The sequence below is a fragment of the Tunturiibacter empetritectus genome (genome assembly GCF_013410875.1).
GTDB classification, from domain to species: Bacteria; Acidobacteriota; Terriglobia; order Terriglobales; family Acidobacteriaceae; genus Edaphobacter; species Edaphobacter empetritectus.
This window is the reverse complement of the sequence record NZ_JACCCU010000001.1, coordinates 861,436-919,106: the sequence shown is the minus strand read 5'-3', so window position 1 is coordinate 919,106 and position 57,671 is coordinate 861,436. Positions and strand designations below refer to the sequence as shown.

Below are 57,671 nucleotides of genomic sequence, written 5' to 3'. Positions count from 1 at the left end.
CATCGGCGGCCACATGCCCGGCAAGATCGACCCCGAGCTCTACACCCGATGGCTCCAGTTCGGCGCCCTCAGCCCCATCCTCCGCACCCACACCACCAAAAATCCCGACGCCGAACGCCGCATCTGGGCCTATCCCGAGCCGTACTCCGACGTCATGCGCCAGGCCTACACCCTCCGCTACGCCCTGCTGCCATACCTCTACACCGAAGCCCGCCGCACCTACGACACCGGCGTCGCCTTCCTCCGTCCCCTCTACTACAACTGGCCCGAGAGCCCCGAAGCCTACACCAGCAAAAACGAGTACCAGCTAGGCGAAAATCTCCTCGTCGCCCCCATCGCCACCCCCGCCGATCCTGAGACCAACCTCGCCCACCAAACCATCTGGCTGCCCCCCGGCGAGTGGATCGAATCCCCCACCGGCCGCCACTTCACCGGCCCCCTCAAACTCGACCGCTCCTTTTCTCTCCCGCAGACCCCCCTCTACCTTCGCGCCGGAGCTATCGTCCCCCTGGCCCCGCCCATGCTCTACACCAACCAGCATCCCCTCAGCCCGCTCATAGTAGAAATCAACCCACTCGCCAACAACGCAACCTCCCAGTACACCCTCTACGAAGACAGCGGCGACTCCCCCAACTACACCACCAACGAATCCGCCCGCACCACCCTCTCCGCCACCCAATCAGCCGACACCCTCACCGTCACCGTCGCCCCCGCGCAAGGCACGTACCCAGGCATGCCCACCAGCCGCAGCTACCAACTCAAGCTCCCAGACGACTGGCCACCCACTCAAGTCACCGTCAACGATATTTCCATTCCCTACCAGCCCGACGCCGCCAAACCCGGCTGGCACTTTGAAGGCAACACCCTCACCACCATCGTCACCACCGGCGATCTCCCCATCACCTCCGCCGTCACCTTCCGCATCCAACGCGACCCCACCCTCACCGCCCGCCGCGCCGAACTCGATGGCTTCTCCGGCACCATCCAGCGCCTCCGCGAGGCCTACGACGCCCTCCAGAACAACACCCCCGTCGACACCCCGCCCGACGAACTCACCGACGCCATGCAGACCGGCGACCGCCTCAGCTACCACCCTGAGCAGGCTTCCGCCATACTCACCCACTTCTACGAACTCCTGCCCAAGGTCGCCGCTGCCGTCGCCAAAACCGAGTCCGTCGACGATCAACGTCGCGAGACCATGGTCCACAACCTGATGACCGGCAACCACAGCTATACCCCCGAAGCCGCCACCGCCATGCTCACCCAGATCCGCCGCCGCGACAGCATCGCCACCGCCGCCATCGCCGACATACAAGCCGACGGCCAAAAGCAACGCCCCGCCGCCGCACCCACCGGCAACTCCCAATGAGCCGCAACCCACAAAAAACTCTCACCCGCCGAACCTTCTGCGCCAGCGTAGCCGCAGCAGCCCTCACCCGCACCTTGCCTGCCCGCGCCGACTCTCCCACTCCCTACAACCTCATAGCCCGCACCGACCGCAACCGCATCCTCCGCGCCGCAGCCCTCTACCTCAAGATCCAACCTCAGACCATCACCAGCTTCCCCGCGCCCGCCAGCTCCGAAGAATCCGGAGGCCCAGAAACCCCACTCAGCCCGCACGACTTCTACTCCCAGGCCGACTACTTCTGGCCCGACCCCGCCAACCCCACCGGCCCCTACCTCAGCCGCGACGGCCAGAGCAATCCCAACATCTTCCACGGCCACCGCCAGGCCATGATCGCCCTCTCGATCCAGATGCCCGCCCTCACCGCCGCATGGCTCCTCACCCGCAACCAACGCTACGCCCAACACGCCGCCGATCACCTCCGCGCCTGGTTCCTCTCGCTCGCCACCCGCATGAACCCCAACCTCCAGTACGCCCAGGCCGTCCACGGAGCCTTCCCCGGAAGGTCCTACGGCATCATCGACACCCTCCATCTCGTCGAAGTCGCCCGCGCCGCCAGCCTCCTCCCCGCCTTCCTCACACCCGCGGAACGAGCCACCCTCAATGCCTGGTTCCGCGACTACCTCGACTGGCTCCAGTCCAGCAAGCCCGGCGTCGAAGAGCGCAACGCCACCAATAACCACGCCGCCTGCTGGTCTCTGCAGGCAGCCGAGTACGCCCGCCTCATCGACGACGAACCGACCCGCGCCCACCTTCGCACCCAGCTCAAGACCATCCTCCTCCCCAACCAGATGGCGCCCAACGGCAGCTTCCCCAAAGAGCTCGCCCGCACCAAGCCCTACAGCTACTCCATCTTCAACTTCGACGTCATGGCTACCCTCTGCCAATCCCTCAGCACCCCCACCGAAGACCTCTTCGCCTTCCAACTATCCGACGGCCGCGGCATCTGCCAGGCCGCCGCCTTCCTCTTCCCCTACCTCGAAGACAAAACCTCCTGGCCCTACAAAAAAGACGTAGAACACTTCGACATCCTCCCCGTACGCTCCCCCGGCCTCCTCTTCTGCGGCCTCGCCTGTCACCACCAGCCATACATCAAACTCTGGCAGCACCTAAACCCCGACCCCACCGACCCCGAGATCATCCGCAACTGCCCCATCCGCCAACCCATCCTCTGGTTCGCCCCGCCAACTTAGCTCCAAATCTGCCAGTTTTCATTGCATAGGTTGCGTCGTACTTGCCGTTGCTGTTGTCCTTCCTTTTCCCTTGCCGTTGCTGTTGCCGCTGTCCTTGCTGTTGTCGTTGCTCTTTTCTCTTTTCTCACGAAGATCCAAAAAAGAGCGTCATCCCGACCGAAGCTGTTCGCGGTCTCATCGCGAGCAGCGCAGTGGAGGGACCCCCGTATTTGCCGTTGCCGTTGTATTTGCCGTTGCTGTTGTATTTGCCATTGCTTTTGTATTTATCGTTGCCGTTGTATTTGTCGTCGCTGTGGCAATCGCCATTGCAACCACCAAAACCACTCATAGAAAAATATTCGCCCCACGCAAACCCAACACAAACCCCTCACCACCGCCCTCCTATAATCAGTGAGACCCAACCGTGACCCTACCCCCACCATCCACGCAGCCGAATCCGCAAGCCCTCACCAGCAAGCATCTCTCCGGCAAGCGCATCCTCCTCACCGGAGCCGGCGGCTCCATCGGCTCCGCCCTCGCCCAAGCCATCGCCGCCTCCTCACCCGCCAGCCTCCTCCTCCTCGACGCCTCCGAACACGCCCTCTACCAGATCGACCGCGACCTCCCAACACCCCATGTCTCTCTCCTCGGAAGCGTCTGCGACCCAGCACTCCTCGCCGAGATCTTTGAACTCCACCAACCCGAGATCGTCTTCCACGCCGCCGCCTTCAAGCACGTCCCCTTGCTCGAGCGCCAGCCCTTCGCCGCCATCGCCAACAACGTCCTCGGCACCTACGCCCTCCTCGAGGCCGCCACCCAGCATCACGCCGAGCACCTCGTCCTCGTCTCCACCGACAAGGCCGTCGACCCATCCAGCCTCATGGGCGCCTCCAAGCGCATCGCCGAACTCCTCCTCCTCGCCAGCACCTCCACCACGCGCCTTACCGCCGTCCGCCTCGGCAACGTGCTCGGCTCGCGCGGCAGCGTCCTCCCGCTCTTCCTCGACCAGATCGCCCGCAGCGGCCCCGTCACAGTCACCCACCCCGAAGCCAGCCGCTACTTCCTCTCCCTCGACCAGTGCATCGAAGCCCTCCTCGCCGCATTAGAGCCCGCCGTACTAGAACCCGCCGCACTAGAGCCGCAACCCCCGTCGCCTCTCAAGAAGGAAATCATCTTCCTCCCGCATTTGAATACCCCCATCCGCATCGCCGATCTAGCCCGCGACCTCATCGCCTCTCACGCCAGCTCGGCCTCCCTCGTCTTCACCCAGCTCCGCCCCGGCGACAAGCTGGAAGAGTCCCTGCTCTCCCCCCGCGAATCCCTGCTCCCTGAAACCGGCAATCAAAAACAAACCCTCACCGCCATCTCCAGCCCAGCGCCCTCTGCCGCCACCCTCCACGCCGCCATGCGCACTCTCCAGCAAGCCATCACTAACCGCGATCTCCCCGCCCTCCTCCACACCATCCTCCAGCTCGTCCCCGAGTACACCCCCAGCGCACTCCTCCTCGAAGCCGCCAGACAATCGCCGCGCACCCTCCAGGAAGCCCGCGCATGAAAAGAACCATCGCCGTCGTCACCAGCTCCCGCGCCGACTACAGCCATCTCTACTGGCCACTCAAAGACCTCGCCGCCCACGCAGGCGTCGACCTCAAACTCATCGTCCTCGCCGCCCACCTCTCACCCCAGTTCGGCTCCACTGTCGAGGAGATCGAACGCGACGGCCTCCCCATCGCCGCCCGCATCGAGTGCCTCCTCAGCTCCGACACCGGCGTTGGCATGGCCAAGACCCTCGGCCTCGCCGTCCTCGGTTTAGCCGACGCACTGGCGCAGATCAAACCCGACCTCCTCCTCCTCATCGCCGACCGCTACGAGATGCTCGCCCCCGCCAGCGTCGCCCTCACCCTGCGCATCCCCATCGCCCACATCGAAGGCGGCGAGATCAGCGAAGGAGCCATCGACGACGCCGTCCGCAACGCCCTCACCAAGCTCGCCCACCTCCACTTCACCTCCACCCACGCCGCCCGCGCCCGCGTCATCGCGATGGGCGAAGAGCCCTGGCGCGTCCATCGCGCCGGTGCCCCCTCGCTCGACCACCTCCGCCGCAGCACCCTGCTCACCCGCGCTCAGCTCGAAGCCGCCCTGGACCTACCCCTCACCGGCCCGATCACCGTCGTCGCCTACCACCCCGTCACTCTCCTCCCCAACCACACCGCCGAAGCCGAAGCCCTCTTCAACGCCCTCGAACACCTCGCGCTAGAAAAACAGACTAAACACACTCAACAGACCCAACAAGGCCAGGAGACTCAGCGCACCCAACAGGATCAGCAGACCCGGCAGTCCCAGCCCACCCAAAGCCAAATCCTCTTCTGCTACCCCAACGCCGACGCCGGCAGCTACGCCATCATGGATTGCATCCACGCCTTCTGCCTCCGCCACCCCAACGCCCGCCTCTTCGTCAACCTCCCCGCCATCACCTACTGGAGCCTCCTCCGCGAGGCCACCCTCCTCCTCGGCAACTCCAGCAGCGGCATCATGGAAGCAGCCTCCTTCCACCTCCCCGTCGTCAACCTCGGCCTCCGCCAGCACGGACGCGAACGCGGCCCCAACATCCTCGACGCCACAATCCCCCCGGAAGACCCGGACCCTACCCCCATCCTCCACCAGATCGCCAAAGCCACCAACCCCACCTTCCGCCAAAGCCTCCTCGCCCACGAAAACCTCTACGGCGACGGCCACGCCTCCAGCCGCATCGTAGAAGTCCTCACCTCCACCCCCCTCGAAGGCCTCCTCCACAAACGCGCCCAACCCGTCTCTGCCATCGTCGAAACCGTAGAAGCCGTCCCCAAATGAAGATCCCCCTCTCCGCCCCCGACATCACCGAGCCCGAGATCGCCGCCGTAGCCGCCGTCCTCCGCAGCCCACACCTAAGCCTCGGCCCCAAACTAGCCGAGTTCGAAACAGCCATCTCCCTCTACACCGGCGTCCCTCACGCCATCGCCGTAAGCTCCGGCACCGCTGGCCTCCACCTCGCTCTCCTCGCCCTCGGCATTACTCAGGGAGACGAAGTCCTCGTCCCCTCCTTCACCTTCATCGCCGCCGCCAACGCCATCCGCTACGTCGGCGCCACACCCGTCTTCGTCGACATCGACCCCGAATCCCTCAACCTCTCCCCCGCAGCCGTCGAACAAGCCATCACCCCCCGCACCCGCGCTATCCTCGCCGTCCACACCTTCGGCCGCCCCGCCGACATGCACGCCCTCCTCGCCCTCGCCCGCCGCCACCACCTCTTCCTCGTCGAAGACGCCTGCGAGGCCATCGGCGCCCAGTACCACAACCAGCCAGCCGGCAGCTTCGGCGACCTCGCCGTCTTCGCCTTCTACCCCAACAAGCAGATCACCACCGGTGAAGGCGGCATCGTCCTCACCCCTCGTCCCGACCTCGCCGCCCGCATCCGCAGCCTCCGCAATCAAGGCCGCCCCGAAGCCTCCAGCAACTCCACCAACTGGTTCCAGCACGAGAAGCTCGGCTACAACTACCGCCTCGCCGACATCGCCTGCACCCTCGGCATCACCCAGCTCGCCCGCCTCCCCGAGATCCTCGCCCGCCGCGAACACATCGCCCGCCTCTACCACCAGCATCTCGCCCCCAACCCCAACCTCGTCCTCCCCACCCTCGACGTCCCCAACCTCAGCATCAGCTGGTTCGTCTACGTCATCCGCCTCGCCCCGCACCTCACCTCCACAGACCGCGACCGCATCGTCCACCACCTCCAGCAATCCGGAATCAGTTGCGGCCGCTACTTCGCCCCCATCCACCTCCAACCCGCCTACGCCGGCCACCCGCACAGCCCGCTCCCCATCACCGAATCCGAAGCCGCCCGCACCCTCGCCCTGCCCTTCTTCAACCGCATCACCGAAGCCCAGATCGCCGAAGTCTGCGACACCCTCCAGACTGCCCTCGCCTCCTTACCCGCAGACCCAGTACACTCCGGTATCCACGCATGAAACTCCGCACTCTCCTCCTCGCCGCTGCCCTCCTCCCCCTGATCCCATCGCAAGCCCAGCCCCAAAATCAAGCCCAGCCCCAAACCAAATCCGCCCGCGAAGCCGCCCGCCTCAACAACCTCGGCACCGCCCTCATGAACCAACAGTTCGCCCAGCGCGCCGTCGACACCTTCGCCCAGGCCTACACCACCGACCCCACCCTCGCCCTCGCCAAACTCAACCAGGGCATCGCCCTCCTCTACCTCCAGCAGCTCCCCCAGGCCGAGCAGGCCCTCACCCTCGCCGCCGCCAAAGCCCCCAGCGACCCGCACGCCTGGTACGCCCTAGGCCTTCTCTATCGCAACCAGAACCAGCCCCAGCAGTCCCTCGAAGCCTTCAATAAAGTCCTCGCCCTCGACCCCGCCGACGCCGACACCCACTACCTCGCCGCCTCTATGCACCTCGAACTCGGCGACCTCGACGCCGCTCTGCCCGAGTACCGCAAAGCCCTCGCCCTCAACCCCATCCACGCCTCCGCCCTCTTCGGTCTCGCCCACAGCCTCCAGCGCCAGGGCCACGCCGCCGAAGCCCACCAGTACCTCGTCCAATTCCAGCGCATCACCACCGAAAAGCTCTCCACCCCCCTCACCCACACCTACGGCGAAGAGGGCGGCTACGGCCGCGTCGAAGTCGCCTCGCTCCCCGTCACCACCATCGCCGCCATGATCCCCATCACCTTCCGCGAATCCTGGCGCACTCCCGCACTCCCCGCTTCCACCTCCGGCGGCGCCTGCCTCCTGCCCTCCGCCGCCGACGCCACCACCCTAGTCCTAATGGGCGCCGGCGATCAGGCCATACGCCTCTTCCGCCAATCCAACTCCAACGCCACCTTCGAAGCCATTCCCCCCGCCGAAACCAATATCCACCTCCCCGGCACCGGCCTAGCCTGCGCCATAGGCGACTACGACAACGACGGCCTCCCCGACCTCGCCCTCGCCCTCACCACCCCCTCCGGCGAAGACCAGATCCACCTCCTCCGCAACCTCGGCGACAATAAATTCGAGGACGTCACCGCCGCCTCCGGCATCACCCCCAAAAACCACCCCACCAGCCTTACCTTCGTCGACTTCGACCACGACGGCGACCTCGACCTCTTCATCACCGGCTCCCCCACCACCTCCACCCCCAACCTCCTCTGGCGCAACAACGGCAACCAGACCTTCACCGACTGGACCCAAGAATCCGGTCTAGGCGGCACCAGCGGTAACGCCGGCACTGGCGGTAACAGCAGCCCAGGCGGAAGCACCACCTCCGCCATCCTCTCCGACCTCAACAACGACCGCGCCGTCGACCTCCTCGTCACCGGCTCCTCCCCCGCCCCCACCTTCTTCGCCAATCGCCGCGACGGCCCCTTCGCCGCCACGCCCCTCTTCGCCGCCAGCCTCCCTCCCACCACCTCCGTCGCCACCCTCGACTTCGACAAAGACGGCTGGATGGACGTCCTCCTCACCCACGCCGGAGCACCCGGCGTCACCCTCTGGCACAATCTGGACGGCCACTCCTTCGAGCGCGTCTCCCTCCCCCTCTCCGGCGCCCTCTCCGCCACCGCCGCCATCCCCATCGACTTCGACAACGACGGCTGGATCGACCTCGCCCTCCTCCTCCAAACCTCCACCGGCCCCCAGCTCCGCATCCTCCGCAACCTCGGCCCCGCCGGCTTCTCCGACGTCACCGCCCAGCTTCAGCTCGACCACCTTCCCCTCACCTCGCCCAAGTCCCTCCTCGCCGCCGACCTCCGCCACACCGGAGCCGCCGACCTCCTCCTCACCCAGTCCGACGGCTCCGCCCTCCTGCTCGCCAACATAGGCGGCAGCCGCAATCACTCCCTCCACATCGCCCTCACCGGCCTCGCCGACAACAAGTCCGCCCTCGGCACCAAGGTTGAGGTCTTCGCCAACGGCCTCTGGCAGAAGTGGGAGATCACCACCCCCTCCGGAATCCTCGCCGGCCTCGGCACCGCCGACCGCGCCGACCTGGTCCGCCTCCTCTGGCCCACCGGCGTCCCCCAGGACGAGATCGACCTCGCCGCCTACAAACCCCAAACCAAAAGCCCCGCCGTTTCCCACACTGTAGCCGAAACCAAACCCCAAACCATCACCGAACTCGACCGCCGCGGCAGCTCCTGCCCCACCCTCTTCGCCTGGAACGGCACCCAATACACCTTCATCTCCGACGTCATCGGAGCCGCCGTCGTCGGCCACTGGGTCTCCCCCACCCAGCACAACATCCCCGACCCCGACGAGTGGATCAAGGTTCCCGGCTCCCAGCTCCACCCTCACCACGGCACCTTCAGCCTCCGCTTCGGCGAGCCGATGGAAGAGGTCAACTTCGTCGATCAGGTCCGCCTCGTCGCCATCGACCACCCCGCCGCCGCCTCCGCCTACCCCAACGAGGGCTTCCTCAGCTCCCCGCCCTTCGCCCAAACCAAAACCATCGTCACCTCCTCCGCCCACCCCCTCGCCGGAGCCTGGGACGACCACGGCAACAACGTCCTCCCCCTCCTAAGCCACCAACCCCTGTCAGTCTCAAACTCCCAAACGCTGCCTCTCTCCGCCACCCAAAACACCCGTCATCCCGACTCGGAACAACCGCCACCGAACCAAAGACCATCCCTCCAACAAGATTCGTCATCTCGACCGAAGCAGCAGACAGTCTCACCGTCTGTTGCGCAGTGGAGAGACCCCCGCATTTCGCCTTTGCCGTTGTATGTTCTTGCTTCACCAACCCGTGAAGACTCCCCAGCTCTCTCAATTTTCCCGCCACCCCTCTCAAGTCGTCATCCTGAGCGGAGCGAAGGATCCCCGCATCCCTCCCGAACCCGCACATCTCCACCCCACGCCACTGCCCCCACCTACCTTCGCGACTTCACCAACCTCCCCTACGCCGGCTTCGCCAACCCCCACACCCTCACCCTCGACCTCGGCCCCTGGTCCCCCAACCAACCCCTGCGCCTCCTCCTCCACGGGTTCATCGAATACTTCTCCGCCAGCTCCATGTACTCTGCCTGGCAGGCCGGCCTCGCCCCCATCCCCCCTTACATCGAAGCTCAGCTTCCCAACGAATCGGGAGATAAACCAGGCGCCTGGCAGCGCATCGTCGACGATATGGGCTTCCCCGCGGGCCTCCCCCGCACCGTCGTCGTCGACCTCACCGGCAAGCTCCCCCCCGGAGCCACCCGCATCCGCATTACCACCAACCTCCAGATCTACTGGGACCAGGCACTCGTCGATAACGAAGCCCAACCCAGCAACGAAGCCCACGCGGACAACCTCCACCAGACCGAGCTCCCCCTCGCCCACGCCGACCTCGCCCTCCGCGGCTACCCCCAGCAGATCGACGGCCACACCCCCGGCGACCTCACCTACAACTACCAGAGCATCAGCTCCACCGGACCCTTCGTCCCCCATCGCGGCTCCTACACCCGCTACGGCGACGTCACCCCGCTCCTCCACGCCATCGACGACCAGTTCGTCATCTTCGGCACCGGCGAAGACATGGACCTCGAGTTCAGCGCCGCCCCGCTCCCTCCACTCCCCACCGGCTGGACCCGCGACTTCTTCTTCTACGCCAACGGCTTCGTCAAGGACATGGATTTCTATGAAGCCACACCCTTCGCCGTCGGATCACTCCCCTTCCACGGCATGAGCGCCTACCCCTACCCCGCCACCGAACACTACCCCGACGACCCCGCCCACACCGCCTACCAGCTCAACTACAACACCCGCTACGAATCAGGCTCCCCCACCCGCCCCTACCAGTTCCACTACCAACCCCAAGCCTCCACCCCACCCGAAACCAACCCACAATAACCCAAGCTTCACAGGCCTCCCAGGCCCTCGCTTTTGCCCCTATCTCATAGGCCAATGCCCAAACCCACGTCATCTCGACCGAAGCAACAGACAGCCTCATCGTCTGTTGCGCAGTGGAGAGACCCCCGCATTTCGCAATTGCCGGTTGCCGTTGCTGTTGCCGTTGCTTCTCCCAAATCCAGCCACAAATCATCGGGTGCCCCATTCATCGCAGTCTTATCGCGATGAGTGGGAATGTATCCCTCTCCCTAGCAGGCTTTTGCTTTTGCCGTTGCCATTCTGTCTTGTCCTTCCCGAAGAACCTGCCCTGAGCGAAGTCTGGGAACCTGCGTTCGTCACTTCCGAAACGAATCCTTTTCGCTTGTCATTCCCGAAGGGAATCTGCGTTTGCCGTTGCTTTTGCTTTTGCTGTTGCCATTGCCGTTGCCGTTGCTAGTTTTACGCTGTCATTCTGAGCGCAGCGAAGAATCCCCGCATTTGCATTTGCATTTGCATTTGCATTTGCATTTGCATTTGCATTTGCATTTGCATTTGCACTTGCATTTGCACTTGCACTTGCACTTGCACTTGCCTGTTGCGGCTGCACTCGCCATTGCCGTCTTTGCTGCGCTTGCCGCTGCCCAACTGCCGTCATCACGAGATTCCTCGTGAGCAGCGCAGAACCCGCTCTCGCCTTCACGCCACCCGCCGCGGGTCCTCCGGTTACGAAAATCTGCACCTAGCAGCCACACGAAGAACCATCACGAGACCATCTAACACCACGCAAAACACCACACTCTGCAACGAAACCGATCAACCACAAAACCCGGCAAAAACCCAACCAATCAATGCAAAAACCCTAAAACCCCCTAAAATCCACCACAAATCACCACAAACCCAAAGCCTCAAATTTCCACAACGAATTGGTCATACCAAAGCTACCACTTACCCTTGACTTCCTCTCCCGCCAGAAACATCCGGTATAACCCAAAGAGATGTCCGATCTCCTAACCCAGCCCGCAGTCGATCTCCTCGCCCTCCTCGCCACGCGCAGGATCTCCGCCCTGGAGCTGGCCGAAGAGCATATCGCTCGCATCGAGCTGCTCAACCCCCAGCTCAACGCCCTCATCGACTTCGATCCTGACCGCATCCGCCAACAAGCCCGCTCCCTCGACAACGCCACAGGAGACCGAGGCCCCCTCCACGGCCTCCCCCTCACCATCAAAGCCTCCATCTCGGTCGCCGGCCACCGCTGCGAGACCGGCAGCCTCCTCCACCAGGGCCACGTCCCGGCCCATGACGCCGAGGCCGTCAAACGCCTCCGCGCCGCCGGGGCCATCATCCTCGGCACCACCAACTGCCCCGAGTTCCTCATGGCCTATGAGACCGACAACCGCCTCTACGGCCGCACCAACAACCCCTGGGACCTCACCCGCACCGCCGGAGGCTCCAGTGGCGGCGAAGCAGCCGCCATCGCCGCCGGCCTCTCCGCCGGTGGCCTCGGCAGCGACGGCGGAGGCTCCGTCCGCACCCCCGCCCACTTCACCGGCATCTGCGCCCTCAAGCCAACCCCCGGCCGCATCCCCGCCGCGGGACACCTCCCGCCCTGCGCCGGCCCCTTCTCGCTACTAGGAACCATCGGCCCCATGGCCCGCACCATCGCCGACGTCTCCCTGCTCTTCCGCGTCGTCTCCGGAGCGCTCGATACCGACCCCATCGCCGCCCCCGTCCCCTACCGCCCCGTCTCCCTCGACGACATAAAGCAAATCCCGATCGGCTACTTTGAGGACGACGGCATCGCCCCCGTCACCCCCGAGACCCGCCAGGCCGTTCTCACCGCAGCCGAATCCCTGCGTCGCCAGGGCTTCCGCGTCGAACCCTTCCGGCCCAAGGCGCTCGAAGCCGCCTGTCAGCTCTGGTACACCCTCTTTGTCCGCTGCGGCGCCATGCTCCTCGAACCCCATAAGCCAGACCAACACTCTCTCCTCAGCCCGACCTTCCTTGACTTCCTCGACATAGCCCACACCCTCCCACCGCCCACCGCGAACGAACTCCTCCAAACCTGGGCCGCGATCGACCCTATCCGCTCCTTGCTCCTCGAAGAGATGCGCGCCTTCCCCATCCTTCTCAGCCCCGTCTGCTCCATCCCCGCCTTCCGCCACGGCGAACGCCAGTGGACCCTAGAGCACGCAGGCGCTTCCGCCCACGCAGGCGCACCGGCCCAGCTCGCCTACCTCGACGCCATGCGCTACACCCAGTGGTCCAACCTCTTAGGCTCCCCATCCGCTGTAGTCCCCATCGCCCGCTCCCCAGAAAATCTCCCCATAGCCATCCAACTCACCGCACGCGCCTACGCCGATGAGGCCGTTCTAGCTGCAGCCGCAACTCTTGATCGAGTTCGGCTACACCGCATCACGCCAAGCAGTCAGCGATAGTGTTTAAAGTAATCGATAAAAATCGAGTTAGTACGTTGATTTAAGTTCTGGCCGAAACATAAGACCCGTGATGAGGACACATGGCGATTTGAGGATGATGCGGATAAGCCGGACTGATAAGCCCGCGCAGTTGTGCCCCCAGCATCCTCCCTAAATCTCGTGCGTCCGCCCGGGCTTTATAACCGTATGGTCGTCGTCCCACTCACGCTGACGACTCTGCCAGCTTCATCTGGTATCACGGCAAAGCGAACACCTCGCATGCTCGGGCTACGACCTGACAAATTCCAACTCGCCGTGCCTGTTCGCACGAAAGCCAGAGATGACTCACGAGTTCATTCGCTCAAGCTCACCTGCCGCTGCACGTGTTGGACGCCAGAAGAAGTTGGAGTGTAATCTTTGTGTAAGCAAAAGGAGAGTTATGCTGCGTCGTGAATTCGTTCGCGCTGTCATCTCGGTAGGATTTCTTCCGAAGGCACTGCTAGCTCAGCAGAAAGCGAACCCCGAGCCGCCGCCACCGGCTCCTGTAGCGTGGACACTGGGACTGAATCCCAAGACGCCGCTGCCGGTCACTGAAGCCCCCGATGGGATCGCGGAGATGGAGGCGAAGTTTTTTACTCCTGTTCAACTTGCTACTTTCACGCGGCTATGTGACTTACTTCTGCCACCTCTCGGCAGTAAGCCAGGCGCGATCCAGGCGGGAACCCCCATGTTCCTCGACTTCCTGATCGGGAAATCACCCGAGGCGCGCCGAAAGGTATACAGCGGTGGATTGGATTGGCTCAACGCACAAGCAAAGAGCGAGTACAAGCAGCCGTTCGCGCAGTTGAACACAACCCAGGCGGATGCGCTCATCAAGCCGTGGCTGCGCACCTGGATGACGGACCATCCACCCACCGAACTGCACGCGGACTTCATCAACATCGCTCATGAAGACATCCGGACTGCGACGATGAACTCAAAGGTCTGGGACGATGCCGGGGCGGCTGCCGGCCAGGACTGGGTAACGGGCGGACTCTACTGGTCTCCGATCGAGCCAGATATGGCCGGCCTCGGCGCAACCTCCACGCACCTGCCTCCGCATGTGATGGCTGTACCCAAGGCCGCGCACTCCATGCCTTCCTACCCGCGTTAGAAGTAAGCGACTCCCCAGATAAAAACAATGACAGACACAACCTTCGATGTATTAATTATTGGGTCGGGTCACGCCGGCGGCATGGCTGCCAAGATCCTGACCGAGAAGGGCATTCGATGCCTGATGCTGAACGCGGGTCCGGTAGCCGACGTAGCCAGAGATGCACAGCGCAAGCCCGCGTACGATCTGCCGTATCGCGGCTTCAAACCACCCGGGCGGTTGGAGCATGTCTTCCAGGCGAACGAATTCAACGCGAACGTCTGGGTAGACGAAGAAGAGGTTCCATACACCTTCGATCCCGCGAATCCGTACAACTGGGTACGCGTACGCCTGTTCGGCGGTCGCTCGCTCTTCTGGTCGCGTCAGTCCTTCCGATTGAGTGACTACGAGTTCAAGGGCAAGTCGCATGATGGTTTCGGCGAAGACTGGCCTATCAATCTTGCCGACCTGGCGCCGTACTATTCACGCGTAGAAGATATCTTCCAGGTGGCGGGCGCACAGGACGGTCCACCGCAGATGCCAAATGGCAACTTCGTTCCTGTCGATGATGGGTGGTCCGAGTCGATGCAGCGGTTTATCAAAGCTTCGCAGGCGTACAACATGCCAGTCTGCAAGCAGCGCCGCGCGCAAGGCCGCGATGGCTTGGCGAGTTCGGTGAATCTTCTGCTGCCGGATGCGGAACAAACTGGCAAACTGACCTCAATTGCTAATGCCGTAGTTCGGCAGATTACAGTCGACAAGAACACTGGCCTAGCGAATGGGTGCAACTTCATTGATAGGCTCTCGCGCCGGGAGATGCATGTGAAAGCCCGCGTAGTTGTGTTGGCCGCGGGAACGCTTGAGAGTACTCGCCTGCTGTTAAACTCAAATCTCGCCAACTCGAGCGGCGTTATGGGGCACTACCTGATGGACCAGATCTACGGACCGGGCGTCACCTGTTCGGTGCCTGAGGCGCGCAATGGCAAGGCAACAGCACAGTTGATGGGTGGCTCAGCAATCGTGCCGCGCTTCCGCAACATTACAACGAAGTATGACAAGTTCTTGCGTGGCTACGCGCTGAATATAACCAGCCGTATGGGTGGGGTAGACCCACGCAACTTCGCGGCGTATGGCGCGGAGTTGCAGCAGAAGCTGCACGATTACAACGGAAGCGCCTTTTACATCACCGTGATGGGAGAGGTACTCGGGCGTTACGAGAACCACGTCCGCATCGATAAGGAGAAGGTGGACGCGTGGGGTATTCCTGTGCTTCGTATCGAGACCAGGTACACCGACAACGAGTTCGACATGGCGAAGGATGCGGTCGAAGTTGGCTGCTCAGTGGCGGATGCGGCTGGATTCGAAGTGCTTTCGAAAAATACCGTTCCCAATCCACCGGGGTACAGTATCCATGAAGTCGGAACCTGTCGCATGGGCGATGATCCGAAGAAGAGCGTGCTGAATAAGTGGTGCCAGAGCCACGATCATAAGAATCTATTCGTCGTTGATGGAGCGAGCTTCGTAAGTGCCGGTTGGCAAAACCCAACGATGACCATCCTGGCACTCTCGATGCGCGCCTCAGAGTATCTTGCCGGCGAGATGAACGCGCGAAATCTTTAGAGATTACAACCTCGCAAAAGGCCTCGCACCACACGTTCCACAGGCGGCTTGATCACTTCACTGCACAGTCCTTTGCACTGACATCACATCGTCCCGGCGGCATGTGCCTATCACGACAACTTAGCATCTCGGAGATTCCCTCTGCTTCACAGCCTCATGTAGCAGTCAATTCGATCCACTGTCCTCTCCTTCTCACCAGAAACTCAGCTGGACGGTACCGTAAACTCTAGGAGAGCACTTCAGCAAAACCGATCACCATCGGTTCGCACCATCGAAAACGAAGGGCTAGTTCGCCCTGGCTTTTCATAGACCAGCAAGGAACTAGGGCACCCTGCTTGGCGCCAATGCATATCGCGAAGACACGCGACTAGGGCATCCCGTTCTCGAACACGTCAAGCGTCTCGTCGACGACAATATCATCTGGGCACCTGCAATAGAGGGAGCCTTTGTGCTAACCACGCGCGTGGCGGCGACTTCGAGCTCAACATCGGGCAGGATGTTTCTATCGGCTATCTCAGTCACACCGATGCTGTCGTTCGGCTCTACCTCCAGGAGACCTTTACGTTTCGTCTCCTGACAAGTGAAGCATCGGTAGTCCTCGCGCCTTCTGTGAAGTCTTAGGCAAGCGCCTGTGGCACTGCCTCGTCCCATCGTCCCTGCGCCTTCAAGATAAGCTCCACCACTTCACGCGCGGTGCCCCGTCCAGCAAGTCGGCGAGTCGTAAAGTGACAGATTGCCCTCAACTCAGGCGCCCCATCGGCCACGCACACAGCCAACCCAGCTCGCTGCGCCAGCGGAATGTCCGGCAGATCATCACCCATATAGGCAACTTCCTCTTCTGTCACACCCGCCTTCCGCATGCACTCCTCGAACGCCTCGGTCTTCTTCGCCTGCCCCAGATAGACAAAAGTGACCTTCAGTTCTTTGGCGCGCCGGGCAACTGCGGGCGAAGATCGACCGGTGATGAATCCAGTCTGAATCCCCATCGTGTGGGCAAGCGATAGTCCTTGTCCGTCTTGCGCATTGAAGACCTTCATCTCGGAGACGACAGCATTCGCAGACCCGTCAGCAGACGTCGTCGAGATCAGACAGACGCCGCCATCGGTCAGAGTGCCATCCACGTCCATCAGAAACAATTTGATCTTACGGGCACGGGCCAACACGTCGGGGGAAGCGAGATAAGCAAGAGCAGTGTCAGACATGAAAACGATTCTAATGCAGTCCCCAAAGTACAGACTGGGCACCTGACAAAGGCTCAACATAGCCTTTCGTGCCGAAGCCGCCTTTAATACTTGATCAACAGAGAACTTGCTAATCTGTCACAATGACAACCCGACAGCATGCTGCTCAATTACTGGCAGTGGCACTCATCTTGACAGCCGGTTCAATGGCAGCACAATCTGGCGCGACAAGTGTCGACCTTCCCACGAGCAAGGAACTCCTGCCGCCGGTCCCAGGCAATCCGCAGAGGCTCAATGGGCTGCCCCTCTCGATGGCCATCTCTCCAGATCGACGTTATGTCATCACCGTCAACGCAGGCTACGGAACCTTCGAGTCCGGTTACAAACAGTCCCTCGCGGTAATGGACACTCAGACCGGTGTGGTAGAAGACTTCCCGGACGACAGAACCCCGGTAAAGGCCAGACAGACGCTCTATTCGGGACTGGCCTTCAGCCGAGACGGTAAACATATATACGCAAGCATGGGGTCCGAAACCGATCCCCTCGGCACCGAGAAAGATGACACCGGTAGCGGTATCGCCGTCTATGGCTTCAACTCGGGCAAAATCTCGCAGGAGCGCATGATCAAGATCCCTCTGCAGCAACTCGCTGCAGGCCGGAGGACGCTGCTGACCGGAGGCACCACCGCGGATAAAGGCATACCGTTTCCGGCTGCAATTGCAGTGGTAGGTTCCTCAAGCTCAGAAAAACTCCTGGTAGCCGATAATCTGTCGGACGACGTACTTCTGATGGACCCGACTACAGGCGCAATTCTTACGCGGTTCGATCTGGCCGAAAACGACGCAGTCCCCTCGACATACCCTGTCGCACTCAGCGTCTCCAAAGATGAGACCCGTGCATTTGTGGCGCTGTGGAATGCAAGCGAAATCGTTGAACTGGACCTGAAGCACGGTGTCGTGGGCCGAAAGCTTCGTTTGTTGAAACCAGTTACTCCAACAGCCCCGGGTACTCATCCATGTGCGCTCGAGATGTCAGCCGACGGCCAGACCATGTACGTCGCATTAGCGAACCGCGATGCAGTTGCAGCAGTCAATATAGATGGCCGCCAATTCTCAACGAAAGGTTACTTCGACACTCGGCTACCACACCAGACATACTTTGGAGCTGAACCCGAAGCACTTGCTTTGTCTCCGGACGGTTCAAAGCTCTACGTAGCAAACGCAATCACCGACTCAATCGCAGTCTTTGACACCAGAAAACTCTCGCCCAAAACGGCGAAAAAGGGGATGGTCGAACCCTTAGGCTTTGTGCCTACTGAGTGGATGCCAATGTCGATTGGGCTCATCGACGGAAAGCTCTATGTTGCAACGGCGAAAGGCAAAGGAACCGGACCAAACAACTTCCCACAGCGGCAACCCGAAGGAGCACAGACTACGAAGCCAGTCTCTTCCAGCTACATCGCAACGCTTCTTTATGGTTCTCTTGCCGTGTTAGACACGCAGGCCATCGAACGAGACCTACCTCAGTGGACGGCGAAGGTTGTCGAGTCAAATCGAATGAAGGCAGCCGAAGAGAAGATCCAATTTGTCGGCGGCCAGCAGGATCGCATCAAGCATGTCATTTACATCATTAAAGAAAATCGTACCTACGATCAGATCTTCGGAGATCTCAGACGAAACGGGAAGGCCGTCGGCAACGGTGACGCCAGCCTGACGATGTACGGCTCGGAGAACACGCCGAACCAGCACAAACTGGCTCTACAGTTTGGAGTGCTGGATAACTTCTACGACTCCGGCGAGGTATCGGGCGACGGGCATGTCTGGTCTACGGCCGCCATCGGCACAGACTATCTAGAGAAGACATGGCAGCAAAGCTACCGCGGAGATGAGCGAACCTACGACTTTGAAGGCGTAGTTGCCGAGGGCTATCCTCTTCTGCAAAAAATCCCTGACATCAATGAGCCCAACAGTGGATATCTGTGGGGAAACCTTGCGCGTCAAAACAAAACTTACTACCACTTCGGCGAATTCATCTCGTCCACATTCTGCGATGAAAAGAAAACCGAAAACCCGCAGGAAGGCCCGCAACTGGAGGGAGCGAAGTGCCAGAAGCCCTCCATCATGCCAGGAGAGACACTGCCGGCTGAGTGGGGTGGTGGCGTGAATAAATGGCCGTGGCCTATCCCGCTTCTGGCTACAAACATCGCAACCAAGCCGGAGTTAGTCGGACACTTTGCAGTGGAGCAGCCGGACTTCAATCTAAGGGTTCCAGACCAGATCCGGGCCGATGTCTTTCTGAAGCACTTCGAAAGATGGGTCGCCGACCGCAAAGCAGGTAACGACGACATGCCAAACTTCATACTGCTTCGGCTCGCAAATGACCACACAGCAGGAACGACGCCCGGCGGACCCACCCCTAAGTCTTCCATCGCCGACAACGATCTGGCCGTAGGCCGCGCAGTCGACGCGGTATCCCATTCGGCCTACTGGGACGACACGGCATTTTTCATTCTCGAAGACGATGCGCAGGCCGGTGCGGATCATGTAGATGCGCACCGCAGTCTAGCTCTGGTTGTCAGCAAATACTCCCCAAAGACGGCGAACGGGGAAGCCTTCGTTGACAGCCGCTTCTACTCGACCGTCAGCGTCCTGCGAACCATGGAGACCCTCCTTGGTCTTCCGCCGATGAACAACAACGATGCCTTCAGCTCCATGATGGGATCATTGTTCACCGGAGATGGGAGTCAGCCGCCATTCTCTGCCGATTACAGAAATCGCGACAACGCCCTGATCTACACAGCAAATACGAAGACTGCACCAGGGGCGAAGGCGTCTCAGAGAATGGACTTTCGTCACGCAGACCATGCGGATACACAAAAGCTGAATGTGATCCTATGGAAGGACGCCATGGGAGACGCCCCGATACCGGCACTCCTGAACGCCCGCCCCAAGAAGCTGAAGAATGACGATGACGACTAACAGCAAATTATTTGGCTGATCACAAGGTGCCAGCCCTCTCGTGCACAAAGAGCAGTGAACTTCCCAAATTACGATCGCTTTCAAAGGCGGAAGTCTGAAATTTTCGCAATTCATTCTTGGAACGCTTAAGCTTGTCGCGAGCCATCTATTTACTTCTTGCAGTTCGCCGAGCAGCCTTTGATTTCGCCGCTCTCGTCTGCCGCTCTCCTTCGGCCAACTGAACCTTATGCGCCGTAACAATGGCTCCAATCAACCCCGGAAAGCGCTTGTCGATCTCCGCGCATCGAGACGTGTTGTGCATCTCGACACCCTGCCGCTCACCCCGAATCAACCCAGCCTCGCGAAGTATCTTGAAGTGCTGTGAAAGCGTCGACTTTGGTATCGGCTTCTCGCTGATATTCGAAAACGCCACGCAATTGTGCGAACAATTCTGTCCAACAATATCGGCATAGATCGCCACACGCACAGGGTCAGACAAGGCATGAAGGATCGCTTCAACTGTCACGTCCTGGACCGAGGGGTGGAATAAAGGCCTCATGGAAACCACAATAGTCTTTTTAAATGAATTGTTCAATAGTACGTAAATTCTGAACTAATGAATCTTTCAACTACCGAACCCCATCTACTCACCAGCAGTCGGAACCTGCGGCCGCAGGCAGTGCAAAATCTCGAGTTTCTAAAGCAACTTAAAGAGGGATCAGTCATGAGCAAGCTAAAAGGTAAAGTAGCAGTCGTCACAGGCGCATCCAAGGGTATCGGAGCAGCCATCGCCAAGTCGCTTGCCGCCGAAGGGGCATCGGTCGTCGTCAACTACGCCTCCAGCAAGTCCGGCGCAGAAACCGTCGTCTCCGCCATCACCGCAGCCGGAGGCAAAGCCGTCGCCGTAGGTGGTGACGTCTCGAAGGCTGCGGAAGCGCAGGGCATCATCGACGCAGCCATCAAAAACTACGGACGCCTCGATATCCTCGTCAATAACTCCGGGGTTTACGAGTTCTCCCCCCTCGAAGCCGTAACAGAAGAGCAGTTCCACAAGATCTTCAACATCAACGTACTCGGCGTTCTCCTCACCACGCAGGCAGCGGCCAAACATCTCGGCGAAGGGGCCAGCATCATCAACATCGGCTCTGGCGTTAGCAGCCTTACCCCTCCTAATAGTGCCGTCTACACCGCCACCAAGGGCGCTCTCGATGCCATCACCGGCGTCCTCGCAAAGGAACTTGGCCCGCGTAAGATCCGCGTCAACTCCGTAAATCCCGGCATTGTCGATACCGAAGGCACACAATCCGCGGGCTTTATCGGATCGGATTTCGAGAAGGCCCTCGTCGCGCAGACTCCCCTCGGCCGCGCAGGCCGCGTCGACGACATCGCCTCCGTCGTCACCTTCTTTGCATCCGACGACGCAAAGTGGATCACTGGCGAGCGCGTCATCACCGGTGGCGGTCTCCGCTAAACCTCGCGCAAAGCCCACTCGACGCCAGCGTCACCGCGCGTTTTGAGTGGGCTTCCCATCCGACTTCAACAAACACACACAGCAAATGTGAAAGGACGAATTTACATGGGCAAGCTCGAAGGAAAAGTAGCCGTCATTACAGCAGCGACGTCCGGCATGGCACTCGCTACCGCTAAACTCTTCGTAAAAGAAGGCGCCTACGTGTTCATCACCGGTCGCCGCCAGGACAAGCTCGATGAAGCCGTCAAGGCCATCGGCAAGAATGTGACAGGCGTACAGGGCGACGCCGCAAACCTCGCCGATCTCGATCGCCTCTACGAGACCGTAAAAAAAGAAAAAGGAAAGATCGACGTCCTCTTCGCCAGCGCAGGCCAGGGCGAGTTCGCCAAGATCGGCGAAGTCACTGAAGAGCACTTTGATAAAACATTCGACCTCAACGTGCGCGGCACACTCTTCACCGTGCAGAAAGCTCTTCCGCTTTTCAATGACGGCGGTTCAATCTTCATGAACGGCTCCATCGCCAGCATCAAGGGCTTCCCTGCTTTCGGCGTCTACAGCGCCAGCAAAGCCGCGGTGCGATCCTTTGCGCGCACCTGGCTTAATGACCTCAAGGATCGCAAAATTCGCGTCAACGTGCTCAGTCCGGGAACGATCGATACCCCAATCCTTGACCCCCTCGGACCAGACGCCAAGGAGTACTTCAAAACACTCATCCCTCGTGGCGAAATCGGTCGTCCCGAAGAGATCGCAACCGTTGCGCTCTTTCTCGCCTCCGACGATTCCAGTTTTGTCAACGGCATCGAGCTCTTCGTCGATGGCGGAACAGCACAGATCTAACGCAACAACCCATAGCTGACAACGAACTGAGTCTGCCACGCTGCCGACCGCATTAGCAGCGTGGCGACGCCAGTTCAAGCGTGGCGACCGCCGTTCAGGCACAGAAGTAGAGAACATCAATGATTGAATGCATCGTTATCTTGGCTTTTTCCATAAGAGAGGTACTACAGCATGAACCCAGAAGCTTCGCTCATCGACTCAGCGCTCCGCAGCTGGAAGACAAACGTTGACCGCACAACAAAGCTCTTCAGCGCTCTAACGGAGGAACAGCTTCTCGAGCAGGTCGCCCCTGGAAAGAACAGGCTTATCTATCTCTGGGGCCATTTAACAGCCAGCAGCGATGCACTTCTACCCTTGTTGGGATTGAGTCAGAGACTACATCCGGAGCTCGATTTCATCTTCATCGCTAATCCCGACGGGCACTCACAGAATCTGCCTTCGGGAGCAGACCTGAAGCGAATCTGGAATGAAGTCAACGATGCCCTTTGGACAGCGTTCTCGAACCTATCAGGCTCGGACTGGGCACAGAGACACACGGCCATCTCCCAGGAAGACTTCAAGCTCGAGCCTCATCGCAACCGCTTCACCATTTTGCTCGGCAGAACCGCACACCTCGCCTACCACTTCGGTCAAGCAACGCTCGCACCGCAAAGATAAACTCCCACCATCGGCTCGGAAATAGCTCAAAACGCAACTTCAACGCGCAACGAGACTACCTTCATCCATGGTGAAGCGAAGACGTCCAGCGTCGAAGCTAACCCGCAGATGACGGTACTTCGCAAGATAGTAGATGCCTACAATCGCCGCCGCAAATCCTGAAGCAGCGCCAATACAAAGCGCCCAGCGCGGCCCAAACCTGTCAGCGACCCACCCGACAATCGGCGCTCCGATAGGAGTACCGCCAAAGACCACCGCCAAGAGGATCGCCAGCACCCGACCACGCATGGCAGGCTCCGTCGAAAGCTGCACCAAGCTGTTCGTCGAGGTGGTGAAAGTCTGCGCAGACACGCCGATAACAATAAGAGCTAGCCCAAAGAGCCAGTAGTTAGGCATGACCGCTGCTAGCGCCAATCCAACCCCGAACATCCCCGCTCCAACCAGCAAGGGAGTCATATTCGGTTTTTCTCGTCTCGCAGCGAGAAGTGCACCAGCGACTGATCCAATCGCCATAGTCGAAGTCAAAAACCCGTACTGGCTCGCTTCCGCATGAAAGACGGTAACGGACATGGTTGATATGAAGATTGGAAAGTTGATCCCGAACGTGCCAATCAAAAAAAGCATGAGAAATATAGCTTTCAGATCCGGTCTCTTCCAGACATAACGAAATCCTTCGACAAGACTTCCCCGTGTTCGAACGGCTCTATGCTCCCGGTGTAGTTCTCCGACGCGAAGTAGACTCAGCGAACAAAGTACAGCTGCAAACGATGCCGCATTAATCAGAAACACCCAACCAGATCCCACCGCCGCGATGAGAACGCCAGCGATTGCCGGACCGATCATCCGCGCAGCATTGAACGAGGTAGAGTTCAACCCCACTGCGTTCGACAGATCTGCCTCCCCCACCAACTCGGAGACGAAACTCTGGCGTGTCGGCGAATCGAACGCGGTAACGCAACCCAGAAGAAACGCGAACACATACACATGCCACAGACGAATGAGTCCTGCAATGGTGAGAACACCTAGTCCCAAGGCTAGGAATCCCATGGCCGCCTGAGTAGCAATCAGCAGCTTTCGCCGGTCAAGATGATCCGCAGCAAAACCCGTCAGCGGCAGTAACAGAACCTGGGGGCCAAACTGCAGCGCCATGACGACACCAACAGCGGTCGCATCATGGTGAGTCAACTCGGTAAGAACAATCCAGTCCTGTGCGGTGCGCTGCATCCACGTTCCGATATTCGAGACGAGCGCTCCACCAGCCCACACTCGATAGTTAAAACTGTTCAGCGAGCGGAAGGTGTCTTTTGCTGAGACGCTCATGAGTTACCAGGGGAATTTCCGCCGTGAAACCGCCCAAAGCTGCGCGCCGTCATTACACTCATCAGGAGTATGCCCAGCCCTAGAAAAACAACATTACCCGTAGAGCGCAAACTAAAGCTGCCAACTCGGCATATCAGGACATAACCAATCACCAAGTTAAAAAATCCCCAAAGCACGTTCACTGTTGAAGAAGAAAGCCCCTGTCCGGGCGGTTTAGCAAATGGGCTTTGAAACGGACGCCCCATTACGCCACTCACAAAATGCGGAACCGCGTTTGTGAGAAAAACGCCACCAAACAGATAAGCTACAGAGTGTTTCCATTCCATCCGTCAAACCCTCCTCTTTCATTAGACCTGGTTGCTGTCGAGCAGACTAAGAATCTCCTGGGTTGTGCCCGTCTCTCCCAGACGCGGAAAGATCCGCAGAATGCTGTTCGTATGAGCATCGAGGTTCATATCTGTCATAGCGTCGACGGCGAAGGTGACATTGAACCCGAACTCGTGCGCCTGGCGTCCGGTAGATTCAACACCGGCAGTCGTGGCAACGCCAACGATGACAACCTGCGTAACGCCCTTCTTCTTCAGGTACTCCTCAAGGCCAGTGCCCGTAAACGCTCCCCAGGTCCGCTTCGTCACTAGATGATCCTCAGGCTGCTGATTCAACTCAGGAACCAGATCAGTCCAACCTGCAGGAAACTCGCGTACCCTCGGAGCCTGCTCTGTCCGGCCAGGTGCTCCTGCAGATACGTTCACCAGCACCACAGGCAACTTCCGCCTGCGAAACACGTTAGCTAAGACACTGGCTCGCTTCACAATCTCTCCCGTCGGATGTGCGGTAGGCATCGCAACGATGCCTTTTTGCAAATCAATGACAACAAGAGCGGTGATGGGGTCAAGCGAGGTGACTGCCATGGGTGTTCTCCTTCTATTTCCTCAGACTACGGCTACGATCAACCAGCTTGAAAAGCTAGATCGAAGATTAGCAACGGATCAAAACAAAACATGAGGGTTCCCTCAATTTGTTTCCAGAGCTAGAATATGAGCATGTCCTCAACAATGTCAAGCCCAAGGCGGGCTCCCCAGCAGGAGAGGGGCGAACGGCGCGTCGCTCAGTTACTTGATGCAGCTGCGTCTCTGCTGGCTGAAGTCGGCTACGACGCCGCCACCATGACAGAGATCGCCGACCGAGCCAAGGCATCCATCGGAACCGTCTATCAGTACTTTCCCAATAAACCGGCCATCGTCCTCGCACTTCGGGGCCAATACGTCGCAGAGATGGAAGAGCGCTGGACGCACCTCAACGAGGAGGCCGTGGCGGAGATGTCAGCCGAACAAATAGCCCACCGCTTCGTCGAGCTGACGATAGGTTTCGTAGACGAGCACCCCGCCTACTTCGCAATTCTTGACGCCCCCGTAAAATACAAGCGCAGCCCAGAGGCAAGAAACCGATTACGAGAGCGAATTGCTAAGGTATTCCGAAGCAAGAAACCTACCCTCACGCAAGAAGTAGCGTTTCGATTGGCCAACGTCTCCCTGGGCATCATCAAAGGCATGAATAAGCTCTACGCAGAAGCCAGCTCCAAAGAGCGCCAGGAGCTGGTCAAGGAATACAAAATTGCTCTCGCGGCGTATCTCGAGTCGCGTCTGAGCCCATCCCATAAAGATCGAATGCAGAAGAAGTCAATCCCGCGTTCAAAGTCCTAACTGAATCGCGTCCGCCGCCAGAGACTCCATCCTCCAACGAGGAGACTAACCAACAGCAGCACGCTCAGAATCACCACCCAACTCAGGTTCATCGCCAGCGGTGGCACCACCGCGCGAACTCCCAGCGTGATAAAAACTGCAGTGGCCGTCAGAACGATAAGGTAATCCCACCACCGACGCCGTCCGTCTCTCCCGTCAAACTCATCTCCTGCCTGCGCCATCATCGTTCGCTGATAGTCCAGGCCGTACCGATTACACTCTCGCAACACCGCCTCATTCGTCGAGCTTTGCTCCTTCGCTGAAGCAACCGCCGTACTGATCGCGAGTGCACCAAGGATCATGATGACCGACCCTCCAACGACCATCCACCTGTGCTGCCGATCAGCCTTCGCCAACTCACCGAACACCAGCGCACCCCACGCCAGTCCCCAAAGTTGATTCGTATTTGAGAGCGGTATCCCACGCCCGATCCCCACGTACTTCGCCGCAAATTGCTGGAACAGATCGCCCACCACCCAGACGAACCCTCCCAGAAAAAGCCAGAATAAAACCCCAGGCATACGGAACAGTTGAAACGCAGAGGAGTGCACACCGCCGTCCAGAGCCAGCGTCAACGCCAGCACCGTTCCCAGCTCCCCCACCGTAAATATCGTGATAAACGACAGCGGATTCATCCCGCTTAGATAAGCTTTGCGATACGGAACATACATCGTCCCCCACATCAAACTCGCGCCCAACGCCGCAACAACTCCGCGAAGAGCATGACTCCCAATCGCCCCTCCGTGGATCGTGCTGAAGCCCAGCATCACTGCTGCAATCACGATCGCAATCGCGCCAGCCACCACCTTTGCAGTATTCCTTCCGCTCGCTCCCTCCAACTCACGAAACAGAACCCTTCCCCAGAACAACCCAATTAACGAGTTCGCATTCCACATCGGAAACGCAACCGCCAACCCAACATCCCGAATCGCGAATACGGTCAGAGTATTTGCCACCGCCCACAGCGCACCGGCCAGCAGCGCCCATACAATCAAATGCTTTCTCTCCGACAGATCCGCAAAGACATAGCCCGTCCCCTTCAACAGCGTAGGAAAGGTCCACCGCGCCGTGAACACCCCGGCGACCATACACAGAGAGATAGCAAACGGCGAAAACCCTGCGTTCACAAGCTTCGTAGGAGCCTCCGCCGCCCCCAGCCAAACGCCCGCCGTCAATCCGCAGACGACGCCCAGGCCATGCAAAGACAATCCCTCTCGTCTTACCCGCTCCAACGCAATTGCCATTCCACTCCTCAATGCTTTCTTTCAAACCGCCCGTGCTTGCCGTCTAGTGCAGCGCCGCCAGCAGAGCAATCCCCAGCACAAGCACACAGAGAGGCACCAGAAAGTGGCTGTCCGTAGCAATCGCCTTTATCCTTTTTCCGAAACCCAAATCACCCTCCACGATCTTGTCCATACTAAGTGGTTCCGTCCTCCATAAAACTTCGCTACATTGGTGTGCATGCTTCTAAAGCAGTTCCTCGCAATCCCGTTACTTCTCGTCGGTCTTACGATGCGACCCGCATTCGCATCTGCAGAGCGCTCCACAGCACCCGCTGAAGGCGTGCTTAAGCGTCTCATGCCTCATCTCGCGCCACAGATTCAACTCGCTCTCGTCCCAAAGCCCGCTCACAAAAACTACTTCCGCATCACCGGAACACGAGGCCACATTCGCGTCGAAGCCGCCACGCAACCAACCCTGTTATACGGCGTCAACTGGTATCTGAAGTATGTGGCCCACCTGCAGGTCTCGCCAAACGGCTCTCAACTCGGCTCTCCCAACCCTACCCTCCCCGCACCCGACGCACCCATCGAGAGGCCCGCACTCTACTCCTGGCGCTACGCCCTGAATGAAAACGTCGACGGCTACTCCGCTCCCTACTGGGACGAGCAGCGATGGCAGCATGAGATCGACATCCTCGCTCTCAGCGGCACCAACGCCATCCTCATCGAGCGCGGCATGGACCTCGTCCTCTACCAAACCTTTCGCGACGCCGGCTACTCCGACGAGACCATTCGTAACTGGATCGTCCAGCCAGCGCATCAGAACTGGCAGCTCATGGGCAACATGTGCTGCTTCCAGGGCCCCATCTCGAAGGAACTTCTCGAGAAAAGATCGCGTTCAGCACAACAACTCATCGCAATCCTCCGCAGCCTCGGCATCACGCCCGTGCTGCCCGGCTACTACGGCATCGTCCCCGCGGACTTCGCGTCCCTTCACCCCGGCGCGCACGTCATCACGCAAGGCGACTGGAACGGATTCACTCGCCCCGGCTGGCTCGATCCCCGCGATCCAAACTTCGACAAACTCGCCGTGTCCTTCTATCACCATCAACACGAACTCTACGGCGATTCAACCATCTACGACATGGAGATCTTCCAGGAGGGTGGAGCATCCGGCGACGTCCCGGTTCCAGCCGCTGCAAAAAAAGTACAGCAAGCCCTCATGCGCGACCACCCCAACGCACTCTGGATGTTGCTCGGATGGCAGCAAAACCCAACCCAGGAACTCCTCTCCTCCCTCGACACCAGCCACGTCCTTATCGCCGAGATCGAACAGGGCCGCATCCCTCGCGAGGAGCGTGATAAAGAGTTTCGTGGCGCATCCTGGCTCTACGGCGGCCTTTGGGAGTTCGGCGGCCGCACCACCATGGGAGCACCGCTCTATGATTATGCAGTTCGCCTCCCCAAGATGGCCACGCTCCCCGGCAGCCGCATCGTCGGCACTGCCGTCTTCACCGAAGGCATGGACACCAACCCCTTCGCCTTCGACCTCTACACCGAGATGGCCTGGCACACTGATCCAGTCGACCTATCCGAATGGACCAACGCCTACGCGACCCGCCGCTACGGAGCAGATGACCCACACGCTCGTCGCGCCTGGCAGATCCTTCTCAAAACAGCCTACGGCTACCGAGCCGACGGCAACACACAGCACGGCGAACGCGACGCCTCACAAGACTCCGTCTTCAACTCCCAACCCTCCCTTACCGCAACCCGCGCAGCAACCTGGTCTCCCGATGTCCTGCGCTACAACCCAGCAGACTTCGCCCCCGCACTCACCGAACTTCTCGAAGTCGATTCCGCACTACGCTCCACCGAAACCTACCGCTACGACCTCGTCGACGTAGCCCGCCAAACGATGGCCAACGAGAGTCGTCGCCTCTTGCCGCTGATCAAGCAAGCCTACGACTCGAAAGACAAAGTCGCCTTCGTCAGACTCTCGAAAGAGTGGCTTCACGACATGGAGCTCCAAGACCAGCTTCTCCAGGCCAGCCCCTTCTTCCTCCTCGGCAAGTGGCTCTCCTTCGTCCCACCGTGGGCCTCCTCACCCACAGAGCTCGACCGTCTCAACTACGACGCCCGCTCCATCCTTACCACCTGGGGCGACCGCAAGGCAAGCGAGTACGGCCTCCACGAGTACGGCAACCGCGACTGGGCCGGCCTGACCCGCGACTACTACATGGTCCGCTGGCAGATGTACTTCGATTCGCTCTCTACCGCCCTCGATACGGGCGAAGCCCCGAAGACCATCGACTGGTATGCCTTCGGCGACAGTTGGAATCACAGCCGCAAGACCTACGACGCCGAGCCCCATGGCGACCCCTACGCCGCAGCACTCGACATCGCACGCACCCTTCACCTCGCTCCCACTCAACTATCCGAGGCACACCAGTAAACTATGACGACAATGAACGCACCCTCCGAAACCCCCTGGCCCTCTCTCACCGGCGCCCGTCCAGCGCGCCTCCTCTCGGTAGACTTCCTCCGCGGCCTCACCATCGCCTTCATGATCCTCGTCAACAACAACGGCGATGAGCTCCGCGCCTACTGGCCACTCAAGCACGCCGCCTGGAACGGCTTCACCCCAACCGACCTCGTCTTTCCCACCTTCCTCTTTCTCGTCGGCATCTCGACCGTCTTCTCCACGGCCTCAAGACTCGCGCAAGGCGCCACCCGCCAGTCCCTCTTCCTTCACGTCCTGCGCCGCTCCGTCATCCTCTTTCTACTCGGCCTCCTGGTCAACAGCTTCCCCTTCTTCAACCTCCACACCATGCGCTTTTATGGAGTGCTTCCCCGCATCGCCATCTGCTACTTCCTCATCGCCTCGCTCTATCTCCTCAGCCCCGGCTGGCGCAGCAAAGCAGTTCTAGCTGTTTCGGCACTCGCCATCTACTGGGCCCTCATGCGCTTCGTCGCCGTCCCCGGATACGGTGTTCCCACCCATGACATCCCCCTGCTCGACCGCGACGCCAATCTCACCGCATGGCTCGACCGCCAGATCTTCTCCGCCTCTCATCTCTACGAGCACACCCGCGACCCCGAAGGCCTCCTCAGCACCATCCCCGCCCTCGCGACCGCACTCCTAGGCGTTCTCGCCGGCATCTGGTTACGCACCCAGCGCTCGCTCAATCAGAAGATAATCGGCATCGCCACCGCCGGCCTCACCTGCATTCTTCTCGGTGGACTCTGGAACCTCTCCTTCCCCATCAACAAGAAACTCTGGACCAGCTCTTACGTTCTCTTCGCCGGCGGTCTCAGCCTCTCCCTCTTGGCTCTGAGCCTCTTCCTCGTCGATCTACGCAAAAGCAAATCCACCGCACAAAACGCCACCCAAAATCACGACGGCCTCCTCAAACCCTTCTTCATCTTTGGAACCAACGCCATCGTTGCCTACGTCTTCTCCGAGCTACTGGCAGCCGCACTGTCGAGCATTCCGATGCATCCCGGCGTCAACTTGGCACAATCAATCTTTCGCACAATCCTCCAAGCCGTTCCAAACGTGCCCTTCGCCTCTCTGCTTTACGCCCTCGCGTTCGTCGCCGTCTGCTGGCTCTTCGTAGCCGTACTCTACCGCCGCAAAATCTTCATCAAGATCTAAATCACCTTCAACCACATGCGTCCTGTCGATATCGCAGGACGCGCGATTCCATTTACATTGAAGAGATGACGAAACTGTCGAAGGTCGATCTGGTCGGCGTCGGGCTCAACGCCACAGACACCGTCATCCCCTTGGCAAACTACCCCTCACGCGGCTCCAAGGTCGAGTACCAAACCGCCACCATCCTGCCAGGCGGACAAGTAGCATCGACCGTCGTAGCCTGCCAGCGCTGGGGAATCAAAACCCGCTACGTTGGCAAGCTGGGCGACGACGCAGCCGCCGCTCTTCATCGCGAAGCCTTCGCGCACGCAGGTGTCGAGACACAGATCGTCACAGCCGCAGGCGCAGCCAGCCCACAATCTTTAATCCTCGTCGACGCCGGCGGCGAGCGAACCGTCCTCTGCCGACGAGACGAACGGCTCATCCTCCAGCCAACCGACCTCAATCGCGAGTGGATCGTAAACGCCCGAGCCCTTCACGTCGACGGTCACGACACCGCCGCAGCCACCCTCGCAGCCACCTGGGCCCGCGCCGCCGGCATACCAGTTATCGCCGACTTAGACGAGCTCTATCCCGGCGTGGTAGAACTCATCGAAAACATCGACTACCTCATCGTGAGCCGAGACTTTCCCCGCCGCCTCACCTCGGAGCCCAACCTCGAAAAGGCCCTACAGCAAATCCAACGTCGCTATGGATGCACTCTAGTAGCCGCAACGCTAGGCGAAGAAGGCGTAGTCGCCTGGGATGGCAAGCAACTCCACCACACTCCCGCCTACTGCGTCTCCGTAGTCGACACCACCGGTGCCGGCGACATCTTCCACGCAGGATTCATCTACGGCCTCCTGCAAAACTGGCCCCTGTCGCGCCAACTCGACTTCGCCTGCGCCGCCGCTGCTCTGAACTGCACCGCAGTCGGAGCCAGAGGCGGAATCCAACCCCTCGAAACCATCGAAGATCTAATGAAAACCGGCTCACGACACCACGCACCTCACTACGTCTAAGTCCCTTCCCTAAGCCAACTGTCATGTCGTTCCGAAGGACTCACGCGCTCATGAAGAGCTCCGACCCCACTCAAAATCCGCAGCCAAATTTTCAAACGAATCCGGAGCTAAACCGAGCCACCCACCCGGTCTCCATCGAAAAGGTTCTCGGCCTCAGCTCGCATCACGCCCACGATGCCCTCGCCGTCGAGGAGCCCCTCGAGATACAACTGGCCCACGGCCCTCTCGGCGCACGATCCGTAAAGTCCATCTCCGTCACCATGCGCACACCCGGCCACGACTTCGACCTAGCCGCAGGCTTCCTCATGACCGAAGGAGTCGTGCACGACCCCAACGACATCGACCAGATCGTCTACCTCGCCAACAGCGCCGAACTCCCCGCAGCAAATCTCCAAACACAGAGCGCGCTCCCGTATCGACCAGAAAAAAACGTCGTCCGAGTAGACCTCGCACCCTCCGTAGCCGTAAGCCTCGCCAACCTAGAGCGCAACTTCTACACCACCTCTAGCTGCGGCATCTGCGGCAAAGCCTCTCTGCTAGCACTCCAGACCGTCTGTCCCCCGCGCAGAAAAAACGTCTTTCAAATCGAAACCGAAGTTCTCTATCAGCTCCCAAATCATCTGCGCCAGGCCCAAACCCTCTTCAATCAAACCGGCGGAATCCACGGCGCAGCTCTCTTCAACGCAACCGGCGAACTCCTCGCCGTACGCGAAGACGTAGGCCGTCACAACGCAGTCGACAAGCTCCTAGGCGCAGAGTTTCTAGCCGACCGCACACCCCTCCGCGACACTCTGCTTCTACTCTCCGGCCGAGCCAGCTTCGAGCTCCTTCAAAAAGCCCTCATGGGCGGAGTCTCCATGGTCGCCTCCGTAGGCGCTCCCTCCAGCCTCGCCGCTCAAGTCGCAAAAGACTTCAACATCGCCCTCGTAGGTTTCCTCCGCGAAGGTCACTTCAACATCTACAACGGTGCTGAACACGTCCTCGGCCATACATCCGACTGAGCACGACACGCAAAAGAAAGGCCGCCGCGATCTCCCGCAGCGGCCCAAGATACATCAGCGATTACATCCCACTCTGGTTCCCTGCATCAGGATGAACCACGCGGTAACTCGCTCCGCCCTGCGACCAGACCAGCAGCAACAGATCCTTCCCAGTAGCATTCGCATGGGCTGCATTCACAAACTGCTCCGCCGAAGTCACAGGATGCCGATCCACTTCAAGAATCACATCTCCGGGAGCAAGGCTCGCATCATCAGCCGGGCTCCCCGGACGGACGCTCTGAATCGCAACCCCCTGCACCTGCGAAGGAATATGCAGTTGCTGCCGCACATCAGGAGTCAACTCAGCCACCGCCAGCCCAAGCTTCCCCTTCTGCGGACCCGCACCCTCACCATTGCTCGCAACCTCAGCATCCTTATGAAACTCGCCGACCTTCACATTCAAAGTCTGCGAAGATCCATTGCGAATGATGCCCAAAGCAATCTGTGTCCCCGGAGTATCTTCGCTCACCGCAACCTGCAGCGCGCCTCCGTTGATCACCTTCTGCCCATTCAGCTCATCGATTACGTCCCCGTTCTTCAGCCCCGCCTGAGCCGCCGGAGAATCCGGTGACACCTGTGTCACAATCGCTCCCGTCGCCTCCTTCAGGTTAAAAAAGCTCGCATTCTCTGGCGTCACATCGTTCATGCTGATCCCGAGATAGCCATGATGCACCGCACCCGTCTTGATCAACTGCTCCGCCGTCGCCCTCACCATCTGCGAAGGAATCGCAAACCCCGCGCCCGCAAATGCGCCGCCGCTCGAGATGATGAAGGTATTGATTCCGACCAGCTCGCCGCGCGCATTCACCAGCGGCCCACCTGAGTTGCCAGGATTGATCGCCGCATCAGTCTGGATATACCCGCCAGGCTTGCGCGCATCATCGCGATAAGGATTCTGCCGATCCACCGCGCTCACAATGCCCCGCGTCACCGAAAACTGAAAGTATCCAAACGGACTACCGAAAGCCAGCACAGTCTGTCCCGGCTTCAGCTTCGTCGAATCACCCCAGGCAATGCTCGGCAGATCATGCGCATCCACCTTGATCACCGCGATGTCGGTCAGAGGATCATGCCCTACCAACTTCGCCTTTAGCACCCGCCGGTCATGCAGCGTCACCTTCATCTCCACCGCGCCATCGACCACGTGATTGTTCGTCACGATATATCCATCCGGCGAGATGATGATTCCGCTGCCAATTCCATGCTCCAGCTGAGGCTGCTGCGGCCGCTGTTGCATCATCCCCGGCGGCAGTTGTCCAAAGAACTGTTGAAGACCCGGCGGCAACGTCTGCCCCTGTCCTTGCTGTGGACCATCTTCCTGATCGCCACCCGTCTCATGCTCCGACTCCGAAGACCCACGCGACGTGACCGCCACATTCACCACCGCAGGCGTAACCCGCGCCGCAACCGCCTCTACCGCGTTGTCCAGCGCAACCAGCGACGAGACACTATTGTCATCCATCGGAGCAGGTGACGCGATCGGTGATGCAATCATTGCCGCATGCACACCATTGTGATGAACGAATATTCCAGCTGCCAGCACCAGAGCCGCGGCAGCACCTGCAGGAACGGCAATCCGTCCTGCCTTACCTACTAATTTATTAGTTTCAAACGACATGATTGATCCTCACGACAGCTCCTACAGCATTGTTTAAAGTTGAATGACCAGCCAACCGCCCGCAGTAGGCACGGCTGCAAACGAAGAAGAAAACACCCGCTCACTCGACACCGTGAGCACCATCCTTGGCTGCGACGACTCCTCCCAAGAGGTCAGCACAACCCATCCCTGCATCTGTTGCGCCCGCCGCATCGCTCGATCCTGCTTCACACGCAGGAGAGCAGCCGACGGCACAGCATGACGTCGCTTGGCAGTTACTGCACTCTTCTGCTGTGGCAACTGCCCAGCCGTCTTCGTCGGCATGGAAGCCTTCAGTAGCGTCTCATGCGCTGCCTCTGCCACCATTGCAGCTGTGCTCGTCCTCGAAGCAGGAAGTGAAGAAGAAAATCCAACCGCCTGATACCCCGCGCTATCCGCAGCGAAATTCCGCGCATCCGCATGCAAAGGAGCCACACCACCGGAGAAGGAAACCACCTGCGGACAGCGCGAAAGCTCAGCCGCACCGCCGACCAGTCCCAGCACCAGCACACACATCACCACGCGAGCCTGCGTCCTGCCCATTCCCTCGCTGCGCCGCAAAATACTATGCACTCTCTGCGCCAGCTCCGACCGTCTCTCCCACGCACCCAGCGAAAGCGCCACTGCTCTCCGTCCAAGCCGCTGCTCCACCAGCCCCGTCAGGCAAGTCGCATAAGCCTTCGGAGCCTTCGTCAATCGCAGCACCGCATCGTCACACGCCAGCTCCCGTTCAAAGCACAGCCTTCGCTCAATCCACAGCAAAGCCGGATTCAGCGGCACCAGCACCAGGCCAATCTTTTGCACTAGGTTCATCCAGTCATCGGCCCGCCGCAGATGCCCCATCTCATGCAGCACAACCTGCTCCAACTCCACCGAAGTAAGCCGCTCATACACCTCAAGCGGAATCAAGATCCGCGGCGAAAAAAATCCAATCACACTCGGCCGGTCCACATCCACCGACGTGCAAAGCGTCACCCCACGCCATCCCGCCGCCACCAGCGAAGAACCCCATCCCGAACCCATCTCCACCGGCGTCGCGCGCTTCCATATCCCGCGCAGCTGCACCGCACCCATCGCCAGCCTCACTGCGCGCACCAACGAAACAGCCAGCCACAGCCCAGCAATCGCGAAGCTCCAACGCACATCTACATGCACCACTGCGCCAGCCGCCTCACCACCAGCATTCGCTCCATAAGCATGAAGCAACGGCAGCAACGCCAGAACCGCAAATACCGCGGTCCACACTGCAAACCGGATCGCCGCTGTCGTCTTCGGCATCAGCCGCAAACACATCCCCACACCAGCCGCCAACACCAGCCCCTGCCACAACCCCGACACCACCGACCCAGCCGCAACGCGCGACAGACCCTCGGCACCATGCAGAAAGTTCACCATCACAGCTCATCTCCCGCGCGGTCATCCGCAGCCGCCGCAATCGCCTCTTTCAACCGCTGTAGCTCTTCCGCCGTAACCTCGTCATCCCCCAGCAGCGACAGCAGCAGCTTCTCTCTCGAGTTCCCAAAGAACCGCTGCATCATGTGACGAACCTCCGACCGGCTCGCCTCCTGCTCCGCAACGCACGGACTATACAGAAAAGCCCTGCCCTCCTGCCGATGCCGCACATACCCCTTCTGCTCCAGGATCCGAATCGTCGTCAACACCGAGTTGTAAGCCAGCGCCGCCCCCTCGGGCATCGCAGCCACCAGCTCCCCCACAGCCGACTCGCCACGCGCCCACAAGATCTTCATGAGCCGTAACTCAGCCTCGGTCAACGTGATGGACTTCTTTGGCGGCATACCCTCTCATAGCTCAGCCATCTCTCAACGGAAAGTGGCCGAAATTGACTCAAAGGAGAGACGACCAACTAATCCATTAGTTAGCACAGCCACAAAATTATCTCGTCCCCAAGCCACTCCATCCGAAAGCACCTTCGTGGCACATTTACTCTTGTTGGGAGGGCGACACCGACGATGATCCACATCGACGAGATCACAACGATCGCTGCCCCCATCCAACGCTGCTTCGATCTCTCCCGCAGCGTTGAAGTCCATCTCCTCGCCAACATCCACTCCGGCGAACAGGCCCTCGCGATTGGCGGTCTGACCTCCGGCCTCACCGACCTCTCCGACCAGGTCACTTGGCGCGCCAAACACTTCGGCACCTGGCAAAATCTCACCAACGAAGTCACCGCCATCGAACCACCAACCTACTTCCAGGTCACCATGACCAAGGGAATCTTCCGTTCCATGCAGGCAGATCACATCTTCCGCACCCTTCCCTCCGGCGAAACCAAAATGCAGGATCTCCTCCGCATCGCCGCGCCACTTCCTATCCTCGGTCCTCTGGCCGAATTGCTCTTTCTCCGCAGCTACATGCTGTCGCTCGTCCGCGAACGAAACGCAGTCATCAAACAACTCGCCGAATCCTCCGACTGGCAGCGTTATCTGCCAACCCAGAGCGATCCGCCACCACTCCAGACCGCACCCGCGACCACAGCGACGGACCAAACAGCACACAGGCAAACGCGCTCATGAAGATCGTCATTCCCGGCGGCACCGGCCAGGTAGGCCACATCCTCGCCCGTCATTTTCACAACCAGGGCCACACCGTCATCGTCTTCAGTCGCACCCCCCACACCGCTCCCTGGCGAATCGTCCCATGGAACGGCCTCACCACCGGCCCATGGGTCGCCGAACTCGAACAAAGCGACGTCTGCATCAACCTCGCCGGCCGCAGCGTCAACTGTCGTTACACCCCCGCCAACCGCCGCGCCATCTTCGACTCTCGCGTCCTCTCCACAAAAATCCTCAGCGAAGCCATCGCCTCCCTCAAACACCCACCCACCGTCTGGCTCAACGCAAGTACCGCCACCATCTATCGCCACTCCCTCGATCGCCCCATGGACGAGGCCACCGGCGAACTCGGCGGCAACGAGCCCGGCGCACCCGATACCTGGAACTTCTCCATCGAAGTAGCCAAAGCCTGGGAGTCCTCTTTCTTCGCGAATCCGCTCCCACGCACCCGCAAAGTCGCCTTACGCAGCGCGATGACCTTCAGCCCCGACCCTGGAGGAGTCTTCGACGTCTTTCTCAATCTCGTTCGCCACGGCCTCGGAGGCACCAACGCACCCGGCACTCAATTCGTCTCCTGGATCCACGAGGCCGACTTCCTCCGCGCCGTCGAGTTCCTCATCGCCACCCCATCCCTCACCGGCCCAGTCAACCTCGCCTCACCAAATCCCCTCCCCAATCGCGACTTCCTCCATATCCTTCGCGAAGCCTGGGGCACTCGCATCGGTATACCCACAGCGCCGTGGATGCTCGAGATCGGCACCTTCCTCCTGCGCACCGAATCTGAGCTCGTCCTCAAAAGCCGCCAGGTCATCCCCGGCCGTCTCCTCAACGTCGGCTTCCAGTTCACCTACCCCGACTGGCCCTCCGCCGCCCGCGATCTTGTCGCCCGATGGCGATCCCAGAAATTCCCTGTATAACTTGCATCCGGGCCGTAGTATCGTCGTTGCCATGGCTGCTGAAGACGCGAACGATCTGCGTAGAGCGCTTGAGAAGAACGAAATTATCCCGTATTTTCAACCTCTGGTAGAGCTGCGCACAGGACTGCTCAGCGGATTCGAAGTCCTCGCGCGCTGGCAGCATCCCAACCGCGGCCTCATCACCCCCAACGAATTCATCCCACTCGCCGAAGACGCCGGCCTCAACGGTCTACTCACCGGAAATCTCCTCCGAGCCGTATTCGCCGCCGCCCAAGACATCCCCGGACATCTCACCCTCTCAGTCAACATCTCCCTCACCCAGCTCACCGACTTCTCCCTCCCCAAACACATCCGCGCCGCCGCCGAGCAAGCCAGCTTCCCCCTCAACCGCCTCATCCTCGAGATCACCGAGAGCGCCCTCGTCGCCAACACCGAGCAAGCCTACCGCATCGCCACCGAACTCAAAGAGCAAGGCTCCCGTCTCGCCCTCGACGACTTCGGCACCGGCTACTCCAGCCTCCGCCACCTCCAGTCCCTCCCCTTCGACGAGCTCAAAATCGACGCCAGCTTCGTCCGCTCCATGGGCCACACCCGCGAGAGCCGCAAGATCGCCGCCGCCATCGTCGGCCTCGGCAACAGTCTCAGCCTCACTACCGTAGCCGAAGGCATCGAAAGCCAGACCACAGCCGACATGCTCCTCTGGCTCGGCTGCGACCTCGGACAGGGCTGGCTCTACGGTCGCCCCGTCCCCCCCGAGCAACTCCCCGAAGTCCTCGCCGCCAGACTCGACCCAGCCCCTCCAATCCCCGAGCCGCGCTCTCCCGCAGCCGACTCCACCCTTCCCCTCCGCCTCGAAGCTCTTCCCACCCAACGCCTCGCCCAGCTCAACGCCATCTACGACGGTGTCCCCGTCGGCCTCTGTTTTATCGACCGCAACCTGCGTTACGTCAGCGTCAACAAGCGCCTCGCCGAGATGCATCACCTCCCCGTAGCCGCCCACCTCGGCCGTTATGTCTCCGAAGTCATGGCCTCTGTCTTCCCCCTCTGCGAGCCCTACCTGCTGCGCGCCCTCAACGGCGAAGCCAGCAACAACCTCGAAATCTGCTACCCCGACCCCAACCCCCTCAACGAAAAACGCACCCACCTCATCTCCTTCCACCCCGCCCGCGATGAGGCCAACGAAGTCATCGGCATCTCCGTCTCAGTCGTCGATATCACCCGCCGCAAGCAGGCCGAGCAAGCCCTCGCCGAAAGCGAAGACCACTTCCGCCACACCGTCGAGCTCAACCCTCAGGTTCCCTGGACCGCCGACCCCAACGGGGTCATCCTCGACGTCAGCGCACGATGCGAAGAGATCACCGGCATCTCGAAGTACGAGATGATTCATGGCGGCTGGCCGCGCATCGTTCACCCCGACGACCTTCCGTGCGCAATCGACCAGTGGTACGAGTCGGTCCGCACCGGAGTCGTCTACGACTCGGAGTACCGCATCCTCAGCCGGGACGGCGCCTGGCGCTGGATGCGGTCCCGCGCCTCGCCGCGCCGCGACGAACAGGGAAAGATCACCCGCTGGTACGGTACCGTCGAAGATGTCGACGACCACAAACGCGCCGAAGAGGCTCACCGCCGCAGCGAAGCCCGCCTTCAGGCAGTCTTCGATGCAGTTCCAGTGGGTCTGGTCATCGCAGAAGCTCCTCATGGCAACGTCGTCATGAGCAACCCGCGCGCGGAAGATATTCTCCGCACCGCCGTCGCTCCACCGTCCCTGATCGACGACTTCTACACCCCGCCGCAAACCTTCGAGCCGCGCCATACCACTCGCCGCGAGACCGAGTACCCTCTCGCAAACGCCATCATGAATGGGGAAACTCTAGGTCCAGAGCAGCATCTCCGCCACTACAGCGACGGCACCAGCGCCTGGATCAGCCTCACCGCAGTTCCCATCATCGACAGCGATGGAAGAGTCTCAGGCGGCGTCGTCACTATTCAAGACATCGACAAAGACAAACGCGAGATGCAAAACCTCTCCGACCTCAACTCCGTTCTAAAAACAAAACTCGAAACCCATCGATAGATCTGCAATATCGTCACTCCGTTGCAGTTGTTTTTTTTGTTTGCAGTTGCGGTTGTCGTTGCAGTGCAGTTGCAGTTGTCGTTGTCTGCTCTTTTGTTGTCATTCCGCAGCGCAGCGGAGGAATCTGCTTTTGTTTTTCTTCACCAAACACAAGCTTTTTCTTCACCAAACACATGCTCTGTCATTCTGAGCGCAGCGAAGAATCCCCGCATTTGCTTTTGCCGTTGTCTGTTTCTGAAATCCCCGACAAAAGCAGCTATCGAGAGTACCCAAGCCGCCAACTCCCGACCAACAAGAAGACCTGCTCGCAGTGCAGACCGGTTCCCATCCAACCTGCTAGCGTAGTACCCAATGGCCCACGCCCACACCATAGCGAGTGTCCGCTACACCTTCAACTCCCTCGCCGATCTCCTCGCCAAAGCCACCCCCGCCCGCTCCGGCGACGAGCTGGCAGGCATCGCCGCCACCACCGCCCAGCAACGAGTAGCCGCGCAGCGTACCCTCGCCGATCTCCCCCTCACCCACTTCCTCAATGAAGCCATCGTCCCCTACGAGACCGACGAAGTCACTCGCCTCATCCTCGACACCAGCCGCACTCCCGCCGCCACCACGGCCTTCGCCGCAATCTCCAGCCTCACCGTAGGCGAACTCCGCGACCACCTCCTCTCCGACGCAGCCACTACCGCCAGTCTCACCGCCCTCGCCCCCGGTCTCACCCCGGAGATGGCCGCCGCCGTCTCCAAACTCATGCGCCTGCAGGACCTCATCCTCGTAGCCCGAAAAATATCCGTAGTCACAAAGTTCCGCACCACCGTAGGCCTGCCCGGCCGTCTCTCCACCCGCCTCCAACCCAATCACCCCACAGACGACCCAGCCGGAATCGCCGCCTCCATCCTCGACGGCCTCCTTCTCGGCTCCGGCGACGCCGTCATCGGCATCAACCCCGTCTCCGACAACGTCGACACCCTCACCACCCTCCTCCACCTCATCGATCACATCCGCCGCCGCTATGAGATCCCCACCCAATCCTGCGTCCTCGCCCACCTCACCACCCAGATGCAGGCCATGCAGCAGGGCGCCCCGCTCGACCTCCTCTTCCAATCCATCGGCGGCACCGAAGCCACCAACACCAGCTTCGGCATCAACCTCGCTCTCCTCGAAGAAGCCCACCAGCAAGCCCGCAGCCTCAACCGCGCACCGGAAAATCCCACTCCCAACATCATGTACTTCGAAACCGGCCAGGGCAGCAGCCTAAGCGCGGGCGCCCACCTCGGAGTCGGAGGCCAAGGTATAGACCAGCAGACCCTCGAAGCCCGAGCCTACGCCGTAGCCCGCCACTTCAAGCCCATGCTCGTCAACACCGTCGTAGGCTTCATCGGCCCCGAGTATCTCTACGACGGCAAGCAGATCCTCCGCGCCGGCCTCGAAGACCACCTCTGCGGCAAGCTCCTCGGCCTCTCCATGGGCTGCGACATCTGCTACACCAACCACGCCGAAGCCGACCAGGACGACATGGACGCTCTCCTCACCATGCTTGGCGCCGCCGGCGTCAACTACATCATGGGCGTCCCCGGAGCCGACGACATCATGCTCAACTACCAGAGCACCTCCTTCCACGACGCCCTCTACCTCCGCCGCCTCCTCAACCTCCGCCCCGCCCCCGAGTTCGAAGCCTGGCTCAACACCGCCGCCCCCCACCGCCTCACGCTACCCGCTATGCTCCCCTAAGAACTTGCCTTCTAACCTCTGTCTTTCTGAGCGAAGTGAAGAACCCCGCATCTGCCGTTGCCTGATCTTAGCCTCGCAGCCACAATCCATCGGGTGCCCCATCCATCGCGCACTTTGCGATGGGTGGGAATGTAAACTCTTCCCCAGCCATCTTTTACACTTGCACTTGCTTTTATCTCTGCCGTTGCTTGTCTTTTTGCTTGTCATCCCGCAAGGATCTGCTTTTTTGCACTTGCGTTTGCATTTTGCTCGTTCTTCACCTCCCCAAAAAATCGTCATCTCGACCGAAGGCGGCGCACTTTGCCGCCGCAGTGGAGAGACCCCCGCATTTCGCTCACGCCACTTGGATCTTCCAGGAAGGCAAAACTACCGAGTGCCCCAATCTCGATTTTAAGATGTGGGCACACGCGCGAAGGCGCGAACCCTCAGCACTTCTTACCACCCTTGTGCGTCTCCAGCGCCAGATCCTCCGCAACATTAGGATCGTACTGCCCCAACTCCGCCAGCAGCCCCGCATCACTCAAATCCAGCCGCTTCGAGTTCTCCCAATCATGCCGAACCGTCTTGAGTAACCGCTCAATAATGTGCTCATCCCGCACCTCGATCGCCAGCTCCCGCCGGCTGTCGAAGCTCCCCGGCGCAAGATTGATCGACCCAATAATGGCCCGCGCATCATCCGCCAGCAACAACTTCGCATGCAACTTAATATGCTTCAGCTTGTGGATCTTCACACCAATATCTTCGAGCACCCGAAGCCCGCTCACCCCCTCAATCAACTTGTCTTTCTTCAGTTTGTGCGGCGGCCGCGCCATAATATGAACCTTCACCCCCCGCTGATTCGCCCTCACCAGGTGTTCAATGATCGTCGGATCCTGGTACCGCTCATTCTGCAGCCACAGCGACTCCTTCGCCTCATCGATCAACTGCCCCAGCCGCTGCCGCCCATTGCCGATACACCAGATCAGATGCGAGTGCTCCCCCGCATTGAAGTGCTCCCGCTTCCAGTCCGCGTCGAAGCACTCCATAATCTCTTCCACCTCGTGCTTATGCGTCGTCACAATCGCATAGTCCCGCGTCTCGGTAAGATTCTTCGTCTCCCAGTTCAGCGACTCCACAAACGCCATCCGGTCATCGATCACCATCGACTTCTCATGCGTCAGGTCGAAGCACGGATTGCTATCCAGCACCTCGATCCCCGCGTCCGTCAACGCAATCCGCGACTGGCCATTCTCCTTCTCCCCATCCCGCCTCTCCGGGTTCAGCATCACCCGCACGTTCACCCCACGCTGATGTGCCTCCATCACAGCCTGCAACAAAGTCGGATCCGAAAACACAAACATCTTTACCCGGATCGACTCCTTCGCCCCATGAATAGCGTCCAGAATCGGTTGAGCAGAATCATCAGGTAAAACAATCACTGAGCGCGACATAGTCTCTTCCCTCAACTGCTAATTTCAGGAACCGGCGTTGATCTCTTCTACAGCCTTTCACCGCTCAACACAACTGTCCGTCCTAAGCCGTCACCTTGTCCAGCCCTCCGTCGAACTGCGTCCGATGCAGCGCCGCATAGATCCCATTCACCGCCATCAACTCCTCATGCGTCCCATTCTCCGCCACCACACCGCCGTCGATCACAATAATCTGATTCGCATCCCGAATCGTACTCAACCGATGAGCGATCGCAATCACCGTCCTTCCCTCCATCAACTTTTCCAGCGCATCGATCACCAGCTTCTCCGACTCGCTGTCCAGCGCCGCCGTCGGCTCATCCAGCAACAGAATCGGGCTATTCCTTACCATCACCCGCGCAATCCCAATCCTCTGCCTCTGCCCGCCCGACAGCGTCGATCCCCGCTCCCCCACCATCGTCTCGTACCCCCGCGGCATCTTCGCAATAAACTCATCCGCATTCGCCAGCTTAGCCGCCGCAATCACCTCTTCCTTCGTAGCCGCTGGACGCCCAAACGCAATATTCTCTGAGATCGTCCCGCGAAACAGTACGGTGTCCTGCAGCACATACCCAATCTTGTCGCGTAGCGACTTCAACTTGTACCCCCGCACATCCTCACCATCAATCTTCACCACCCCCGACTGCACATCGTAAAACCGCGGAATCAAACTCACCACCGTCGACTTCCCACTCCCAGTCGGCCCCACAATCCCGACAAACTGCCCGGCCCCAATCTTGAAGCTCACATCCGTCAAAATCGGAGTCTCCGGATCATACCCAAACGCCGCATGCTCAAACTCAATCGCCCCCGCCACCGTCTCCGGCGCAAGCCCATCCTCTTTCTCCGGAATAATCGTGTCCGTCTCCAGAATCTCCCGAATCCGCTCCGCCCCCACCGCCGCCTGCGCCACCGCATTCGTCGTCGTCGCCAGGTCCTTCACCGGCTTGAAGAACTTCGCCAGGTAAGCCAGATACACCGTCAGTTCTCCCACCGTCATCGTCTTCGCCAGAATCAACGCCGCCCCGCGCCATAGCACCACCGCCGTGCACAACGCCACCGTAATCGTCACCACCGGCGACAGCAGCGCCTTCACGCTCCTCGCCTTCAACGCCGCGCTCACCGTCGCCTGGCTCACCAGCTTCAACTGCGCCTGCTCCGTCTCCTCCTGCCCAAACGCCTTCACCGCCTGGATCGACTCCAGCCCCTGCTGCACCACCGCCACAATCTCGCTCTGCTCCTTCCGAACCTCATGCGTCGCCCTCTTCACCGCCTTCTTGAACCGCGAAACAAACAGCAGCAGAAACGGCGTCACCCCCACAGCAATCAATGTGAAGTCCCAGTTCAGCCAGAACATCAACCCCAGCATGCAGACAATCGTCAGCAGATCCACCAGAATGTTCAGCGTCGAAGACGAAGCAAAACCCTCAATCGTCTGGATATCCGCCGTAATCGTGCTCAGAATCGTTCCCGTGGCATGCGTGTTGTAGTACCCCAGCGAAAGCCGCTGCAGATGCTCATACATCTTCATCCGCAGATCATGCGCCACCCACTGGCCCACACTCTCCGTATAGTAGTTGTCGATATAAGAAGCCACCGCACCCAACAGCGAAATCACCACAAACGCCAACGCCGCCAGCGCCGCCACATGCAGTCGTGATCCACTCTCCAGCAGCGGCCCAATCAGCCGGTGCAGCCAAGGAGCCATCTTATGATCGCCCACCACATTATCCAGAATGATCTTCAGCGGCCACGGCGTCGCAAGACTCATCACCGTCTCCACCAGCATCGCCAGAAAGATCCCCACCAGCGTGCCGCGATAAGGCCGAATTAGACTGCCAATAAACCGCAACATAAGAAGGCGCCGTTCCTTTTCCTCAACCTCGATGCAGACAAACATCCTACCGGAACACCAAACTCAACGGCACAAGCCTTCCATCCGTACACCGGCAACATCTACCAGCAACTCCGCCACTTCACAAACCATCCACCACCGGGTGCCCCATCCTTTCGCAGTCTCATCGCGATAGGGTGGGGTATTCGCGTCGGCCAGGCGCGAACCGCCTTTCTCCCAAACCCACTCACGAACAAAGCACCATAAAATTCCAACCCTCAAAGCAAATCAAACAACCCAGCATCCCACCCTCCGGATCACAATCCATCATGCCCAATCACGATAGCAACGAACCTGAGATAGATCGCCACGCCACGTCGGCCACCACGCCAGCCACCACCCTGCGCAGCTACACCCCGGCCCGCGTCGCCCTCCGTCGCACCGGCGTCAGTCTCGCCACCACAGAGATCCTCGACTTCCAGCTAGCCCACGCCCAGGCCCGCGACGCCGTCCACGCCGCGCTCGACCCCGAACTCCTCGCCCAGCGCCTGCGCTACGAACTCCCCTCCCTGGCCGCCCCAATCCTCACCCTCGCCAGCGCCGCCCCCAATCGCACCACCTACCTCCGGCGCCCCGACCTCGGCCGCACCCTGACCCCGGCCTCCGCCGCTCTCCTCCACCCGTCCCCCTGCGACATAGTCATCGTTTTGGCCGATGGCCTCTCCGCCACCGCAGTCGAGCGCCACGCCCTCCCCCTCCTCGCCGCGCTCCTCCCCGCTCTTCCGCCAAACCAAACCCTCGGCCCAATCTGCATCGCCACGCAAGCCCGCGTAGCCATCGCCGACCACATCGGCTCCCTCCTCCACGCCCGTCTCTCTCTCATCCTTATCGGCGAGCGCCCCGGCCTCAGCTCCCCCGACTCCCTCGGCGCCTACCTCACCTGGAACCCCGCCCCCGGCCGTACCGACGCCGACCGCAACTGCATCTCCAACATCCACACCGCCGGCTTAGACTACGCTACCGCTGCCACCCGCATAGCCTTCTACTGCGCCGAAGCCAATCGTCTGCAGCTAACCGGCACCGCCCTGAAAGAGATCACCCAGCCCCAACTGAATCCCTGAAAGGCAGTAGCGCAGCCCCGCTCATCCCGACCAAAGGGAGGGCCATTGCAGCACTTCCACCAAGACAAGGTATACGCGTCACGAAGTGACCGCCTCCCGCGCAGGGAGCCCGTCCGGCAGGACAGCCTTCCTAAAATAAAAACCGCAGCGCCATCTGTATCTGTCGCGGACTTCCAATCGTATGCGTCACAGTACCCAGCCCACTTGGACAGTTATAAAAACTCCCGGTGTTTGGGGGAGGCGTTGTATTGCAGCCGGTCGGCAGAACTGGCGTTCCAGCCTGCGGGAAGCCGTTGTAGTTTACGTTCTGCGCCACCTCGTTACCCGGCACATCGAAGCTGCTCGTATTCGTCAGGTTATAAACATCGAACGTATACGTGAGGCTGTATCGCTCCGAGAACTTCGTCACCTTCATCAGAGAAGCATCCGCACGCTTCTGGAAAGCCTGGCGGAAGATGTTTCGCTGACCAGTGGTAAAGCCGGTCTCATAAGGATCTGAGGTAGGAACCGCGCCGCTCAGTCCACCTGCCTGCAGCACAGGAATCGTGAAGCACGAGGCCTTGAGCGCAGGGATAGATTCGTTACCAGCAGTTTCGAACGCACCCGAATGGCCCGTCGTGGCATTCTTCGCCGTGCAGCCGGCAGCCAGCGGAACAATCGGATTCGTAATGCCGTTGCTGACTCCGTAATAGATGCTACCCACGGCGCCGCTGAAGTCGATCACGCTATACGGTTGACCACTCTGTAGAATCGTCAGTCCCACCAGCGACCAGCCGTTCGTGAAATAGCTCTCAACATTGTGGCTGTGAACGAAGTCCGGCAGCCTGTAGACGTAGTTGAAGTTGATGACATGTGTGCGATCAAAGTCGGCCGAAGCATATCCGTCGCGCAGGTTCACCGGGTTGTTGCCGTTATAGAACAGGCCCAGCCCGCTCTGTTCGTCCAGCGCATGGGAGTACGTGTAAGAGGCAGCCACCTGGACCCCGTGGCTCATGCGCTTCTCAACATGTGCCGTCAGTGCATTGTAGGCATCCACGCCCGCCGCCTTGTATGAGATCGACTCTGCCGCATATCCGATGTAAGGAACGCGATGATCGATGTTGCCGCCCTCGTAGTCGAAATCATAGCCGCTTCCGTCCGGCAAATTGGCGCCGCCGACGTTATAGCCATAGGAATACTTCTCCCCATGAATCGTGGCGCTTGGCGATGCAATCCCGGGCTGGTTGAACGGAACCGGAATCACCTGATGCCGCCCCAGATTACCCACGTAGCCCAGCGTGATCGCAAGGTCATTGCGTGGCTGCCACTGAATATCGAGCGTGTAGTTGAACGTATAAGGCAGCTTGTTCGCGCGATCGTAGACGCCCAACGAGATCGGCTGCCCGCCATTGCTGATGCTCGCAATATTCGGCAGGTAGTTGCTCAGATCCGAAGACTTCGGGTTCGTCGGAGGAGCATTCTGAACATTCGTGTAAGGATTCGCCAGGTTGCCCGTAGCCGCCGTCGGCGCAGTGACCGGTGGGGAGATGCCGCCGCCGCCGCCGCAGGTCGGAATGTAGTAGCTGTAAAGGCTTTGCACCGGGCAGCTCTGTGCCGTCACAAACGGAAGCTGCTGATTCACCCCGAAAGGCCCGCCAGTGACGGTTCCGATCGCATAGCCAGGCGAGAAGTAGCTAAATAGTTCGCCGCGGTCGTAGTACATCCCGAAGCCCGAACGCACTACCACCTTCCCCGCAAACTTCTCCGGCTGCCACGCCGCGCCCAACCGCGGACCAACTCCCCACTGACGGCCCGTCAGTGTCGTCGGGCTCACGCCAGTGGTCCCGTTCTTGTTATTGCTCGCAATAATGAAGCCCGGATTGACGATCGTATCTGACGCCTCGTTGTAGCTGTAAAGCGTTGGGTCGAAGTTGAAGATCCGTCCGTTCTTCTCCGTCAGGCCGCCGTTCCAGTCGTAGCGCACCCCTGCGGTAATCGAGAGCGTAGGCGTAAATTGAAACTTATCCTGCACATAACTTCCCACCTGGTTCGCCCGGTAGTAACGGCTCGCATCGCCCTGCAAAAACGAGCTTACATAAAACGACGTCGAAGAGCTGCCCGGCGTCACATACCCCTGCGCATAGGCGCTCAAATCGTCGGTCGCGACCGTGCCGGTGCCGGTACGCTTGTCGATCGTGTTCAACTGCGTGTAGCTATAGCTCGTTCCAAACGTGACCGTGTGCTTGCCCAGCGTCCAGATAGCGTTGCCGGAAGGCTGCCAGCGATTCTGGAAGGCACCCGTGTTCGGTGCCTGCCCCTCCGCATTGGGACCAATGTTTAGGATCCCCGTGCTCACCAGGCCATACTGGCTCTGAGCGCTGCCCAGCACATTCACAATCGACACGCCGGGAAAGTAATTCGATCCAAACTCATTGATCGAAACCGTACCCTGCGAACCTCCGGGAATTGCACTCGGCCCGAAAGGCTGCTCATTATCCACCCACGTCTTCTCGCGAAGAAACCCTAAGCTCTCCGTCGTACTCAGGTTCGACTTCACTAGATAGGTGTTGATGATCGAAAAAACCTGTGCGCCCGAGTCGAGGTGTTCGGTAAATCCCGGAACACTGGAGTACGCATAAGGAGCAAGCGTCGGATCGTGCTGATAGAAGTACTTCAGCGCCAGTGTGTCTCTGCTTGAGATGTTGTAGTCAAGATTGGCCACCGCCATATCCGCCTTGAATCGGCCAGTCCCCGGAAGAAAAGCGTTGTAAGGATGCGAGGCCGACATGCCCGACGATCCCGTGTCATTCGGCACAAGCCACTTGCCCGGCTCACCAGGAAGCGAAGGCGAGTTGAACAGAGCCAGCGCAGTCTTATCAATGACCGAGCCAGTGAGCTGCGTACAGTCACCAGCGTTTGCCTGGTCGGCCGTGCAGAAGCTGTTGTTCACCATATTTGCAAAACCCGCAGCATCGCGATTGTTATCCGACAAGCCCACCGGCACATTGATAAAGTTATCGCCAATCTCCGAATCCGACACCTGCAGGTGCTGATACGATACAAAGCCAAACAGCTTGTTCTTGATTATCGGACCGCCAAAAGTGCCCCCTGCAATATAGCGATGCAGTTCCGGATTCTCATCCTTCCGATCATTCGCAAGCAGCGGATTATTCTTCAAGAAGAACGGCGCCGCATTGATCCAGTTCGTTCCACGACGCCCATACGCCGTACCGTGATACGAGTTGGTGCCCGAAGCAGTATTCACATCGATGTGCGCCCCGGAGGTAGAACCCTGTTGCGCGTCATACATCGACGCATTCACCCGAACCTCCTGGATCGACTCCGGAGCCGGCGTCGGAATCGCGTTCCCGATCGAAAGATAAACCGAGGCGACCGTCTGAATCACCCCCGCGCCGCCTTGCGTGGTCGAGGCGCCAGTACTATTAACTACCCGCTGCGAACCAACCTGGCTCGTACTCTTCCCATTAAAAAGACTGCTCGCATCCACGCCGTTAATCGAAAAACTATTGCTCGTATCCCGTTGCCCATTCGCCCAGATCGGCAGATTTCCCAACCCCGACTGAGCCCCCGTCCCACCCGGCAGCTCCGCATTCACCCCCGGCGACAGAATCGCCAGCCCCGTAAAACTCCCCGTAGGCTGCGGTATCGACTCGATCTGCGCCTTATCCAGAATGTACCCATTCGTCGTGTCCACCGCGTTCAGCAACGGCACCGCATCCACGCTCACCACCGTATTCACCGCGCCCACGCTCAAACTCGCATTCACCGTCCCCGTGCGGTCGCTCTGCACAGGAACCGTGCTCATCTTCTGCGTCTGAAACCCTTCCTTCGTAAACGAAAGCGTATAAGTCCCAATCGGCAGATTCGCAAAGTCATAAAACCCATTGCTCCCCGCGGTCTGGGTCCGCGTCAAACCCGTCTGATCCCCCACCACCGTCACCACGGTCCCAGGCAGAATTCCACCCTGAGCATCGGTCACCACCCCCGTCAGGCCGCCAAGCGTCTGCTGCCCAAACACAGGACAAACCAGAAGCAGACAAGCCATCTGGCAAACAACAACGAGGAAGAAAAAACGCGAACGCTTCGTCATAATCTCTGGCTCCTGAAGTAATGCAGCTTGAACCAAAACAAGTTTTTTGCCTGAAAATGACCGATCAGCAAAGACACCTATGCAGCGATGCAGCGCCGCGAACCCGCGGTGACGACACCCAGGCAACTGTGAACTTAAACTTCGATACAGGTGAAATTCAGTTTACTTTGTGAACTTGGAATGAAAATTAGCATATCTGAAGTTGTCAAAATTGCGAAGAAAAATCGTCGCACCGCCACCCGCCCATCATTCGCCCTCCCGTTGATCGGCGAAGATATTTGATCGCGACCAACGGGAGCGCCAACCGAAGGGGTATACAAGTCACGAAGTGACCGCCCCGCGCGCAGCGGGCACTTTCCCCGGAAGAAACCTACTTCGCCGCCGCCTTCTCCAGCCCCCGGTACTTCAGCATCGGCTCCACCTTCGGCGCACTCCCCAGCCACGCCTCATACATCTTCGCCAGGTCCTCCGTATTCCCTCGCGACAGCACCATCTTCCGGAACCGGTCCCCATTCGCCCGCGTCAACCCGCCATGATCCTGGAACCACTGGAACGCATCATCATCCAGCATCTCGCTCCACAGATACGCGTAGTACCCGGCCGCATAACCCCCGCCCCAGATGTGCGAAAAATAGCTCGACCTATACCGCGGCGGCACATAGCCCAGCGTGAATCCCTTCTTCGCCAGCGCCGCCTTCTCAAACGCATCCGGCTCCTGCAACCCCTCGCCCACCGGCAGCGAGTGCCACTGCATATCCAGCTCCGCCGCCGCCACCAGCTCCGTCAGCATATAGCCCTGGTTGAAATCCACGGCCCGCTTGATCTTCGTCGCCAACTCCTCCGGCATCGCCGCGCCCGTCTTATAGTGCTTCGCATAGTGCGCAAACACCGCCGGATACGTCGCCCAATGCTCATTGAACTGCGACGGAAACTCCACAAAGTCCCGCGCCACCGACGTACCCGACAAGCTCGGATACTCACTATCCGCCAGCATCCCATGCAGCGCATGACCAAACTCATGGAACATCGTCACCACATCACTGAAGCTGATCAGCGCCGGCTCTCCCGCCGCAGGCTTCGGCAGATTCGCCACGTTATAAACCACCGGCAGCCTGCCCATCAGCTTCGACTGATCGACAAAGTTCGACATCCAAGCCCCGCCGTTCTTGTTGTCGCGCTTGTAGTAGTCGCAGTAAAACAGCGCCAGCGGCTTCCCATCCGCGTCGAACACCTCGAACACCCGCACATCCGCATTCCAAACCGGAATATCCTTCCGCTCCTTGAAGCTCAGCCCATACAGCTGCCCCGCCGCATAGAACACGCCATTCTCCAGCACATTGTTCAGCTCGAAGTAAGGCCGCACCTGCGCCTCGTCAATGTCGTACTTCGCCTTCCTCACCTGCTCCGAATAAAACTCCCAATCCCACGCCTCAACCGGAAACCCGCTACCCTGAGCCCCCTTATTCTGGGCATCGATCACACCCTGAATATCCTTCGCCTCATCCGCTGCATTCGCCACAGAAGGAGCCACCAGCGCATCCATAAACTTCAGTGCGTTCTCGGGCGTCTTCGCCATCTGGTCTTCCAGCTTCCAGCCCGCATAGCTGTCGTGCCCCAGCAGCTTGCCCTTCTCCGCGCGCAGTTGCGCCAGCCGCGCAATCGTCGCCCGCGTATCGTTCGCATCGCCACGCTCGGTCCGCGTCCACGAGGCGTCAAACACCGCCTGCCGCGTCCCCCTCACACTCAACGACGAGAGAACCGGCTGCTGTGTCGTATTCTGCATCGGCAGCACATATCCCTCCTTCTTCCGCTCCTTCGCCGCCGCCTCCGCGCCGCTCAAATCCGCAGCCGTTAAACCCGTCAACGCAGCTTTATCCGTCGTCACATAAGCCGCATCTTTGGTCGCAGCCAGCACCTTGCTTCGAAACCCATTCGAAAGCGTCGACTCTTCTTCATTGAGCTTCTTCAGCTTCTCTTTGTCCGCATCCGAAAGATTCGCGCCCGCATGCACAAAGTCCCTGTACCTCACCTCCACCAGCCGCAGACCCTCCGGGCTCAGCTTCAGCGAAGCTCTCGTGTCGTACACCGCAGCCACGCGACGAAACAGCTTCTCATTCAGATAGATCGCATCCCGATGCGCCGCCAGCTTCGGAGCCAGCTCTTCCTGCATCTTCTCCAGCGTAGGATTCGTATTCGCTCCCGTCACTCCATCGAAGGCCGCCATCGCCCGTTGAAACAGTTCGCCCGTCTTCTCCATCGCAACCACGGTGTTCTCAAACGTAGGCGCAGCAGAGTTATTCGCAATTGCGTCGATCTCCTTCAGCTCCTCCGCCATCCCAGCCTCAATCGCCGGCTCATAGTCGCTGTCCTTAATCTTGTCGAACGGCGGAGCCTCAAACGGCAGCGCACTCTTCGCATAAAACGGATTCGACGGATCAAACCCGGCATCCTTCGCGTTCATCACCGCACCCGACGCACTACTCACACTCACCCCCACAAACGCTCCGAGACTCAACACCAAAGACACACGCCGCACCAAATCCGCTTGACTCATCCATATCTCCGTACTTCCTCAGTCGCAATCCAAACCCAAATTGTAGAGGATTTCCGATCTGCCGGGCGTTTGCTGTTGCTCGTGCCTTTGCTGTTCTGTGTTGCTTGTGCCTTTGCTGTTGCTGTTGTCTGCTCTTCGCCGTCATCCTGAACGGAGTGAAGGATCCCGACACATTCCACCCGCCCATCCCCGCTCGAACCTTCCAACCCAACAATCGACGGGTCGCCGCTCTTCCACCACAAACGACCGAAGCTGTTCACAGCCTCACCGTAAACAGCGCGGAGAGACCCTCGCATCTGCCGTTGCCTGTTCTTACCCACCCAGCCACAACTAATCGGGTGCCCCATCCATCGCGCACTTTGCGATGGATGGGAATGTAAACTTTTCAATCCTGTTGCCTTTGCCTCTAGGTACCCCTAGGCTTCAGCCTTGGGTACCTCTAAAAAACAAAACAGAGGGCTTTAGCCCCTGGGGTGCCTCCTGTCCCAGCCGAGACCTCAAGCGCAAAAGCAAATACTAATTCGCAACCCTCCACGGCGAAGTAGTCCTCCACCCCCTCAACTCCTTCGTAGCCCACGCAGTCGATCTGTCGGTATGGCACGAAGTACAAGGATTCGGAATCCCCGACTGCTCCGTCTCAATCGGAGTAATAAACCGGAACGTATGCGCACTCACATAGTTGTCCTTGATCGTCTGCTCGATCTTCGGCATATGACACGCCACGCACTCACTCCCCTTGCTCCCCGCCGCATGATGCGTATGCTCGCTCACCGTCCCCTTCAGCCCCGCAGGATTGTCCTTCGTATGGCACGTCAGACAAACCGCGTTCCCCTTCGCAATCAGGTCCGACTCGTTCTCATTACTGTGAACCTGATGGCAGTCAAAGCATTTGATCTGCCGGTGATACATATTGCTCTGCACAAAATCATTTCCCTGCATCCTGTTCTTGTGTGCCGTCAGGTCCGCATACTGAAAGAAGTTCGTCACTCCAGGCTTCAACTCCTCCAGCGTCCAGAAATCCGCCAGCCGCTTCCCCGGCACAAACCCCACCGGCCAGTCGAAGTACCTCCCTGCAATCGGATTCGCAATCGGTCGCCCTTGGCTGTGACACTGAATGCACGTGTCATTGCCCCGCACATAATCAAGCGTCTCCGGATTCACAATGTTCTGCTTCGTCGGATGCGCCACATGCAGACTCCCCGGCCCATGGCACTTTTCGCAACCCACATTCCACTCCGTCACCTGCTTGGTCTCCACGTTGTAGTTCACCGAGTGACACCCATCACACGTCGGCCCCGTAGGCCGATCGAAGTTACTCGGCCCATAGAACGAAAGCCACCAGTCCGTGCCCGTCTCCGCGTGGTACGGCAGCCACCGGCCCTTCTTCACATCCCACTGCGCCGGCTCCGGGTAGTAGTCATCGCCACGCTTGGTAAAGTACCTCTGCTTCCATCGGCTCCCATACACAAACGCCACGTCATCGATCCCAAACGTGACCAACGGATCGGCATGGCTGAAATCCGCAAGCACCGCCTCCGGATGCACCTTCGGATCACGCACCACATTCGCCATGCGCGTCTGCTTCCACCCGTTGTACGCCGCAGCATGACACGTCTTGCAACTCTCCGAGCCGACAAACTCGGCCTTGACCGTACCCGCCCCAGCCCAACCTGAGAGCAAACTTACGAACACAAGCAAGGAAAAAAACTTCCACCCGCTGGCCGTCTTACGCTCCCGCCCCATCCGTCCCCCTGCCCACCATGGTCACCGACTATAAGCGATCGCCGTCACAGAATTGTCAGCGCATTGTCAATCGTCCAGAAGCCTTGCCACCCGAAATCCGCCCTCCCTGCCAGCACCCAAATCACCACAAGCCACCACCGAAACACCACGACTCACCACCAGTTCCCCACCGCCTCAAACCACCCCGCTGCCTTACAATCCCACCATGCCCAGTCCGCCCCAGCCCGTCGAACAGGACCCCCGCGTCTACTTCGCCGCCGAGCGAACCTTCCTTGCCTGGATCCGCACCGGCCTCGGCCTCATGGGCATCGGCTTTGCCGTAAGTCGCTTCGGCCTCTTCCTCCGCCAGATCGCCGCCGCCCAGTCCCGACTCCCTTCCCACACCACTGGCCTCTCCCTCTGGTCCGGCGTCGCTCTCGTAGCCCTCGGAGTCATCGTTAATCTCAGCTCCGTCTACCGCCACTTCCAGCTCATTCAAGAGCTAAGCTCGGGCACCTGGCGCCCCGGCCGCGTCTCCCGCGACGCAGTTATTCTCGGCCTCCTCCTCGCCGCAGCAGGAGTAGCCATGACTATCTACCTCATCCTTGTCCGCTGAACAAGCCCGCTAAACGAAGTTCGCTAAACGAAGCCTAATCAAAAAATTAGGGGATACTTGACAAAGTAGTTGTCCACAGAGGGCCACCGTTCAACCCCATCTAGACATAACCCTCTTATCGTCTATATTTTGCAAGCAACCCCTTTAGATGGAATATTTTACAGCCACACATTCCCTGCAAGTAACAGAAAATAAAAGACTTATTCCAAAAATACCCCCTGGGGGGAGGCGGAGGGGGGACAATCATTATGCCCGTAGCCAAAATGCCCGTAGCCAAACTCACCATCGAACTCGAAATCCACCACGCCCAGTCCCTCAAAGACCGTCGCCAGGTCCTCCGCTCCATGAAAGATAAACTCCGCCACAGCTTCAACTTAGCCATCGCCGAACTCGACGACGGTATGGTCTGGAACCGCGCCACTCTGGGCATCGTCGCCATCTCCTCCTCCACTAGCTACCTCACCGGCCAGCTCCGCCATATCGACCAGGCCGCCCACCGCATCGCTATCAACCTCAGTGCCGAAATCACCGACTCCTACGCCGAAATCCTGCCCGAATGACCCAAAAAGACGCCGCAATCTACAGGAAATCCGCTGGAACCGCTCCTCAGCACTAGGTAGAACGGCCCAACTTTGATATCCTCAACCGTTCTACCTAGTCAAAACCCTATGCCCGAGCAGCGCGCTAGAACCTATCATCGCAACCGTGTCGCCAACACCTTCTCAGAGGAGATTGGAGCCATGCTCGAAGGCGAGCTCTCCGATCCCCGCATCGCCCCCAGCTACGTCACCGAGGTCGTCCTCGCTCCCGGCGGCAAATCCGCCCGCATCTTCGTAGCCGTCCACGGCAACGAGGAGGAGGAGGCTTCCACCCTCGAAGGCCTGATTACCGCCCGCGCCTACATCCGCTCCCAGCTTCGCGACCGCATGGGCGTCCGCCACGTCCCCGAGCTTACCTTCGCCATCGATCGCTCCGAGAAGATGACCGGACGCATGGATGAGCTCCTCGCCCGCACCCGCAAGCGGGAGCAGAAGCGCACTTCCTCCGAACCGACCCCAGGGGCCCCCGCCAAACCATGACCCCCCAAGCCTTTCTCCTCGAGCCTAGGCCTCACGCAACCCAGATAGACGATCTATTGGCGGCCTTCCGGTCCCATCCCAGCTTTCTCCTCACCTCGCACACCCGCCCCGACGGCGACGCCATCGGCTCCGTCCTCGCCCTCGCCGAAGTGCTCGACCAGCTCGGCTGCCAGGCCGACGTCGTCTTCGCCGACCCCATCCCCTCCTCCTACAGCACCCTACCCAATATCAGCCGCATCCACCACACGCCCTCCGCCAACGACGTAGACCCCACCGGCACTACCCCCGCCATCCTCCTTGAATGCGACGGCATCATCCGCACCGGCCTCCTCGGCCTGGAGGGCCGCACCCTTATCAACATTGATCACCACGCCAGCGGCCGGCCCTTCGCCTCGGTCAATTGGATCGACGAGCACGCCTGTGCCGTCGCCGCCATGGTCTACCACATCGCCGTAGCCGCGAACGTCGAGATCACACCCTCCATGGCCACTTGCCTCTACGCCGGCATCCTCTCCGACACCGGCACCTTTACCTACTCCAGCACTACCGCCGACACCTTCGCCATGGTCCACCATCTCGCAGCCTGCGGAGCCAATCCCAGCCGCATAGCCCGCGACATCTACCTATCCAACCCGGCCAGCAAAATCCGCCTGCTCGGCATCGCTCTCTCCAACCTCCAATGCGACGACGACCTAGCCTGGACCTGGGTCACCAGCGAAGATATGGATCGCATCGGCGCCATCGCTGAGGACTGCGAAGGAGTCGTCAACTACCTCATCAGCATCGCCGGCGTCGAGTCAGCAGTCTTTCTCCGCGAGGTCGCTAACGCCGACCAGTTTCGCCTCAGCATCCGCAGCAAAGGCGAGACCGACGTGGCCCGAATCGCCGAACGCTTCGGCGGCGGCGGCCATCGCAACGCCAGCGGGTGCACCCTCGATGGCCCCCTCCCGGTCGCTCTCGAGCGCATCCTCACCCAGCTACGGACAGGACTCTGATAGCCTTGTCTCGCTCCTCTTAGGAAAATGGCAGATATTCAACATCCCGCCGTCACCGGCGCACGGAATGGCAGCGCAATCGTGATGTGGCTCCAGCAGTATCTAAAGCCGCCTTCCATCGCAACCATCCGCGAGTTTGTCATCCTCTTTGTAGTCACGATCTTTCTTCTGCTCTATGGGCTGGTCCCGGTCTTCGGCGGAGACCAGCTCGGTCTCGTCGGCGCAGATGAGCCACGGTACGCCCAAATCGCCCGCGAGATGCTCACCGCACACTCCCAAGCCTGTCACGAGGTCGACGCCAAGATGGTTCCGCGCAGCCCGCGTCCGGAAGACATCCGCAACTCCTTCCACTGCATCGCCGGAGGCACCGTCACCCCCATCCTCTACGGCAAGCCCTGGCTGGAAAAGCCCGCCCTCTACTACTGGCGCGCCATGAGCTTCTTCAAAGAGTTCGGCGTCTCCGACTGGACCGCCCGCCTCCCATCCTCCTCGGGAGCACTTGCTCTGGTCGTGCTCATCTTTCTCCACATGCGACGCTTCCGCCCAGGCGGCCACCTCGACGCAGCCTTGATCACCGTCTCCTGCGTCGCCATCGTCAGCTTCGCCCGCGGCGCCTCCACCGA

47 protein-coding genes and 1 pseudogene (2 of these 48 only partly in view) are annotated in these 57,671 nt (G+C 59.9%); 30 read left to right on the top strand and 18 right to left on the bottom strand.

Going from position 1 to position 57,671, the window contains the following annotated elements; genetic code table 11:
• Positions 1-1,369: the end of a glycoside hydrolase family 31 protein gene (locus HDF08_RS03910; protein WP_257030861.1), read on the top strand. It extends 1,706 nt beyond the left edge of the window; 1,369 of the gene's 3,075 nt are visible here — the last part of the coding sequence; its start codon lies off the left edge, out of view; its stop codon occupies positions 1,367-1,369.
• Complete coding sequence (locus tag HDF08_RS03905) at positions 1,366-2,598, top strand: alginate lyase family protein (RefSeq protein WP_179637287.1); 1,233 nt, start codon at positions 1,366-1,368, stop codon at positions 2,596-2,598. Before HDF08_RS03910 ends, HDF08_RS03905 begins: the two co-directional genes overlap by 4 nt.
• Before the next feature lie 124 nt (positions 2,599-2,722).
• Here the strand turns inward: HDF08_RS03905 and HDF08_RS03900 are convergent, their stop codons facing one another.
• Positions 2,723-2,926: a hypothetical protein gene (locus tag HDF08_RS03900; protein ID WP_179637286.1), complete on the bottom strand. Its 204-nt coding sequence runs from the start codon at positions 2,924-2,926 to the stop codon at positions 2,723-2,725.
• A gap of 75 nt (positions 2,927-3,001) precedes the next feature.
• Here HDF08_RS03900 and HDF08_RS03895 point away from each other — a divergent pair, with 75 nt between their 5' ends.
• Genes HDF08_RS03895 through HDF08_RS03880 form a run of 4 tightly spaced genes read left to right on the top strand, consistent with a single transcriptional unit; the run spans position 3,002 to position 10,429 of the window.
• On the top strand, positions 3,002-4,132 hold the full coding sequence (locus HDF08_RS03895; protein WP_179637285.1) for a polysaccharide biosynthesis protein: 1,131 nt from the start codon (positions 3,002-3,004) through the stop codon (positions 4,130-4,132).
• Positions 4,129-5,427, top strand: a complete 1,299-nt coding sequence (neuC, locus tag HDF08_RS03890) for a UDP-N-acetylglucosamine 2-epimerase (RefSeq protein ID WP_179637284.1) — start codon at positions 4,129-4,131, stop codon at positions 5,425-5,427. Before HDF08_RS03895 ends, neuC begins: the two co-directional genes overlap by 4 nt.
• Entirely contained in the window at positions 5,424-6,581 is a 1,158-nt protein-coding gene (locus HDF08_RS03885; protein WP_179637283.1) for a DegT/DnrJ/EryC1/StrS family aminotransferase, read from the top strand. Before neuC ends, HDF08_RS03885 begins: the two co-directional genes overlap by 4 nt.
• Positions 6,578-10,429, top strand: coding sequence for a CRTAC1 family protein (locus tag HDF08_RS03880; protein ID WP_179637282.1), 3,852 nt, complete (start codon positions 6,578-6,580; stop codon positions 10,427-10,429). Before HDF08_RS03885 ends, HDF08_RS03880 begins: the two co-directional genes overlap by 4 nt.
• Positions 10,430-10,793: 364 nt before the next feature.
• Here the strand turns inward: HDF08_RS03880 and HDF08_RS03875 are convergent, their stop codons facing one another.
• A complete protein-coding gene (locus HDF08_RS03875; protein ID WP_179637281.1) occupies positions 10,794-11,063 on the bottom strand; it encodes a hypothetical protein in 270 nt (89 codons plus the stop codon).
• Between the two features lie 340 nt (positions 11,064-11,403).
• Between HDF08_RS03875 and HDF08_RS03870 the strand changes: the two genes are divergently transcribed.
• The 5 genes and pseudogenes from HDF08_RS03870 (at position 11,404) to HDF08_RS21935 (ending at position 16,195) form a co-directional block, all read left to right on the top strand.
• Positions 11,404-12,843: an amidase gene (locus HDF08_RS03870; protein WP_179637280.1), complete on the top strand. Its 1,440-nt coding sequence runs from the start codon at positions 11,404-11,406 to the stop codon at positions 12,841-12,843.
• Between the two features lie 418 nt (positions 12,844-13,261).
• The gene (locus tag HDF08_RS03865; protein WP_179637279.1) at positions 13,262-13,975 is read left to right on the top strand and encodes a gluconate 2-dehydrogenase subunit 3 family protein; all 714 of its coding nucleotides are present in this window, start codon (positions 13,262-13,264) and stop codon (positions 13,973-13,975) included.
• A 27-nt stretch (positions 13,976-14,002) separates the two neighbouring features.
• Positions 14,003-15,574, top strand: coding sequence for a GMC oxidoreductase (locus HDF08_RS03860; RefSeq protein WP_179637278.1), 1,572 nt, complete (start codon positions 14,003-14,005; stop codon positions 15,572-15,574).
• A gap of 331 nt (positions 15,575-15,905) precedes the next feature.
• Positions 15,906-15,986, top strand: a pseudogene (locus HDF08_RS21940) (hypothetical protein); the annotation flags it as partial.
• An 8-nt stretch (positions 15,987-15,994) separates the two neighbouring features.
• Positions 15,995-16,195, top strand: coding sequence for an encapsulin (locus HDF08_RS21935; RefSeq protein ID WP_306459692.1), 201 nt, complete (start codon positions 15,995-15,997; stop codon positions 16,193-16,195).
• Here HDF08_RS21935 and HDF08_RS03850 read toward each other — a convergent pair.
• Complete coding sequence (locus tag HDF08_RS03850; RefSeq protein WP_179637277.1) at positions 16,192-16,776, bottom strand: KdsC family phosphatase; 585 nt, start codon at positions 16,774-16,776, stop codon at positions 16,192-16,194. The genes HDF08_RS21935 and HDF08_RS03850 overlap by 4 nt on opposite strands.
• A gap of 185 nt (positions 16,777-16,961) precedes the next feature.
• Here HDF08_RS03850 and HDF08_RS03845 point away from each other — a divergent pair, with 185 nt between their 5' ends.
• Positions 16,962-19,733: a bifunctional YncE family protein/alkaline phosphatase family protein gene (locus HDF08_RS03845; RefSeq protein ID WP_257030860.1), complete on the top strand. Its 2,772-nt coding sequence runs from the start codon at positions 16,962-16,964 to the stop codon at positions 19,731-19,733.
• A 145-nt stretch (positions 19,734-19,878) separates the two neighbouring features.
• Here the strand turns inward: HDF08_RS03845 and HDF08_RS03840 are convergent, their stop codons facing one another.
• Positions 19,879-20,271: an ArsR/SmtB family transcription factor gene (locus HDF08_RS03840; RefSeq protein WP_179637275.1), complete on the bottom strand. Its 393-nt coding sequence runs from the start codon at positions 20,269-20,271 to the stop codon at positions 19,879-19,881.
• A gap of 165 nt (positions 20,272-20,436) precedes the next feature.
• On the opposite strand from HDF08_RS03840, the gene HDF08_RS03835 reads away from it, so the two are divergent.
• From HDF08_RS03835 to HDF08_RS03825, 3 genes are all read left to right on the top strand, one after another.
• Complete coding sequence (locus HDF08_RS03835) at positions 20,437-21,183, top strand: glucose 1-dehydrogenase (RefSeq protein WP_179637274.1); 747 nt, start codon at positions 20,437-20,439, stop codon at positions 21,181-21,183.
• A 105-nt stretch (positions 21,184-21,288) separates the two neighbouring features.
• Positions 21,289-22,020 carry an SDR family NAD(P)-dependent oxidoreductase gene (locus HDF08_RS03830; protein WP_179637273.1) on the top strand — a complete coding sequence of 244 codons (732 nt, stop codon included), beginning with the start codon at positions 21,289-21,291 and terminating at the stop codon, positions 22,018-22,020.
• Between the two features lie 171 nt (positions 22,021-22,191).
• On the top strand, positions 22,192-22,677 hold the full coding sequence (locus tag HDF08_RS03825; protein ID WP_179637272.1) for a DinB family protein: 486 nt from the start codon (positions 22,192-22,194) through the stop codon (positions 22,675-22,677).
• 39 nt (positions 22,678-22,716) lie between these two features.
• Here the strand turns inward: HDF08_RS03825 and HDF08_RS03820 are convergent, their stop codons facing one another.
• Genes HDF08_RS03820 through HDF08_RS03810 form a run of 3 tightly spaced genes read right to left on the bottom strand, consistent with a single transcriptional unit; the run spans position 22,717 to position 24,908 of the window.
• Complete coding sequence (locus tag HDF08_RS03820) at positions 22,717-23,997, bottom strand: MFS transporter (RefSeq protein WP_179637271.1); 1,281 nt, start codon at positions 23,995-23,997, stop codon at positions 22,717-22,719.
• Positions 23,994-24,323, bottom strand: a complete 330-nt coding sequence (locus HDF08_RS03815) for a hypothetical protein (RefSeq protein WP_179637270.1) — start codon at positions 24,321-24,323, stop codon at positions 23,994-23,996. Before HDF08_RS03815 ends, HDF08_RS03820 begins: the two co-directional genes overlap by 4 nt.
• A gap of 21 nt (positions 24,324-24,344) precedes the next feature.
• Complete coding sequence (locus HDF08_RS03810) at positions 24,345-24,908, bottom strand: isochorismatase family protein (protein WP_179637269.1); 564 nt, start codon at positions 24,906-24,908, stop codon at positions 24,345-24,347.
• A 132-nt stretch (positions 24,909-25,040) separates the two neighbouring features.
• Here HDF08_RS03810 and HDF08_RS03805 point away from each other — a divergent pair, with 132 nt between their 5' ends.
• Positions 25,041-25,700 carry a TetR/AcrR family transcriptional regulator gene (locus tag HDF08_RS03805; RefSeq protein ID WP_179637268.1) on the top strand — a complete coding sequence of 220 codons (660 nt, stop codon included), beginning with the start codon at positions 25,041-25,043 and terminating at the stop codon, positions 25,698-25,700.
• On the opposite strand, the gene HDF08_RS03800 is transcribed toward HDF08_RS03805, so the two are convergent.
• Positions 25,697-26,983 carry a GRP family sugar transporter gene (locus HDF08_RS03800; protein ID WP_179637267.1) on the bottom strand — a complete coding sequence of 429 codons (1,287 nt, stop codon included), beginning with the start codon at positions 26,981-26,983 and terminating at the stop codon, positions 25,697-25,699. The two genes, HDF08_RS03805 and HDF08_RS03800, sit on opposite strands and share 4 nt — an antisense overlap.
• Before the next feature lie 43 nt (positions 26,984-27,026).
• Entirely contained in the window at positions 27,027-27,155 is a 129-nt protein-coding gene (locus HDF08_RS21595) for a hypothetical protein (protein WP_257030859.1), read from the bottom strand.
• A gap of 147 nt (positions 27,156-27,302) precedes the next feature.
• On the opposite strand from HDF08_RS21595, the gene HDF08_RS03795 reads away from it, so the two are divergent.
• From HDF08_RS03795 to fdhD, 4 genes are all read left to right on the top strand, one after another.
• A complete protein-coding gene (locus tag HDF08_RS03795; RefSeq protein WP_373563117.1) occupies positions 27,303-29,417 on the top strand; it encodes an alpha-N-acetylglucosaminidase in 2,115 nt (704 codons plus the stop codon).
• A 12-nt stretch (positions 29,418-29,429) separates the two neighbouring features.
• Complete coding sequence (locus HDF08_RS03790; RefSeq protein ID WP_179638763.1) at positions 29,430-30,620, top strand: acyltransferase family protein; 1,191 nt, start codon at positions 29,430-29,432, stop codon at positions 30,618-30,620.
• Positions 30,621-30,685: 65 nt separating this feature from the next.
• Positions 30,686-31,621, top strand: coding sequence for a carbohydrate kinase family protein (locus HDF08_RS03785; RefSeq protein ID WP_179637265.1), 936 nt, complete (start codon positions 30,686-30,688; stop codon positions 31,619-31,621).
• A 50-nt stretch (positions 31,622-31,671) separates the two neighbouring features.
• Positions 31,672-32,622, top strand: a complete 951-nt coding sequence (fdhD, locus tag HDF08_RS03780) for a formate dehydrogenase accessory sulfurtransferase FdhD (RefSeq protein WP_179637264.1) — start codon at positions 31,672-31,674, stop codon at positions 32,620-32,622.
• 61 nt (positions 32,623-32,683) lie between these two features.
• On the opposite strand, the gene HDF08_RS03775 is transcribed toward fdhD, so the two are convergent.
• From HDF08_RS03775 to HDF08_RS03765, 3 genes are read right to left on the bottom strand one after another with little or no spacing between them, the layout of a single operon-like run.
• Complete coding sequence (locus HDF08_RS03775) at positions 32,684-34,279, bottom strand: Do family serine endopeptidase (RefSeq protein WP_179637263.1); 1,596 nt, start codon at positions 34,277-34,279, stop codon at positions 32,684-32,686.
• A gap of 33 nt (positions 34,280-34,312) precedes the next feature.
• The gene (locus tag HDF08_RS03770; RefSeq protein ID WP_179637262.1) at positions 34,313-35,692 is read right to left on the bottom strand and encodes a M56 family metallopeptidase; all 1,380 of its coding nucleotides are present in this window, start codon (positions 35,690-35,692) and stop codon (positions 34,313-34,315) included.
• Positions 35,692-36,093 (bottom strand): BlaI/MecI/CopY family transcriptional regulator, encoded by a 402-nt coding sequence (locus HDF08_RS03765; RefSeq protein ID WP_179637261.1) that lies wholly within the window; start codon positions 36,091-36,093, stop codon positions 35,692-35,694. The genes HDF08_RS03770 and HDF08_RS03765 overlap by 1 nt, the downstream gene beginning before the upstream one ends.
• 174 nt (positions 36,094-36,267) lie before the next feature.
• Between HDF08_RS03765 and HDF08_RS03760 the strand changes: the two genes are divergently transcribed.
• Genes HDF08_RS03760 through HDF08_RS03750 form a run of 3 tightly spaced genes read left to right on the top strand, consistent with a single transcriptional unit; the run spans position 36,268 to position 39,861 of the window.
• Entirely contained in the window at positions 36,268-36,831 is a 564-nt protein-coding gene (locus HDF08_RS03760; RefSeq protein ID WP_257030857.1) for an SRPBCC family protein, read from the top strand.
• A complete protein-coding gene (locus HDF08_RS03755) occupies positions 36,828-37,787 on the top strand; it encodes a TIGR01777 family oxidoreductase (protein ID WP_179637260.1) in 960 nt (319 codons plus the stop codon). Before HDF08_RS03760 ends, HDF08_RS03755 begins: the two co-directional genes overlap by 4 nt.
• 31 nt (positions 37,788-37,818) lie before the next feature.
• Complete coding sequence (locus HDF08_RS03750; RefSeq protein WP_179637259.1) at positions 37,819-39,861, top strand: EAL domain-containing protein; 2,043 nt, start codon at positions 37,819-37,821, stop codon at positions 39,859-39,861.
• Between the two features lie 13 nt (positions 39,862-39,874).
• Here HDF08_RS03750 and HDF08_RS03745 read toward each other — a convergent pair whose 3' ends face one another.
• Positions 39,875-40,027, bottom strand: a complete 153-nt coding sequence (locus tag HDF08_RS03745) for a hypothetical protein (protein WP_179637258.1) — start codon at positions 40,025-40,027, stop codon at positions 39,875-39,877.
• Between the two features lie 185 nt (positions 40,028-40,212).
• Between HDF08_RS03745 and HDF08_RS03740 the strand changes: the two genes are divergently transcribed.
• Positions 40,213-41,589: an ethanolamine ammonia-lyase subunit EutB gene (locus tag HDF08_RS03740; protein WP_179637257.1), complete on the top strand. Its 1,377-nt coding sequence runs from the start codon at positions 40,213-40,215 to the stop codon at positions 41,587-41,589.
• A gap of 425 nt (positions 41,590-42,014) precedes the next feature.
• Here HDF08_RS03740 and HDF08_RS03735 read toward each other — a convergent pair whose 3' ends face one another.
• Positions 42,015-43,019: a phospholipase D-like domain-containing protein gene (locus HDF08_RS03735; RefSeq protein ID WP_179637256.1), complete on the bottom strand. Its 1,005-nt coding sequence runs from the start codon at positions 43,017-43,019 to the stop codon at positions 42,015-42,017.
• A gap of 82 nt (positions 43,020-43,101) precedes the next feature.
• Entirely contained in the window at positions 43,102-44,892 is a 1,791-nt protein-coding gene (locus tag HDF08_RS03730) for an ABC transporter ATP-binding protein (protein ID WP_179637255.1), read from the bottom strand.
• Between the two features lie 308 nt (positions 44,893-45,200).
• Between HDF08_RS03730 and eutC the strand changes: the two genes are divergently transcribed.
• Positions 45,201-45,992: an ethanolamine ammonia-lyase subunit EutC gene (eutC, locus tag HDF08_RS03725; RefSeq protein WP_179637254.1), complete on the top strand. Its 792-nt coding sequence runs from the start codon at positions 45,201-45,203 to the stop codon at positions 45,990-45,992.
• Between the two features lie 130 nt (positions 45,993-46,122).
• Here eutC and HDF08_RS03720 read toward each other — a convergent pair whose 3' ends face one another.
• The 3 genes from HDF08_RS03720 to HDF08_RS03710 all read right to left on the bottom strand — a co-directional run bounded on the left by HDF08_RS03720 (position 46,123) and on the right by HDF08_RS03710 (position 54,328).
• Complete coding sequence (locus HDF08_RS03720) at positions 46,123-50,082, bottom strand: TonB-dependent receptor (protein WP_179637253.1); 3,960 nt, start codon at positions 50,080-50,082, stop codon at positions 46,123-46,125.
• Positions 50,083-50,452: 370 nt separating this feature from the next.
• Positions 50,453-52,636 carry a M3 family metallopeptidase gene (locus HDF08_RS03715; protein ID WP_179637252.1) on the bottom strand — a complete coding sequence of 728 codons (2,184 nt, stop codon included), beginning with the start codon at positions 52,634-52,636 and terminating at the stop codon, positions 50,453-50,455.
• Positions 52,637-53,152: 516 nt separating this feature from the next.
• Entirely contained in the window at positions 53,153-54,328 is a 1,176-nt protein-coding gene (locus HDF08_RS03710; protein ID WP_373563116.1) for a cytochrome c3 family protein, read from the bottom strand.
• A 256-nt stretch (positions 54,329-54,584) separates the two neighbouring features.
• Here HDF08_RS03710 and HDF08_RS03705 point away from each other — a divergent pair, with 256 nt between their 5' ends.
• The 5 genes from HDF08_RS03705 to HDF08_RS03685 form a co-directional block, all read left to right on the top strand.
• On the top strand, positions 54,585-54,974 hold the full coding sequence (locus tag HDF08_RS03705; protein WP_179637250.1) for a YidH family protein: 390 nt from the start codon (positions 54,585-54,587) through the stop codon (positions 54,972-54,974).
• Between the two features lie 248 nt (positions 54,975-55,222).
• Complete coding sequence (locus tag HDF08_RS03700) at positions 55,223-55,534, top strand: DUF503 domain-containing protein (protein WP_306459661.1); 312 nt, start codon at positions 55,223-55,225, stop codon at positions 55,532-55,534.
• A 108-nt stretch (positions 55,535-55,642) separates the two neighbouring features.
• Entirely contained in the window at positions 55,643-56,053 is a 411-nt protein-coding gene (gene rbfA / locus HDF08_RS03695; RefSeq protein ID WP_179637249.1) for a 30S ribosome-binding factor RbfA, read from the top strand.
• Entirely contained in the window at positions 56,050-57,048 is a 999-nt protein-coding gene (locus HDF08_RS03690; RefSeq protein ID WP_179637248.1) for a DHH family phosphoesterase, read from the top strand. The genes rbfA and HDF08_RS03690 overlap by 4 nt, the downstream gene beginning before the upstream one ends.
• 27 nt (positions 57,049-57,075) lie before the next feature.
• Positions 57,076-57,671 carry the start of an ArnT family glycosyltransferase gene (locus HDF08_RS03685; RefSeq protein ID WP_179637247.1) on the top strand. Its footprint extends 1,300 nt past the window's final position, so only the first 596 of its 1,896 coding nucleotides appear in the window; it begins with the start codon at positions 57,076-57,078; its stop codon lies beyond the right edge, outside the window.

What these genes read in the sequence shown, in the direction of transcription:
- HDF08_RS03905 (WP_179637287.1), top strand. Translation starts at nt 1,366, where the DNA reads ATGAGCCGCAACCCACAAAAAACTCTCACCCGCCGAACCTTCTGCGCC.
- HDF08_RS03900 (WP_179637286.1), bottom strand. Translation starts at nt 2,926, where the DNA reads ATGAGTGGTTTTGGTGGTTGCAATGGCGATTGCCACAGCGACGACAAA.
- neuC (WP_179637284.1), top strand. Translation starts at nt 4,129, where the DNA reads ATGAAAAGAACCATCGCCGTCGTCACCAGCTCCCGCGCCGACTACAGC.
- HDF08_RS03885 (WP_179637283.1), top strand. Translation starts at nt 5,424, where the DNA reads ATGAAGATCCCCCTCTCCGCCCCCGACATCACCGAGCCCGAGATCGCC.
- HDF08_RS03880 (WP_179637282.1), top strand. Translation starts at nt 6,578, where the DNA reads ATGAAACTCCGCACTCTCCTCCTCGCCGCTGCCCTCCTCCCCCTGATC.
- HDF08_RS03875 (WP_179637281.1), bottom strand. Translation starts at nt 11,063, where the DNA reads ATGACGGCAGTTGGGCAGCGGCAAGCGCAGCAAAGACGGCAATGGCGA.
- HDF08_RS03870 (WP_179637280.1), top strand. Translation starts at nt 11,404, where the DNA reads ATGTCCGATCTCCTAACCCAGCCCGCAGTCGATCTCCTCGCCCTCCTC.
- HDF08_RS03865 (WP_179637279.1), top strand. Translation starts at nt 13,262, where the DNA reads ATGCTGCGTCGTGAATTCGTTCGCGCTGTCATCTCGGTAGGATTTCTT.
- HDF08_RS03860 (WP_179637278.1), top strand. Translation starts at nt 14,003, where the DNA reads ATGACAGACACAACCTTCGATGTATTAATTATTGGGTCGGGTCACGCC.
- HDF08_RS03850 (WP_179637277.1), bottom strand. Translation starts at nt 16,776, where the DNA reads ATGTCTGACACTGCTCTTGCTTATCTCGCTTCCCCCGACGTGTTGGCC.
- HDF08_RS03845 (WP_257030860.1), top strand. Translation starts at nt 16,962, where the DNA reads ATGGCAGCACAATCTGGCGCGACAAGTGTCGACCTTCCCACGAGCAAG.
- HDF08_RS03840 (WP_179637275.1), bottom strand. Translation starts at nt 20,271, where the DNA reads ATGAGGCCTTTATTCCACCCCTCGGTCCAGGACGTGACAGTTGAAGCG.
- HDF08_RS03835 (WP_179637274.1), top strand. Translation starts at nt 20,437, where the DNA reads ATGAGCAAGCTAAAAGGTAAAGTAGCAGTCGTCACAGGCGCATCCAAG.
- HDF08_RS03830 (WP_179637273.1), top strand. Translation starts at nt 21,289, where the DNA reads ATGGGCAAGCTCGAAGGAAAAGTAGCCGTCATTACAGCAGCGACGTCC.
- HDF08_RS03825 (WP_179637272.1), top strand. Translation starts at nt 22,192, where the DNA reads ATGAACCCAGAAGCTTCGCTCATCGACTCAGCGCTCCGCAGCTGGAAG.
- HDF08_RS03820 (WP_179637271.1), bottom strand. Translation starts at nt 23,997, where the DNA reads ATGAGCGTCTCAGCAAAAGACACCTTCCGCTCGCTGAACAGTTTTAAC.
- HDF08_RS03815 (WP_179637270.1), bottom strand. Translation starts at nt 24,323, where the DNA reads ATGGAATGGAAACACTCTGTAGCTTATCTGTTTGGTGGCGTTTTTCTC.
- HDF08_RS03810 (WP_179637269.1), bottom strand. Translation starts at nt 24,908, where the DNA reads ATGGCAGTCACCTCGCTTGACCCCATCACCGCTCTTGTTGTCATTGAT.
- HDF08_RS03805 (WP_179637268.1), top strand. Translation starts at nt 25,041, where the DNA reads ATGTCCTCAACAATGTCAAGCCCAAGGCGGGCTCCCCAGCAGGAGAGG.
- HDF08_RS03800 (WP_179637267.1), bottom strand. Translation starts at nt 26,983, where the DNA reads ATGGCAATTGCGTTGGAGCGGGTAAGACGAGAGGGATTGTCTTTGCAT.
- HDF08_RS21595 (WP_257030859.1), bottom strand. Translation starts at nt 27,155, where the DNA reads ATGGACAAGATCGTGGAGGGTGATTTGGGTTTCGGAAAAAGGATAAAG.
- HDF08_RS03790 (WP_179638763.1), top strand. Translation starts at nt 29,430, where the DNA reads ATGAACGCACCCTCCGAAACCCCCTGGCCCTCTCTCACCGGCGCCCGT.
- HDF08_RS03785 (WP_179637265.1), top strand. Translation starts at nt 30,686, where the DNA reads ATGACGAAACTGTCGAAGGTCGATCTGGTCGGCGTCGGGCTCAACGCC.
- fdhD (WP_179637264.1), top strand. Translation starts at nt 31,672, where the DNA reads ATGAAGAGCTCCGACCCCACTCAAAATCCGCAGCCAAATTTTCAAACG.
- HDF08_RS03775 (WP_179637263.1), bottom strand. Translation starts at nt 34,279, where the DNA reads ATGTCGTTTGAAACTAATAAATTAGTAGGTAAGGCAGGACGGATTGCC.
- HDF08_RS03770 (WP_179637262.1), bottom strand. Translation starts at nt 35,692, where the DNA reads ATGGTGAACTTTCTGCATGGTGCCGAGGGTCTGTCGCGCGTTGCGGCT.
- HDF08_RS03765 (WP_179637261.1), bottom strand. Translation starts at nt 36,093, where the DNA reads ATGCCGCCAAAGAAGTCCATCACGTTGACCGAGGCTGAGTTACGGCTC.
- HDF08_RS03760 (WP_257030857.1), top strand. Translation starts at nt 36,268, where the DNA reads ATGATCCACATCGACGAGATCACAACGATCGCTGCCCCCATCCAACGC.
- HDF08_RS03755 (WP_179637260.1), top strand. Translation starts at nt 36,828, where the DNA reads ATGAAGATCGTCATTCCCGGCGGCACCGGCCAGGTAGGCCACATCCTC.
- HDF08_RS03750 (WP_179637259.1), top strand. Translation starts at nt 37,819, where the DNA reads ATGGCTGCTGAAGACGCGAACGATCTGCGTAGAGCGCTTGAGAAGAAC.
- HDF08_RS03740 (WP_179637257.1), top strand. Translation starts at nt 40,213, where the DNA reads ATGGCCCACGCCCACACCATAGCGAGTGTCCGCTACACCTTCAACTCC.
- HDF08_RS03735 (WP_179637256.1), bottom strand. Translation starts at nt 43,019, where the DNA reads ATGTCGCGCTCAGTGATTGTTTTACCTGATGATTCTGCTCAACCGATT.
- HDF08_RS03730 (WP_179637255.1), bottom strand. Translation starts at nt 44,892, where the DNA reads ATGTTGCGGTTTATTGGCAGTCTAATTCGGCCTTATCGCGGCACGCTG.
- eutC (WP_179637254.1), top strand. Translation starts at nt 45,201, where the DNA reads ATGCCCAATCACGATAGCAACGAACCTGAGATAGATCGCCACGCCACG.
- HDF08_RS03720 (WP_179637253.1), bottom strand. Translation starts at nt 50,082, where the DNA reads ATGACGAAGCGTTCGCGTTTTTTCTTCCTCGTTGTTGTTTGCCAGATG.
- HDF08_RS03715 (WP_179637252.1), bottom strand. Translation starts at nt 52,636, where the DNA reads ATGAGTCAAGCGGATTTGGTGCGGCGTGTGTCTTTGGTGTTGAGTCTC.
- HDF08_RS03705 (WP_179637250.1), top strand. Translation starts at nt 54,585, where the DNA reads ATGCCCAGTCCGCCCCAGCCCGTCGAACAGGACCCCCGCGTCTACTTC.
- HDF08_RS03700 (WP_306459661.1), top strand. Translation starts at nt 55,223, where the DNA reads ATGCCCGTAGCCAAAATGCCCGTAGCCAAACTCACCATCGAACTCGAA.
- rbfA (WP_179637249.1), top strand. Translation starts at nt 55,643, where the DNA reads ATGCCCGAGCAGCGCGCTAGAACCTATCATCGCAACCGTGTCGCCAAC.
- HDF08_RS03690 (WP_179637248.1), top strand. Translation starts at nt 56,050, where the DNA reads ATGACCCCCCAAGCCTTTCTCCTCGAGCCTAGGCCTCACGCAACCCAG.